The organism is Halalkalibacter wakoensis JCM 9140 (genome assembly GCF_000513095.1).
Lineage (GTDB): Bacteria > Bacillota > Bacilli > Bacillales > Bacillaceae_D > Halalkalibacter > Halalkalibacter wakoensis.
In genome coordinates this window covers 1-55,692 of the sequence record NZ_BAUT01000015.1, presented here as the reverse complement: position 1 = coordinate 55,692, position 55,692 = coordinate 1, and the positions used below count along the sequence as shown (strand labels likewise).

The window sequence follows — 55,692 nt, the reverse complement described above, 5'->3', positions numbered from 1 at the left end:
GTTGTCCTGCGTTTAATGTATCAGCTAAATGAATTTTCCAATCATCATCCGAACTAAGAGCTGCTGCCATGCCTCCTTGAGCACAGCTAGAGTTACTTGTACGAAGACCTGACTTTGTGATAAGCATCACATTCATATGATCAGCTAATAAATGTGCTGTCATGAGGCCCGCTATTCCACTACCGACGATAATAACATCAACCGTCTTCATAGCCATCTCCATTCCCCCATATAATTTACAGTTGTCTTGTCACCTATCTTTACATAAAATAAGAGTTGTGACAAGCGCTTTTTTTTGATTTAATAGGGAAATATTGGGTAGAAAGGAGGCCATCCTCATGATCTATTTTGATTATAGTGCAACAACCCCCATGTCACCTGTTGCTCTTGAAACGTATAACCGAGTCGCAAAGGATTTTTTCGCGAATAGTCGTAGTCTCCATAATCTCGGATTACAAAGTGACGACATTCTTACATTGAGTCGTCAAACGATTGCAAATATCTTAAACGCTCATACGAATGAGGTTTACTTTACAGGTTCCGGATCAGAGGCAACGTTTTTAGCACTAACAGGCCTAGCTTTTTCCATGAAACAGAAAGGAACAACGATTATTACAACTGAAGGGGAACATCATTCTGTTATACAAGCTCTAAATTATTTAAAACAATTTGGGTTCACCATTTTATATGTACCTGTTAATGAGTATGGCCAAGTAACAATAGATAACTTAAAAGCAACGATTACACCCGACACCATTCTCGTTTCGATTGCACACGCTAATAGTGAGATTGGTACCATTCAAGACTTAACAGCACTAGGGACGTTGTTGGCTGAGCTTGATATTTTGTTTCATAGTGATTGTGTTCAGACTTTTGGAAAGATGGAAATCCCCATCCATTTGCTAGCAAGTGCTAGTGTGACAGCCCATAAATGTTACGGACCAAAAGGTGTAGGAGCTACCTACTTATCAAAAAAAATTCCTTGGACATCTTTTTTTCATGGTACGACTCATGAATTTGGGTTTAGACCTGGAACCGTAGATGTACCAGGAATCGCAGCGTTTGCGGCTGGGGTTGAAGAATATACCCCACTTGCGGGAGCAGAAATGAAACGTTTAGGCACTCTTAGAGAAATGATTGAAGAGGAGTTCAAAGAACACGATAACCTTTTCTTTGAAGGACACCCCAAAAAGCGTCTTCCCTTTCATTTAGCGATTCGTGTCAAAGGAATAGAAGGACAACTGGTCATGCTTGAGCTTAATCGAAAAGGATTTGCGATTTCTACTGGATCTGCATGTCGAGTCGGAGAAAGTGAACCCCCCCGGACATTAATAAGTATTGGTCGCAAACAACACGAGGCGCATGAACTTATCCGGATCACACTCGGACGTTGGACGACAGAGGAGGAAGTTCGAATGTTTATCAACACGTTCAAGCAAATTTTGAAGGATCTTAAAGGAGTCTGATATTTGTGATTGAAGGTAAGAAATTATTAGGAGACCAAAGAAGAGAATTGATCATCGATTGGCTTTTAAGAAGCGATGAGCCTATTACTGGAGGAGAGTTGGCAAAACGATCCAACGTTAGCAGACAAGTTATTGTCCAAGACATTTCAATTCTAAAAGCAAAAAAACACCCGATCATTGCCACTGCCCAAGGGTATATGTATGTGAACCAGACACCCGCACCGAAAGTAACAAAAATTATTGCATGCAAGCACGCTCCTGCTGAAACTAAGCAAGAATTATTCATCCTTGTCGATCATGGAGTAACGATCCAACAAGTCATCGTAGAACATGCTATTTACGGAGAAATAACCGCATCCTTAATGCTTTCAACTAGGCTCGATGTAGAAGCTTTTTGTCAAAAAGTAGAACAAACCAATTCTTCTTTATTATCAGAACTAACCGACGGCGTTCACCTTCATGTCATCGAAGCGGACCATCCATCGAAACTAGAAGCAGCCGTACAAGCATTAACCGACAGCGGGTTTATCTTACAAGATTGATCACCCAGGGCTTTATAATGACTGCTTTCCTAAAGCGCAAGTGCTGCAGCGTAATGGAACGTTCATATAGACACTAAACTTGCAGAATAGCAATTTTCATACACGAGTTAACGAGTAATCAGCCGCAGGGGAATGACACTCCGCTTTCCGCGGGTGCCCGGTGAGCCTCCAGGGTCTCACACGTGGGTCACTGGTCCCGCAGGAGCCTCCGTGTCATTCCCCTGCTAGGGTTACTTTTGTTACTTTTACTTATCTTTAACTTGTTACTTTTAATCTTCTACGATTTCTTTTAACACTTTCATTTTCTCTTTAACGATTGGATTTAGCAATTTGTGGGTTAACTTCCACATCAGAGATCACTAGTTTGAAATACCGCCAAGAATAAACGGCAGTATTATGTTCAAACAGAAATACAACCAGGTGATGATAAGTCTGATGCTTTTTCCTATGCTCTCTAATTCATCTGCAAACGTCATTAGACTTTGTTTTCTCTGGGAATTTCCTCTCAACAAAGCTCCCGGGATGGGGGGCCGACTCCTGCAGGAGGGAAGGGCAGGTTGAAATCCACCGGCACCGCCGGTTAGTTCAACGCCCGCCTGCGGAAAGCGTGTCCCCCATCCCGGGAGCGAGGGCTAAGCTCCCTTTCAAGTCCGAAGTAAACGAGCACTTTTTCAGTGGCCTCAAATAGAGGTCGGGCCGAGACACCTCTGGCTCGGCACCTCCTTGCGGGTGCGAGTGGCTACAGCGCAATGGAACGAACATGAGAAGAACACCTTCCCCATTAAAAGTAAAACTGTTCATAAAATAATCCCTGCCAAGTTCGGGCAGGTGAAAAGATTCGGAACCAGAGAAGTTCTTTCTGGTTCCTTCGCCAAACAACCCTGCCAAGTTCGGGCAGGGTTGTTTGGCTTATACATTCGCTTTTTTCCTACTTAGCATATAACAAGGATAACTCCCTAGAATCTCTACCCCACACCCTAGTGCTTCAATTTCCGAAACAACACCTGGAATGAGGACTTCATCCATTGCTCCTTCAACATCAATGATGAAAAAGTAATTTCCTAACCCTGTTTTCGTTGGTCGTGATTCAATTTTCTTTAAGTTTAACTTCCTCCAAGCAAATGCAGACAACACCTGATGCAACGCACCTGAATAGTCTGATGGCAGTGTCACCATTAAAGTTGTTTTCTCTTCAATGAAGTTGGTTCCTTTAAATTCAACTGGTGATGTAGCTTTGCTTAAAACAACAAAACTCGTTCCATTGTTCTCAAAATCATGAATGTTTGTATGCGCTAGCGCTAGCTCGTATTCTTTTGCCGCAATTTCATTCGCAATGGCAGCAATCGATAAATCTGGATTGTTCTTTACATATTCAGCCGCTGCTCCCGTCGAATTCATATATTCCCATTCAGCTTTTGGATAATACTTTTGCAAAAATTCATGACATTGGGCAATCGCATGTGGGTGCGAGACCACTTTCTCAATACGCTCACTTTTTTTATTTGGATGGACAAGCAAATGTTGCTCAATCGGTACTGTAATACCACCAATAATCGGTAGCCTTTGTTTATGGATGAGGTAATCTAATGTCATATTAACAGAACCTTCAATTGCGTTTTCAATCGGGACAACTGCTACTGTGACTTCCTCATTGGCAACCGCATCCATACAGGAAGGGATTGTCCGAAAAGGGAGAAACTCCCCTTTCTCAAACAGACCTCGCGCTGCCATTTCTGTGAACGTTCCTTTAGGTCCTAAAAATCCTATCTTCATTCGTCAAGCTCCTTCCTATGAACCAGTTCCAACTAGTTCGACCTTTTCTACCGCCTCTAATTTTTCAAGAACTTCCATCAACTCATTTAAATCGAGTTTCATGGGAGACATATCTATTGTAAGCGTCATATGAGCTCTTCCTTGGAGAGGAATTGTTTGGTTAATCGTTAGTACATTGGCTCCTGTCTCTGCTACCTTTCCTAATAACTGTGATAGCGAACCCGAACGATCAACCAATATAATTGAAAGGGTGATGATTTTTTCTTTAACCATTGTATGAAAAGGGAAGATTCCATCCTTATATTTATAAAAGGCACTCCGACTTAACCCAACATGATGAACAGCCTCATTTATTTTTTTTACTTTACCTGATCGCAATAGCTCTTTAGCTGCTAACGTTTTTTCCATTGCTTCTGTTAGCATATCTTCCCGTACAAGATAAAACGGTTTTCTTGATGTCATATAGTTTATTCACCTTCTTTCAACGAAGAGCTATGTTTCATTATAAAATTGACAAAACTTTTTGACAACACAAAAATGTCCATTAACAGCGAAAAACTGTCCCTTTAGAAGAGACAGTTTTCTAAAAAATGTATGTTGTTAGTCGATAAACTCAAATTCGAATTTCATAATTCGGACTAAGTCACCGTCTTTTGCTCCTCGTTCACGGAGTGCATCATCAATACCCATACCACGCATTTGTCTTGCGAAACGTCTCACTGACTCATCACGTGAAAAGTCCGTCATTTTAAACAAACGTTCAAGCTCTGCACCCGATAAGACGAACGTACCATCATCATCCCTTGTAATCACAAATGGTACTTGAGCTTTTTCATGGCGATAGATAACCCGAGTTGACTCTTCCGTCTCTTCATAAAGAGGAAATTCAGGTGTCTCTTCAATTTTATCCGCAACCGTAATGAGCAAATCACGAAGACCTTTTTTAGTTATCGCTGAAATCGGAAAAATAGGATATTCATCTTTCACTTTTTCTTTAAACACTTTTAAATTCTCTTCCGATTCAGGCATGTCCATTTTATTTGCCACTATAATTTGTGGTCGTTCCATTAAACGCAGGTTATATTGTTTTAATTCTTCATTGATCATAAGGAGATCTTCATAAGGATCGCGTCCTTCTAACGCAGACATATCAATAACATGAACAATAACCCTCGTTCTTTCAATATGTCTCAAAAACTGATGGCCAAGGCCTACTCCTTCGTGAGCCCCTTCGATTAAGCCAGGTAAATCAGCCATTACAAAACTGCGATTATCTTCCGTTTCGACAACACCTAAATTTGGGGTAATCGTTGTAAAGTGATAATCCGCTATTTTCGGTCTTGCTGCAGAAACAACTGAAAGCAAAGTGGATTTTCCAACACTAGGGAAACCTACCAACCCAACATCAGCCAATACTTTTAATTCAAGCACGACATCGCGCTCTTGCCCAGGTTCACCATTTTCAGCAATATCTGGCGCAGGATTTACAGGGGTGGCAAAACGTGTATTTCCTCTTCCACCTCGTCCACCTTTTGCAATAACAGCCTTTTGACCATGCTCTGTTAAATCAGCAATAATTTGACCTGTCGCATCATCAACCACGGTTGTACCTGGTGGAACTTTTACAATCATGTCTTCTGCATTTTTACCGTGTTGATTTTTTGGACGGCCATGTTCTCCTCTTGATGCCTTAAAGTGCCTTTTATAGCGGAAATCCATTAACGTTCTTAAACCTTCTTCCACCTCAAACACGACACTAGCACCACGGCCACCATCTCCTCCGGCTGGACCACCATCTGGAACATATTTTTCTCTACGGTAGGAAACTTGTCCATTCCCACCATCTCCACCTTTTACATATACTTTTACTTTATCTACAAACATTCTCTCCACCTCAACTTCTCAAAAAACTAGCAACAATGACACACTCGTTTTCGACCAGTTCAACTAGCTTTACATTTGAATCTGCCAACATTTCATCCCACTCTTGATCTTCAATATGTAAATGCCCCTGAAAATCAAATGTAATCTTGCATTCATCATCTGTAAATAAAAAAGTAAGCAATAAATGATTTTCGGACTCAGATGAACTTCCTTCTGTTAGTTTCTCCGTAATTTGCTTACATAGTCGCAGCAATTGAACTTCATCTTTTTCTAATGAAAAAACATCACCTGCAACATCCATTTCCAGCTTCACTTTATTGCTGAACCAATTATACGTTAAAAGAAAATACACAACACTATCTGCTTTTATTTCGGTAATTTTGCTCTCACATACCGACTGTTGTGTTACTTGATCAATTATTTCATCAATTCTGTCATAGCGTTTCAGTGCCAAATTCCCTTTTATTAACTGCATAACGTTCAACCAATCATGACGTGTTTGCCTAAGCGCCTTTAATACATCTAATTGGCTATCCATCTTAGTCTCTCCCTTGTCTTTCCATATAATAAATTAATAAACGTCCAATTAGTACATGGATTATCTTACCACAAACTTATAAGAACTAGCCATGTTCCTTCATTGTAATCTTATTATTCACTATCATGCCAAATTCTTAGTATCATACTCGGAAATGATAAAAAACAATTGACAGATGAAAATGATGTTCATATACTTATAAAATGATACTTAAAACCTACTAAAATGATATGAATTGTTAAGAATTTCCTTGTAGAAGGAGGGATTTCAATGTCTGATGTAAACATAAACAATGTCGGAAAGACGTTTGAAAATAAAGAAGATCAAACATCGTATACCGTGTTTGATCAAATTAATTTGCAAGTAAAATCAGGTGAATTTGTTTCATTATTGGGCCCTTCCGGCTGTGGTAAATCAACTTTATTAAACATTATTGCAGGTCTTGATCAAGCAACAGCTGGTTCAGTACTTGTAGGAGAACGAAAGGTTACTAGCCCTGGAGTCGATAGAGGGGTTGTTTTCCAAGAAGCTGCCCTTATGCCCTGGATGACAGTTTTAGAGAACGTCATGTTTGGGATAAAAAAACGTTACAAGTAAAAAAGAAGCCAGAGAACGAGCGATTGATTATTTAAAACTCGTTCACCTTAGCAAATTTATTGATTCCTATCCACATGAATTATCTGGTGGGATGAAACAGCGCGTTTCGATTGCTCGCGCCCTTGCTATGGACCCTGAAGTTCTTCTCATGGATGAGCCATTTGGTGCATTAGATGAGCAAACACGCTCGATGCTTCATAAAGAAGTTCAATATATTTGGGAGCAAACGAAAAAAACGATTATTTTTGTTACACATAACATTCGTGAATCGATTCTACTTTCCGATCGCATTGTTTTAATGGGTGTTCGTCCTGGTGGAATTATTAATGTGTTTGATGTTCCTTTAGCGCGCCCAAGAAAGCCATCTGATGAAGCTTTTACAAAATTAGAAGAAGAAATCAGCACACAATTAGCTGGTGAAATTGAAAAAGTAATGAAGGAGGAAATGGGTGATGATTACCATAGTCAGAAGGCTACTCTTCTTTACAGCTCTCATCGCGATATGGGAGATCGTATATAGACTTGATGCCTTTGGTACAAGAATGTTCCCCTCTCCCCTTCTTTCGTTCGTTGAACTGTATAAAGGATTCTTTGAAACAGGGATTTTAACGGCAGCACTAACGACAAGTTTGGGTCGAATTGGACTCGGTTTTGCTTTAGCCGTTATCATTGGATCTATTCTTGGCATCGTATTAGCTACTTCAAAACTTGCTGATGAAACACTTGGCTCTCTTGTTGTTGCTTTGCAATCCGTACCAAGCATTGTCTGGCTCCCATTAGCATTAGTCATGTTTCAAGGTGGAACAACTGCCATCCTTTTTGTCATTGTTCTTGGCGGAACGTGGCCGATGACAATGAATGTGAGAATGGGGATTAAAAATGTACAGCCACTCTTAATTCGCGCTGCTCGTACAATGGGATATAAAGGCTACGAGTTGATCTGGAAAGTCATGATTCCAGCTTCCATCCCATCCGCTTTAACAGGGATTCGCTTATCTTGGGCATTTGGTTGGCGTGCGTTAATGGCAGCAGAACTTTTAGGTAGAGGCGGTCTAGGACGGACACTTCTTGATGCTCGTGATTTCTTTAACATGGAGCTTGTTATTGCCATAATGATTATCATTGCGGTCATTGGTCTTATTGTAGAATATTGTATTTTCAATCCAATTGAACGGAAAGTTCTTAGCCGTTGGGGATATGCGAAATAAATAGAGAAATAGGTAAAAGGAGAGAGAAATATGAAAAAATGGTTAAAAGCAACTAGTATTGCGTTAGCACTTGGTGCATTAACAGCTTGTGGTGCTGGTAGCACAAGTGGTTCAGATTCAGATAGTGATGTTCGTATTGGATATTTTCCGAATCTTGATCATGCTGCTGCAATTATCGGAAAAGAAAAAGGGTATTTTGATGCTGAATTAGGAGAAAGAGGTGCTGAATACACTCATTTTCCAAATGGAAATGATTTTATTGAAGCACTTGAAACCGGTAATCTTGACATTGGGTACGTTGGGCCAGGTCCTGCAATTAATTACTTCCTAACTGGTGGAGATATTGTTGTTCTTGGAGCTGCTGCCAATGGAGCTACTTTAATCGTTTCTCGTGAAGATTCTGGCATTGAAACTCTTGAAGATTTTGGTGGTAAATCGTTCTGTACTCCAGGTAACGGATGCACTCACAATGTTCAACTTGAAATGATGTTAAAAGAAATTGGTCTTGAATCAAACCGTGTAGGTGGAACGGTAGAACACCAATCACGCATCGCTCCAGCAAACATGGTTGCTATGTTTGAGCAAGGACAAATTGATGCTGCTGCTGCACCTGAGCCTTGGGGAACCTTCCTTGTAGAAGAGCTTAATGCAAATGTTGTAACAGAATGGAACAATGTATTTTTAGGAGAAGAATTAGCAAGTGTTGTCGTTGTAACATCTAGCAAGTTCCTAGAAGAAAATCCTGAAGCAGTCGACGCTGTTTTACGTGCTCATAAACAGGCCGTTGATTACACGCAAGAAAACACAGAAGATACACTAACAACCATTAACGATCACTTATTTGATTTAACACAAAATCGTTTACCGGAAACTGTACTTGAAAAAGCTTGGACTCGTATGGCTGTCACAACAGAGACACATCCAGATGCATTACAAGCTTGGGCAGATGCATCTTATGAATTAAAGTTTATGGATAAAGATCCTGACCTAACTGGATTTGTGGATACCACTCGTCTTGATGCTATTTTAAATCAATAATTGTATTCAAAACCCGCCTATTCTAATTTAGGCGGTTTTGTCGTTTGTCAACTTTTTTAGAAAAAGTTCTAAAAAAATTCATTTTCTTGTTTACATATTACCAAAGATTGGCTATAATTCCTTATGAAAGCAAATTGAGAAAAGGAGGTTGAACACAATGATCCGAACATTTCATCCTAAGACACAACTAACTTCATATGCATTGCGTTCAATACCTACTAGTCTCAAGCTAGAAGTTTATTAATTCTGTTTAGTTATTTTAAGCTGATTTATAAACCACAGGTGAACGCACCCCTGTGGTTTTTTTATTTATTGAAACCGCAGGAGTGTTTGTCCTGTGGTTTTTTTGCGCCTGAAAATATAACCAAAAAATGGAATTAATAGAATCATTTATTACTTTATAAGGGAGGTGATCACATGACATTTACATTCTTAATTTTTACTATCACAATAAAAAAACGCCAGTATACAGGCAAAGATCTTGAAAAATTAGTAAGACAGCAAAAATTAGACGAGTATCATAATGAACAAAGTCACAAGTTCTATTACTAGAAAATCGCATAACTAAAAATAAGGGGGTATAACGATGATTTTTCTTAAAGGATTGATTTTACAAGGTTGGTATGAGCAGGTGAAGGGCCTTACCTGAAGATATTATTTCTATTACTAAACCTTACACAACAAAAGCACCGCATTTGCGGTGCTTTTTTGAGCCCTGGAATATTTGGTGAAGTAGCTCGAGTTCGTTTTGTCCTTCATCGGTTCTATGAAGGACCTTTCTCTCCCTACCTACATTCATTCGTTCTTCATCATCCCAAATAAACAACAGCATCGTCAATAAACCCACTCAATCAAATAGCTTTGTATGTAATTTCAATCCCATATTTATGCGTATGGGGTGGGTCTATCCTTTTTCTCAACTATTCACTATTTGCTCCACCGCTTTTTCACCTTGATCAATACAATCCGGCAAGCCAATTCCACCATAGCCGGCACCAGCGAGATAAAGCCCAGGAAGGTTTCGTGCGATGTCTTCCTTTATTTTCGCTAAGCGATACGTATGTCCAACATTGTATTGTGGCATCGACTTCTGCCAACGTTGAATATAGAAAAATTCAGGTTTTCCTTTAATAGACATCAATTGCTTCAAGTCATGCATCACAGCACTTACAATTTCCTCATCTGACCGAGAAACGATCGCTGAGTCTCCAGCTCTTCCCACATAAGCGCGAAGCAATGCATACCCACTTGGCGTGGAATGCTCCCATTTTTTATGCGTCCACGTACAGGCTGTAATGGTATAATTGCTATTCTTAGGAACAACAAAACCGGTCCCCTCATGGCGTTCAATAATATTCTCTTTTTTTAAAGCCATCGCTACTGTTGCAACCGTTGTTGACTCCATTTCTTGTAAATAATCAAAGTAGGGATAAGTATGCAACAACTGCGATGTAACATTAGGTGGTGTTGTTACAATGACACTGTCATAGCCTCTTACCTCCCCATCTGAGAAATGGAGTTGAAAAGTACTCTTTTCTTTGTCAATACTTATCAGTTTACTATTCTTATGAATCGCATTCGGATCTAGTTGTTCTTCAATGGCTTCGACAAGAGAACCTAGTCCTCCACGAAATGTGGCAAACATTCCTCTAGTCTGACCATCAACCGTTTGATTGGTCTTCTTCTTAGGGCGTGAAGATTTAATACCACGAATGAGGCTACCATACCGCCGCTCTATTTTTTGGAACTCTGGAAAAGTTGCTTTTAAACTCAGTTTATCTAAATTACCGGCATAAATTCCTGACAACAATGGTTCAATCATTCGATCTACCACTTCATTTCCAAGTCTTCTTCGAAAGAAATGCCCTAATGAGATGTCCTCATCTTTTGACGTGAAACGAGGGTAAACAAAATCGGCTGCTGCTCTTAGTTTTCCGATAGGAGATAACAATCTTGTCGTGATAAATGGTTGCAGCTCTGTTGGAACTCCCATGATCGCTCCACCTGGAATCGGCAAAAGACTGTTTCCTTTTAAGACATAAGATTGCCCCGTATTATTGAAAAGAATGTCATCTATCCCCACTTGTTTTGCTAACGTAGTCATACTTTCTTTTCTAGCTAAATATGAGTCAGGTCCTAGCTCAATTAAAAACCCATTTTCACGTTTTGTTTTGATTTTCCCTCCAAGGGATTCATCTTTTTCGAACAAATCGTATGAAATTAGCTCGCCTGCTTCTTTAGCTTTTTCAAGTTTATGCGCAGCTGCCAAACCGGTTATTCCTCCTCCGATAATGGCAACCCTCTTTTCCTTCTGTTCCACAGAATCACTCTTTCTCTGCTAGCTTTTTTTTCACAATTGCTGCTAAGCATTCAAGAAATTCAGGTTTAGCATTTGGCATTTCTGGACGATAATAATCGATTCCAAGCTCATCTGTCACTACTTTACATTCCACATCATTGTCATAAAGAACTTCTAAGTGATCCGCAACAAACCCAACTGGACAGTACACCATTGATGTATATCCGTACTGTTTATACAAATCTCTTGTTAAATCTTGAACGTCTGGACCTAGCCACGGGTCAGGAGTATTTCCTTCACTTTGCCATCCGATCGTATAATTTTTAATTCCAGCTTCCTTAGCAATTAAATCAGCTGTTTCTTGTAATTGATCTGGATAAGGATCTCCCAAATCCTTAATTTTTTCAGGTAAGCTATGCGCTGAAAAGATCACACATGCCGTCTCGGGATTCTGTATTTTCTCCATCGTCTTCTTTACTTGCTTGACCCAATACTCAATAAACAATGGCTCTTTGTACCAACTCTCAACACTATATATCTTTGGTCCGTCCACGTTTTCTGATTCTTCATGGGCACGACCATTATAAGATTTCACACTGAATGTTGAAAAGTGAGGAGCTAGGACAATGCTGATAGCCTCTTCAATTCCATCTTCCTTCATCTGTTTGACGGCATCTTCAATGAATGGATCAATATGCTTGAGTCCTAGGTATGCTTTAAATTCAACATCGTCAAAATCCTTATTCAGTTGCGCTTCAAGGCCATACGCTTGGTCTTCTGTTATTTTTGCAAGTGGGCTAATTCCTCCAATTGCCTCATATCGTTCAGTCAAATCTGCTAAAGCTTCATCAGAAGGCTTTCTTCCACGACGAATGTGTGTATAATATGGCTCGATTTCTTCTTTTTTTCTTGGAGTTCCATATGCCATTACAAGTAAACCAATTTTTTTCTTTGTCATTGTTTTCACACCTTTTTTACATCTTGTTCATTGAATAATCATGTACAAATGCAGTTAGTTTTTTTAATGTAGCTGGACTAACTTCTGGAAAAACGCCATGACCTAAGTTGAAGATAAAGTTTGGATTTTGCATTCCTTGATCGAGAATGGCCTTTGCACGTTCCTCAATTACATCCCATGGAGCTAACAGGATAGCAGGATCAAGGTTTCCTTGAACGGTCTTTTTAATCCCTAAATCTCTTGCTTCTTGAACCGATAAACGCCAATCTAGTCCGACAACATCTAATGGAAGGTCATTCCATTCATTAGCTAAATGACTTGCTCCCACACCAAACATAATGAGAGGTACATTTTCTTGTTTCAATTCTGCGAATATACGATTCATGATCGGTTTTACGAATGTACGATAATCAGCCACATTCAAAGCTCCTACCCATGAATCAAAAATTTGAATCGCTTGAGCACCCGCAGCTATTTGCGACTTTACGTATGTAATCGTCATGTCTCCTAGCTTATCCATTAACAACTGCCATGCTTGTGGCTCAGCATACATGAAAGCTTTTGTTTTATTGTAATTTTTCGATGGTCCTCCCTCAATCATATAGCTTGCAAGGGTAAATGGCGCACCACCAAAACTAATTAACGGAACAGTTAATTGTTCACGAAGTAGTTTGATCGTATCTAATACATAAGCAACATCTTCTTCAGGATTAATCGTACCAAGCCTTTCGACATCCGCTCTTGTTCGAATTGGGTTATCAATAACCGGTCCAATTCCTGATTTAATTTCCACATCAACACCAATCGCTGGGAGCGGTGTCATGATGTCCTTATAAAGGATTGCTGCATCATTGTTATACTGGTCAACAGGCAACTTGGTCACATACGCACATAATTCTGGTTGGTGCGTAATTTCAAAAAGAGAATATTCCTCTTTGATCTTTCTATATTCAGGTTGAGATCTTCCAGCTTGACGCATGTACCAAACCGGGACATGATCATGAGCTTCTCCTCTACAAGCTTTTAAAAATGTATCATTGAAAACCTTCTGATCCATTGTGCCACTCCTTTTATCATCTTTACTTGTTATTCTACTTGAATAATAAAAAAAAAGCATATTATATGTCTCTACTATAATGAGCAAAAGTACCCACGTATAGTGAATTCGAGAAACTGTCATAAAATAGATGAATGTATAGGCTTTTATCAAACCATGTAATATAATTAGACAAACAAAGGCTACTACTTTTATCTTTTGATAGAATAAAGAACAGAATTAGTCACAGGAGGAACATGATGAATAACACCATCCCTACCACATTAAGTGCGGAACAAATTTTATCGTACTTTCAGCCCATTGTCGGTGCTGAAAAGCAAACGATTATTGGCTATGAAATTTTGGGCCGTTATCAATTCGATGGTAACATCCATAGTCTTGGCAGTTATTTTTATCGTGATGATGTGAAACTTTCTTATAAAAAAGTAGCTGATCGCTGTGTTCGTACTAAAGCACTTCAACTGATTGAATCATATCCGGATTCAACTAAAAGTTTCTTCTTCAATATTAACCCTGAATTTTTTTCTGATGACGAAGATCTTATCTTTTATGAGCAACTATGTAACGTTACTCGTATGAATCCGAATGTAAAAGCAGCGAATTTCATTTTAGAAATTACCGAAGCTAATTTTTCTAAAAACGACTCACTCTTTTTAGATAAATTAAATAAGTATCGTGAACTAGGTTGCAAAATTGCCGTCGATGATTTTGGTAAAGGATTTAGTAACTTAGAAAGAGTCGCTTCTTTACAGCCTCACATCTTAAAAATTGATTTAGATATTGTCCAAAAAAGCAAGAATAGCCAGTCCCATCGTGATGTCTTGCATTCTCTTTCCATTCTTTCTCGTCGAATTGGTGCTGAGCTTCTTTTTGAAGGAATTGAGAGCGTTCAACTACTTGAAAATGCATGGAAACATGGAGCGCAATATTATCAAGGGTATTTCTTTTCTAAACCAATGCCCAAACCGAAAACGGAACTAGATTGTTTACATACTTTTCATGATCGACTAGAGAAGTTGATCGAACAATCAATCCTTCAACTCCATGAAAAATACTCCTTAGAAGAAAGTCTAAATACACAACTTAAAGTAAGTTTCACTTCCACTAACAACATACATGATTTCGACGATCTACTTAAAGAAATCTATAAAGAGCTTCCTTCCAGTTGTTTTCGACTTTATATATGCAACCGCCTTGGATATCAATTATCAGGGAATCACATTAAGTACCATCAAGATAGGTGGTTTATCGAGAACGAGCATCGACATAAAAATTGGAGTTGGCGTCCTTATTTTCTTCAGAATATTGTTAATATGGAGAGAAATCAAAAAGGGGTTCTATCTGATCTCTACACTGATATAGAAACAAGAAAATTAATTTACACATTTGCCTTCCCTATTCGAATGAACACATATTTATTTATCGATATAACAGTCCCTGATAGAGGTTAGGTGAAAAACTGGCATTCATCGCTTCCCTCTTACACAGTACTTAATGAATGCCAAATCGAAATTTCACTTCTGCGATATTGGAGGCAAAGCCAGTTTGTTCTGAAATGGAATCAAATGGGACTACTTCATATTTTTTTGAAGTAAAGGGATTGGAACTAGCAATGTAAAATTCCGTTTGTCCTACAACGGTTGCGACCAGTTTCCTGTCATCATTCGTAATCTCGTAAATACGATAATGAATTCTTTGATCAGTGTTCCCATTCCACTGCAAGAGAATACTCGAAAACCCTCTGCCTCCCATTGAAAAAGTTGCTGCTAAGTCTGTTATCATTGGTAACTCTACCGGAGGCTCTAGCTCCTTTACATCAGCCGGCTTATTGAAAACAACATGGCGCATCGAGCTCGGTATGTCATTGATAATATCCTTAAATAAAACAGTAGGATATTCACTTCCCCCTTTCAAGTACCGATCATTTGTTGTAACATCATACCCCATCCAAACAGAACCTACTACTGTTGGGGTGTATCCAACAAACCAAGCATCCATTGCAGCCCCTTCCACTGCTGGATAAGAAGTGGTTCCGGTTTTCCCAGCAAGAGGCGTAGTAACCATCCCTTTTTGAGCCGTACCTTGATTTACAACCGACTCAAGCATCCGCGTCATATACCAAGCCGTTTGCGTGGAAACGACTTTTTCTGACTTCTTCTCTTCCCCAACTAGTTCTTCTCCATCTCTGTTATAAATCGCTTTAATAAAATACGGATCGATTCGATTGCCATTGGTTGCAAATACTGAATAGGCTGAAGTGAGTTCAAGTGGTGTTACCCCTTCAGATAAGCCCCCTAAAGCAATGGCTAGTCCTTGGTCGCTTGTTTGAATCCCGAATTTCTCTAACATGTGAACCGAATTTTCAATACCAATCTCATTCATTAACCAAACGGCTGGAGCATTAGCAGAAGAAGTAATTGCATCATACATGGTCATCTGCCCAGTGTACTGTTGATTATAATTTCTAGGACTATAGCCATTATAATCAATCAATTCATCCACTAACATCGAATATGGAGCAAATTCATGCTGCTCCATGGCCGGAGAATATACCGCCAGTGGCTTAATGGTCGAACCAGGCTGCCTTTTGACATTAACTCGGTTCAAGCCCATTCGAACATATTCTCTCCCTCCTTGAACAGCCAAGACTCCACCCGTTTCGGAATCGATGAGAACAAATGCGGCCTCAGCATTCTCATTTCCCTTAGGAAAATAAGCACTATCTGTAATCCTCTGAAAGGAAGCTTCTTGAATGTCTTTATTCATTGGTACAATAATTTCATACCCACCTGTTAGTACCTCTTCATTTGTTAAATGAAATCTTTCACTCGCCTCATCTAACACCATATCAATATAAGTTAAATAAGCTGCATTTTCTTCAAGCTGATACGAGTTAATCCCCAAAGTCCTTCCACGTAAGTATTTTCCTTCTTCAGCAGTTAAGTATCCTTGCCTTTCCATAATCGTCAAAACAAGATCTCTTCTCTGTTTGCTTCGCTCCGGATTCGTAATTGGTGAGTAGGAATTAGGTGCTTTAGGCAATCCAGCAAGTAAAGCCCCTTCTTCAATCGTTAGTTGTTCTACATCTTTGTTAAAATATAACTTAGAAGCTGCTTGTATTCCGTATGCACCATGGCCAAAATAAATACGGTTTAAATACATTCCCAAAATTTCATCCTTACTATATCTCCGCTCTAGATTCATAGCAATGACTACTTCATTCGTTTTTCTAAGTAGCGTTTTTTCATTTGTTAAAAATACATTTTTGGCGAGTTGTTGAGTAATGGTACTCCCGCCTTCAACTCTAGCTCCTGCAAGTATATCGCGGTACAGTGCTCTTCCAATCGAACGGAAGTCAATTCCTTGATGATTATGAAACCTTGTATCTTCGACTGACACAAATGCTTGCTGAACATGTATAGGAATGTCTTGTATAGAAACGAGCTCCCGGTTTTCTACAAAAAGTTGTGTGAGTACATCGCCATTTTCATTTACTAGAGAAGATGTCGTCTTCATGACGAGCTTCTGATCATCAATCATATAATTTCCTACTAACAAGATACTTAGATAAAGAATAAGAGCAAATAATGTCGTGCCTAATACGGCGATAATTCCAATGCCTATTTTCTTTTTCAGTGTTACGACCTCCCCTCTATTAACTACTATACCCGTTCTGTTTCATTCGTAACATTTGCATTCGAAATCTCCTATCGGCTACACTTATATACGAAATTCTCTGTATTACGTTTCAACACCAAACAAGGAGGACGGCGAGATGAAAAAAGCAAGTATGCGACCACTAACGAATGAAACAGATGTACCAAACGGGGTAAAGATGCATGGGGAATCAGAAATGTATGTGTATGTAGAAGAAGAAACAGATAATGACCAGGCAAAAAACTATGAAATTCTAAGTGAGACGGGAACCATTCACAATAGTGGATTTGTTGTCATAAATAACATTCCTGTAAGTGAGGAAGGACGTCAAGGTTTTGAAGAACGCTTTCAAAATAGAGCAGGATTAGTAGAAGGAGAGCCAGGGTTTCAAGCGATTCGAATTTTACGTCCACTTAGTGATGATACATATGCCATTATGACCATTTGGGATGATGAAGAGTCGTTTAACAATTGGCAAACATCTAAATCATATGAGAATGCTCATAAAAACAGAGGAACAGCTTCCGCTTTACCAAAAACAGTCTTTCCTCGCCCTTCATTTGTAACGACGTTTAAGATCGATAAATAATGAGTTAAAACATCGAAACTAGTTAAAATTTGCATGATCTTCGGGTTATTTGGTATGCAAATTCAAGCAACTAACACAATATTTGCGGTGAACCTCAAGAGAATAAAAAAGCTTTTAAATGAAAAAGAGTAACAAGTTTAAGATAAGTACAATTAACCCTAGTATGGGAATGACACGGAGACTCCTGCGGGAGCAGTGACCCACGTGTGAGACCCCGCAGGCAGTACACAGCCGAGGAGGCTCACCGGGCACCCGCGGAAAGCGGAGTGTCATTCCCATGCGGCAGTTAGGCACTTTTTCAGTGGCCTCCCTCTATTTCCTGAAGGATTCGAGTAATCTCTCTCCATTTCACTAAGTTTTTTACTTCACTAGTCCAGCACGATGGGCATATACGGCCATCTGTGTTCGATCTTCTAATTCTAACTTCTGCAAGATGTGACTAACATGCGTTTTGACAGTCTTTATTCCAATAAATAACGTATCAGCAATCTCTTGATTGCTTTTTCCTACGCCAACTAATTCAAGGACTTCTCTTTCTCTTGGCGTTAACGAATCATGCAGTGGCTTTTCCCTATTTCCTCTCATTCGATTCATCATTTTATTTGTTACCTTTTCTTCTACAACTGGTTTCCCGTCTACGGCTCTTCGAATCGCATCTGCAATTTCTAATGCAGATGATGTTTTAAGCAAATAACTAAATGCCCCAGCTTCAATAACGGGGTACACTTTGTCATCATCAATAAAACTTGTAAGAACAATCACCTTGCATGTTGGAAGCTTTTTAACAATTTCAGCTGTAGCTGCAATTCCATCCATTTTTTCCATAACTAAATCCATCAACACAACATCAGGCTTTAATTGAATGGCAGCCTGAACTCCTTCTACCCCATTACTCGCTTGTCCAACGACTTGAATATCAGCTAACGTGGATAAATAGGCAGATAAGCCCATTCGTACCATTTCATGATCATCGACTAACAAAACGTGAATCATATTTTATTCACCCTTCCATGCAATCGGAATAATCGCTTCAATTTGTGTTCCTTTTTTAGGTACAGAGACTATTTGCAACGTTCCACCAATCTCTGTCATTCGCTCTCGCATCGTATGTAGCCCGTAAGAGTTTTGTTGAACATGTTTTGCATCAAAGCCAATTCCATTATCAATTAACTTGATTTTAAGTTCTTGTGTTGTTTGCTTAATTTGTAACTCTAATTGTGTCGCCTTTGCATGTCTAAGAACATTAGAAATCGCCTCTTGAACCATGCGAAAGATTTGATCTTCTATCCCTTTTGGTATATTCATGTCTTCTTGAATGGTGATAGCAACATCCATTTCATACTTGTCTTTCATTTCTTGAAACAGTTGGTGAATTCCCGTGTTTAAACTTTTCCCTTCTAGATGCGCTGGTCTTAAATGCAACAGCAAAGCACGCATCTCAGCCTGTGCGGTATTAGCCATCTTTTCCACCATTTCGACTTGGTCAACCGCTTGCTCTGACGTTTGCATCATCGTTTGTTTAATGGCAGCTGTCATCATCGATATCGCAAATAACTGTTGACTAACGGCATCATGCAAATCTCTTGCTAGTCGTTGCCGCTCCTCAGATACAGCTGCTTTTTTGATTGTCTCTTTCATTTCGGCTCTTTCACCAGAAAGACGTTGGAGGGAAGCCACTTGTTCTTCAAAATTTTGAGCCATGACATTTAGTCGTTTGCCAAGCTCCGCAATTTCGTCCTCTCCTTCAATTTCTACACGGTGTGTAAACGTACCTCTTTCAAACCTAAGAGCTCCGTGAACTAGCTGATCGACACGTTTTCGAATCGGGTCTGCTTGTACGTATCCACCAACAAATCCAGTTACAAAAATAATGGCAATAAACCAGAAGAAAAGTGGAATTCCCATTAACTTCCGATCGAAAATGGTAATCAATCCACGCGGTTCATGATACGTTAACAAAAAAAGCAACAAAAACGCTAAAATAAAAGCAACGATTATGCTATAACGGATAAACTGCCACCTAATACTCGCCAATCGCTTTTTCATACCGCTCTCACCTTCACTTCACCTATAAACGTAGAGAGGATGAGCTTGACACGCCTTGGAGCTTGTTTATATTCTTTCGTTGCCATACTAATTTGTTGATTGATTCCTCCATGGCTTTCGTGGAAAATTGAGACTTCCCCAATTGTTGACGTTGCTTGAATAACGATCGCTATGTCGTCTGGAACATATATATCAATCGTCCAATAAGGGTTTGAGCAAAAATAACCGTTTCTCCTTCAGGGATAATCGCTTTTGATAAGTCAATTCGTACTTCACCAATACCGTTCCATATTGTTAAATCATGTAATTCAAACGGTTCTCCAAGATAATGAACTTCTCCTATCAAACTTTTTCTAATTGAAGGAGTATACACAACGTGGTCATCTGAGAACTGTTTTGTCTCTCGATTTTCAATGACTGAGCCAAACTCTTTTTCTTCCTTCTTTTTCACGTTCTTTTCTATTTTTTCATCAAGCTCTTCTATCTTGCCTTTCTTCTCTTTTCTCGTCCTCTTTCTTTCCTTAGGCGAACGAACAAGCTTAATTCCAAAATACAAAGCCACAAAAGCTAGAAGAAGACCCATAAAATTCATACCTAAAAATTGGTCAAAGATGATGCTTGCACTAATAAAAAAGAAAATGGCACTGATAAAATGATGGCGACGCTTGTATAAAAATAAACCAATCATTAAGAAAATGAGTGGAGCAAGAAAAGAGCCTAAAGAGAGGTTGATCGTATTTAATAAAATGTTAAAACCTATGATAACGAGAATAAGACCTATGAACGTTTGCTTTTTCAAGCTCCCACTCCTTTCTTTTTATCTTTCATGAATTCGTATATCTCCAGATGTTGTTTTTATAATTAATGGGTATTGCCCTTCTCCTAATAGTCCTGTAAATTTCTTCGCTTTTAGCCTTGCTTGGGGCAAGTGGCCCATATGAATATCTCCAGAAACGGTTTGTAAGTCTAAGTCAGCATTACCATTCCTTACATGTATATCAACATCTCCTGATACCGTATTAAGCTGTATTCGTTTATTTTCTTCATCAAAACGAAGATCAATATCACCAGAAACAGTTTTGCCATCAACTGGACCAATGACTGAGTCAGCTACTATATCACCAGATACACTCTCAAGCATAATTTTCTCACTAGCCACCAGTTTTTTATAGTCGATATCACCCGATGTTGTTTTCACCATAATAGACTCACTCGTTACTGTATCACTAAATATATCACCAGATACGGACTTTACATTGACGTCTCCAAGTGTGTATTGACCTTTTAATCCAATCGATCCTGAGACACTTCCTATATCTATATCTCCTGAATAGGTGTTAGGAAGAGTGACGAGGGCTTTTGTTCTATGTCCGAAGCGAAAAAAATGAAATCTTGGTTCGTCCACTTCTATCTCCAGCGTTCCATTTCTTTCTTTCGACCTTATCTTTACATTTTTTCGGTGATGGACGAGTTCAATTGACATTGACTCATAATCTCCACTCTCAAATTCCCAATCTACTGATTTACTAGAGAAAACCAGTGAGTCATACGGAACTACCTCAGTCGTTAAAGTCTCCCCGATCTTCACTGCTTTTAGGCTGGTAATGGGGGAAACGGTAACAAAAAGAAGAAACAAACCGACACCAATTAAGATGACTCCTAATAGAATCCTCATCATCCTCCTCCTTCGATAATTGTATGGTTATCCGTTTAGTACAAACAAAAAGTATATATTATTGTACATGAAAAGGAAGGGAGTTGTTTAGTTAATTTCTAAATAAACTCCCTCTCAAATCGGTTATCCATCGGCCTGCATTTTCGCTTTTAACTTCTCTATTTCAAGATCAATATCCTGTACTTTCTCCCATTTTTGAACAGTAGCCTTACTGTTCAGTGTTGTTTCTTCATGTTTCGCAGTGATCCTTTCATTTTCTTTTACACCTTTCACGCGAACAATCAATTCCATTTGCCTCTCCTGCAATTGATCATATTTTAATTGAAGTTGCTCTAGCTCTGCCTCTTTGTCTGGAATCTTTTTTTTCGTCTCAGCACTATGTTGCTCGATCTGTTTCATCTCGTTCCAAACTTCTTTTTTATTAAAAAGGATCCTTCTTGCTAACTCTTCATTGTCAGCTTTAATAGCTAGCTCCGCTTGCTCTTCCCGTTTTTTAATCAACTGTTGAGCCATGTTCAACTCCTCTTGTAATTGAGTCTCTTTTTTCATGAGTTTCAGAAGATCTCTTTCCGCTTTCTCTACTTGCTCTCCTACATCTCTCATGTATTGCTTAACCATGATTGCTGGATCTTCTATTCTTTCTAACCCTTCATTTATATACGCCTTCATGATTTGATTTAGTCTAGTTGCTAACATATTATTAACTCCCTTCCTTCATTAACTTTGTAAATTCTTCGTCAATCGTATCGTACGTTGTTTTTTTCTTTTCCATCTTCTCTTCAACCTGTTCCTTTGACTTTATAAGTTTATAGCCTCCATATACTAATAAAGCTCCTATAATTAAACCTATGATCCCTCCAAGACCTCCTAATAGAAGCAAAGCCCCAAACCCAACTAACAAAATACTTGAGAAAGACCATTTTCCCGTTTCCTGCCATTTTGAATAACCCCAGTAAAGTAGTCCACCTCCAATAAGTAGTCCTAACAAACCTCCAACATTTATCCCGATCATTCCGAGAAGAATATTTACTCCAATAAAGATAAGTAAAATTCCTCCGAACACTTTAGCTCCTTTGTTCATTGCTATTTCCTCCTTTTCTTCTATGTACTTATTATAGGAAAGACCAAAAGAAAAGAAGCCAATCTGTAGAATGGTTTTCACTCCGCCTTAGGCTGATTCCAACGAATCTGAATCTGACCTTTCAGTGAACGTTTAAGCAATCATTCATTTCAGTCACCAAAATCATGTATAATGTTGAAGGGTTAAGATTGAATCATATTCTCTAAATGGACTAGAATAGACTAAAATATGATCTCATTTTTTCGTTAAGGAATTCATAATAAGGAAGTGTTAAGGATGACAGAAGTTACTATATGGCTTGCTTTTTTAGCTGGTGTCGTTTCGTTTTTATCTCCTTGTGTTTTTCCTTTAGTGCCAGCCTATTTGGCTCAGCTAACAGGAACAAATATCTCTGACAATCAAATAAACGCCGATCGAAAAATCATCCTTTCGAGAAGTGCGGGTTTCATTTTAGGCTTCACCATCATTTTTCTCCTTCTCGGATTGTCTTCAACTTTTATTGGTCAAGCCTTCTTAGGAAACAGACAATTGTTTGAACAAATTGGAGGCATTGTTATTGCGGTATTTGGTTTGCAAATGATGGGTGTTATTTCTATACGTATGCTGCTAAGTGAGAAGAAATTGGCAGTAAAACCAAAGAAAACCGCAAGCTTTGCCAATTCAGTTCTTCTCGGTTTCTTATTTGGTACAGGATGGTCACCTTGTATTGGTCTCGTTTTGTCCTCCATTCTCGTTCTGGCCAGTCAAGCAGAAACGATGTGGTCCGGAATGTTTATGCTATTCATTTACTCTATTGGGTTAGGCATTCCTTTTCTTTTAGTTGCTCTATTATGGTCAAGATCTTTAAACAAAGTACGTGCCTTAAACCGCTGGCTTCCAACGATTCAAAAAGTAAGTGGCGGAATCATGGTCGTCTTAGGAATTTTGCTTTTCACAGGACAATTTGCGGTAATCTCGGCTTACTTAGCTAGACTCGCTCAATCTCTTCCTTTTACGATTTAAGAGAACCGCCAATAAAAAAGAGAAAGAGGATCACTCAACATTGAGTTATCCTCTTTCTTTGTTTGGTAAGGAAGCGAGCCACCTAATGCGGTACCCGTTCATAGCTGTTTCCCCCAATGCATCTAGAAACCGATAATTCGCAGCAGCTCCAACGACTGCTCCAAATCCTGGTATCATTTGAAGCATTTTCGGTAAATCAATATAATCACGGTAATCAAGCTGAAACGTCTTCCAATCAAATGTTGCTAAATACTCTTCTTTCTCCGGTAGAAGCTCTTTTTTCTCTTCCCATTCTTCTAGCTGTCTTAATAAATCCATCCGCTTCTCTTCCCTTGCATAGGTGAGTTGAAAAAGATAAAGGACATACAAACGTTCACGATAATCGCGAACATCATATCCATACGCTGACGCCACATCAAACAAAAATTTCATTTTAATACTAAGCAACAATGGAAAGTCGGCCATCCCAAGCAAAATCCCCCCTGCACCGGTTCCTGCTCCTTCTAACGCAGCCGTACGTTTATAGGATGTTACTAACTTTTCTACTTTTTCTTCTCTTTGCTGTAAGCTTAAAGCGCGTTCTGGCTGCTTTTTCGTCGTATATTCAGAACCAACCAGCGTCGCATGAACCATATTTTTTATACTCGTTGTCACGATGGAATGAATTTTTTCTGGAACATAGCGGTTCATTTTGGACTGCAACCCTTTTGTATAACGTCCAAGGACAGATGGTCGTTTCGATAGTTTCCTTTTCCATCGTGATAACTCTTCCTCAATTTCTTTTTCGTACATTTCTTCCACTCCTCCTGCAAATTTCCCTTTGTCCTTATTGATGCACGAATGTAGAAGATCATGACTATTTTTTTCGTTTATGAATCAATTGATGACTACCAATGTAACTGTAAAGCCCACCAACAATGATTGCCAATCCAGCCATAAAAACAGATGAAGAAACGAGCAATACCCCTGTGAGAATAGCCGTCATCAAAAGCAATAATCGAAACGTTACTTGCGTTAACGCATCTGTTTTTTCTTGAGCCTCGACTGGGTATAAATCGACCCACATATTTGTATCATAATGAAACCAAATCGTAGAAAGTTGATTGGTAACCATATGCATAAACAATAGAAGAACAACTATTTGAAGCCACCCAGTTGGCAATGCCACTAGTATAATGGCTGCAATGACAACAAGACGAATGAAAATCCCAAGATAGTCATTGGCTCTTATAAATGACCTAACAAACAAATAATGATAAACTGATTTACTCGAATCTGAGAGAACGTGCAATAACCAGGATAGATGGTTTCTTGGCTTCACCTTATTTCGTAATTGCGGAACGTCGGTAAACGCATTGGCAATCCGATAAAAGAATAAAAGCATTCCTTGCTCCACTTCAATCAGATGGTCCCACTTAATCGATAGTTGCTTCGCGATTGATTGATAATAAAACCAATAAAGAGCGGCCATAATGACATAAAGAGTAAGAAGATACAATAAGCCTGCTCCAGAAAACAAAAGATACGTGAAAACAATATTCACCATTCCTCTTAGTAAAAAGTGAGATTGTCTACTAACTTCACTTTGAAAACGCTGTTCCTCAAAGCTAGCAAAAACATTCCACGCTTTTGCTATTACTAATAAAATAAGAACAATAAGCAAACTCCCTGCATCATTTGCTAAATACTTTGCAAACAAAGGAGATAACACGACCAATACAAGCAAAATCACTCCACTTTGCAAACCGATGCTATACCATTTTGAAGCTTGAAAATAAGATCCTAATTTCGATTCGTATGGTAGTAAAAACACAACATCAGCCGGTTTCACAAAGGTTCTAACACCACTTCTCGTTAAAAAGTGAGCAAATACAGCGACAAATACCCAGACAGCCGGGAACGTTTCTGGAAGCCAATCAAGAAACACACTATAATAGTAACTTCCAATAATAATGAGAACATAAAGCGTAAATAAAAATCCGCTATTTCCGATCAATCGCAAATAGCGTATCGCCATATTCCAATAGGCGCTTACCCGTTCCTTCCAAAGTGTCATACCGTTTTTCATACTCGTTCTTCCTTTGTCATTTCAATATAAATGTCATCTAACGTTGCTTGTGGAAGTTGCAAACTTTTGCGCATTTCAGCCAATGTCCCTTCTAATACAACCTTGCCTTGATGAAGAATCACAAAGCGATCACAATAACGTTCTGCCGTTGCTAGTATATGAGTCGACATTAACACCGCCGCGCCTTTATTTCTCATATCATTCAAAAACGTTAAAAAGGACTGAATTCCAATTGGATCAAGTCCCACAATTGGTTCATCCACAATATAAACAGGCGGTTCTATTAAAAAAGCACTCATGATCATGACTTTTTGACGCATACCTTTTGAGAAGTGACTTGGGTACCACTTCTTCATTTTAACCATTCTGAATTCCTCAAGTAGTTTTTCCGCTCTCTCTTCAAAAAGATCCTTTCTCAACCCGTAAGCCAAAGCGGTCAGTTCTAAATGTTCCCACAAAGTTAATTCATCATATAAAATCGGAGTCTCTGGAATATACGCAAACGATCTACGATACTCGTTTACATCATCCTGAAACGTTCTCCCTTCTATCATGACTTGTCCTTTTTCCGGTTGTAATAGTCCTAATATATGTTTAATCGTTGTACTTTTTCCGGCACCATTTAAACCAATCAACCCAACAATCTCAGATTCATTCACGTGAAAATTCACGTCATGTAAGACCGGTTTTTTCGGATGGTATCCACCCGTTATTCCATCTATTTTCAAAACCTCTGACATTTTTGCAACAACTCCTTCACTCCTTATCTTACCAAAAGTTATCAGAGATTCTCTAGTCTCCTGACAAAGGCTTGCTTTCTTCGACACACTTTTTTTTCTGATTTTATTAGAACACTGTTCGGACACTATCTCGCTTTTTTCTAAGTATCCTGTCCGAACTTGACCACTCTTCGGACTCTTTCTCGCTTTTTTCTAGTACCCTGTCCGAACTTGACCACTCTTCGGACTCCTTCTCGCTTTTTACGTAATAGAACGACAGCAACCACTGAAACAACCAAGCATGCAAACACCCTTCCTAAATTAGTTACTTTAATTACCGCTAACTTGCATGATGGACAACGACTCATGTATAGTAAATCTAGACAAATATTGGGAAGGTGATTTGATGACAAGCGATTCAAATTGTATCTTTTGTAAAATTGTAAATGGAGAGATTCCAGCTTCAAAAGTATATGAAAATGAACACGTACTAGCTTTTATAGATATTAGTCAAGTCACAAAAGGGCATACGTTAGTCATTCCGAAAGCTCACCATCGTGATTTGTTCGACCTTTCGGAAGAGAGTGCAAAACATGTTTTTGAAGCTGTTCCTAAGGTGGCAAAAGCTGTAAAACATACGTACGAGGCTGAGGGGTTAAACATTGTTAACAACAATGGTGAAATTGCTGGACAAACCGTTTACCATTTTCATGTACATCTGATCCCACGTTATGGGAAAGGTGACGGATTTGGAGCCGTTTGGAAAGACCATAGTGCAGAATACAAAAGTGAAGATCTGCAGCAAATAGCGAAAGAAATTTCTGTTTTCTTTCCAAAACATTAATTCATATTTATTTAACAAAAAGGTTGTCTCATTTGAACCTGTCTTCATTAGACTAGGGATTTCAATGAGACAGCCTTTTCTCTAAATACATAGTGAAAATGCAACTTTCTGAAAACACTAAAAAAATTCGTTCATTCTTCGTGTAGTTATGGTACGATAATGACAATCTATGTTATTAACGTGGTGAAGAGATAAAGGAGTGGAGAGAACATGACAGCAGTTTATAACTTTAATGCTGGGCCATCTGCGTTACCTAAAGAAGTATTAGAGAGAGCACAAACCGAATTAACAAATTTTAATGGTACGGGTATGTCAGTGATGGAATTAAGCCATCGCAGTAAAGAATACGAAGCCGTCCACCAAAACGCGATTGACTTATTAAAAGAACTTTATAACATTCCAGATCAATACAAAGTTCTTTTTCTTCAAGGTGGAGCAAGCTTGCAATTTTCTATGCTTCCTCTTCAATATTTAAAAGAAGGAAAAATAGGAAATTACATCTTAACCGGCTCTTGGTCAGAAAAAGCACTAAAAGAAGCAAAATTAATTGGAGAGACTGCTATTGGAGGGTCTACAAAAGAGGGCAACTATACATCCATCCCGAATGTAGCAGACCTACAATTCAACGATCAAGATGCTTATGTGCACTTAACTTCAAATAATACGATTTATGGGACACAATGGAAAGACTTCCCTACAATAAGTCATGCACCTCTTATTGCTGACATGTCGAGCGATATCCTTTCCCGTCCGATCAATATAGAACAGTTTGGACTCATTTATGCAGGTGCTCAAAAGAATCTCGGTCCATCAGGTGTTACAGTAGCGATTATTCGTGAAGATCTTCTTGAAGAAAACGTTGACCATGTGCCGACAATATTACGCTACCAGACACATGCTGACAGCAATTCTTTGTATCATACACCTCCAACTTTCTCTATTTATATGTTGAATCAAGTATTAACATGGGTAAAAGAACAAGGCGGGGTTCAAGCCATTGAAAAGCGCAATGAAGAAAAAGCAAAACTTATTTATGATGGCATTGATGAAAGCAATGGTTTTTATAAAGGGCATGCCGAACAGAATGCTCGCTCCCTCATGAACATTACATTCAATTTGCCAACAGAAGATGACAACAAAAAATTCCTAGCGAAAGCAAAAGAACTTGGATTTGTTGGGTTAAACGGACATCGTTCTGTTGGAGGATGTCGTGCATCAACGTATAATGCTGTACCTCTTGAAGCTTGCGAAGCATTACGAGAGTATATGGATTCATTTCGTTTACAAAACTAATTGTTCTTGGTGGTTAGGTTTGCTACCTAACCACTGCTTTAATATAGGAGTAAGAAAGCAACACTTAATCCACTAATAAGCAAAAAGGTAATCATATAAAAAAGAGATTGCTTAAACTCATTTTTCTCATTGCTTTTGACGTCTCCAACTAACCTAATTGACACATAGACAAGACCGTACAATGAGAGTAAACAGACTGATATTAACAATAAGATAAGTGCCTCCATCTTACCGCCTCCTTATCCTTGATATATATGCTTAGAAAGAGGCAGGCAGAACCTAGAAGAAAGGTGAGAATAAGCTTTATGAATGGAAAATCTTTATTATCTGGCATAATTGCTGGGTCCTTAATTGCAAGTGCAGCAGCACTTTTAACGACACCAGCTTCAGGAAAGAAACTACGGCAAAATTGCAAGGTAACCACTTCAAGATGGCAGAAAGATCTTGCACAAATTGCTACGGACAGCAAAGCGGCTTCGGTCCAGCTTAAAACGACGGCAAAGCTTAGCAAAGATGCGTTTGACTCGGTTGGGGAAGAAGTAAAAAAGTCTGTTGATCACTGGCGAAGTGATGTAGAACCCACTTTAACTAAATTAAAAGAAGATATTGAGGCATTACAAAAAAATGTAGAACAATCAAGGAAGGCACTTGATTGATGCTATTAAATAAATATCGGTAATTTTCAAAAAACTTAAAATTCACAAACTTTTCTCTTTCTTTTTGGCCGATTTATTGGCATAATGTAAAGAACAAAATATTTGAAAATAGTAATGGGAGTAGAATGAGAGTTTATTAAACGTAGTAGGAGGAGAATGATGGATCACCAATTACCTAGCTCCTTAAAACAATCGGTGCTTTTTAGCCATAAGGTAGCACAATTAAGCAAAGCATTATGGAAATCAGTTGAAAAAGATTGGCAAACGTGGATTAAGCCTTTTGACCTTAATATTAATGAGCACCATATTCTTTGGATTGCGTATCATCTAGATGGTGCTTCCATATCAGATATCGCTAAGTTTGGAGTGATGCACGTATCCACTGCTTTTAATTTTTCAAAAAAATTAGAAGAACGTGGTCTTTTGCATTTCTCAAAAAAGGAAAACGATAAACGAAACACGTATGTATGCTTAACAAATGCAGGTCATGATTTGTTTCTTCAAACATTAGAAGTTTATAAACCAGACACATACGGTGTATTCGAAGGCGCTATCCCAATAAAGGATTTGTACGGTAAATTTCCGGAATTATCTGAGCTCACTAGTATATTGCGTCACATTTATGGTCCTGAATTTATTGATACGTTTGAAGAATCTTTAACAAAGTTTGATGACGATTTCCATGAAGTAAATGGTCGCCTAAAAAAAGTTGAAACAGAAACAAAGCCAAGTTTTTCGAGTGAAGGAGCCTAGACTACTAGACTCTTTTTTTTTGTTTCAGCGTCTTTGACATCACTTCACTCCAAAACCGATTTGTCGAAATCATTTTATTTTTGTCGATTCTATTGATTTCTTCAAAAAATGAGAGTAAATTATTCAGTGGATTGAGGAGGTGCAGCACTTCAATGAACTGCTGGAAAACTATACGATTAAACCGTGACTACGGTACGTTGCGCCTAATGATGTATTCTGGATGCACGATGCTTTTTTCGTTTTTATTTTATTATTTAGTTGTTAGTAGTCTAATTTCAACAACAGAATCACCAAACATTAGTTTGCCATTATTTGTAATTAGTATTATAGCGCTTTTATTCTTTCATAAAGTTCTACATCTATTGCCGCTTTGGATATGCGGGAAAAAGGCCAATGTAAAAACAAACTGGCTCTCTGCTATACCTGTTTATTCAGTACGGTTTTCAAAACCGTTAGCGCGAAATGTCTACTTAATTTCTTTGCTAACACCTGTACTAGTTATTACCACAACAGGTGCTTTAGCATCAGCCATGTTTCCAACCTATTTGGCCTATATTTCTATTTTAAGCTCTATTCATTTTGGAGTAGCCTTTTATGACATTCTTTTTGCTTCTTATTTAATTAAAGCACCAAAACAAAGTTATGTGGAAAACCATGAAGAAGGATTTCATATTCTAGTGAAACAAGCTTTTTAAAAGAACATACAATTCTGGACGAATGATATTAAGAAACGGTCTCTCACTAACTTGCTCGCAGCATTGCTGTAGACATACACTTCGCCGTGGGCAGCCTGGTGAGTCTCCTTGTGCAGACATATTGTAAGGTTTTACCCCTGCCTTCGACGACATGTCCTACGATAGTTTATAAGGATAACAATAGAAGGTTGGGCTGCATGGGCTGTCAATAATATTCCAAAATTAGACAAACAAAAAATCCGAATGATTTAACATTCGGATTTTTTGTTTGAGTAAACCAATAAACTACAATGTTTTTTCAATTTAAAGGTAGCCACATAGATGGTACGTCGTGGTGGCTTGGCAACACCCCACAAAAAGCAAGTGCCTGTAGCACAATGGAACGAACATGGGAAAACCATTCTCATTTAAAAATCAATTCCAATTCAATATTGTCTTGCTCTAAATCAAATGTTAAGAAGCGAAATTGCATGGTATCACTTTCATCAACTTGGATCTCTGTAATTTTCACTTCGACCGCCCTCTCACTTGGATATGGTACAATCCACTCTGCTAACTCAACCCAAGTAGGTAGCAATTGTAAAATTTGTTCAACAGGCAACTGTAAGATGCCTACTGAGAACGTTTGAACTTCTAATAACAAATCCCCATTTGGTGAGACCAAAGGGATAAAATTAATGGTCACTGGTATTTCTTGGCCCACAATACGTATAGCTGACCTAAACTGTACGCTATCATTCATCAGCTCGACCATGTATGGCATATCCGTTTCTTGCTCTTGTATCCTTGTAGCAATCAACGCATTAATTTTACTCTTATCTGTTTGAATGAGGAACGTAGCTTCTTCTCCGGTAGGTTGTGTAGGTTCAAAATGGCGTTCATCCACTTCTGGAAAATAACGTTGAAATAATATCAGAGCGATTATACTACACACAGCAATGAATCCTAACAATGCAAAAAAAGCGATTTTCCATCCTTGATTAACTCGTCTCATGTGAATCCGCCCCCCTCTCTTCGTAATAATTGTACATACACTACACCAAACAGACAAACTTTTAAACTGCTTTTTAATGAAAATTGATCATTCTTCTATCTTTTTTGCTTATTTTTTGATAAAGTTTATATATCATTGCTCGTCAGGAGGCACATCTATGCTCTTCTTTATTATATTTTTTGCTTTGTTTATTTTGTTCGTTATAAATTCTATGACAGATGCTTTGTGTATAAAGCGAGAAATCCCTTCGGAAAAGCATCCTAAGTTATTTCGAACGATCAATATTCTTATGACCATTTTATTGACTTCCACATATGTAAAAATTTTATTCACATAAGAAGAGTGAGTGACTTTAGAAGTCCTCACTCTTCTTCCTTTTAGCCAAGGCTAGATTTGATTAGTACATCCAAGTTGCACCAATAATAACTAGCAAAATAAACAATACTACTAGTAACGCAAATCCTCCAGAATAAGTGTGAGACATTTCTATCCCTCCTTAGTACAAAGGTTTTAATTCCGCTAGAGATGTTGTTGTTGGTATTACAACCAAGCTGCACCTACAATTACTAATAAGATGAACAACACTACGATCAACGCAAATCCTCCGTGGTATGCGTGAGCCATAATAACACCTCCTCATTGCTTAGTTACGATATCCTATGCAGCAAAAAGCCAAACGTACTAGGCTACTATCCTAGGGATCCGTATATTTTTGATGAAAACTTGAAAACCTTTCTCTCCTAAATGAATATGTGGTATAGTAAAGTGAAAAAAGACAAGCTTTGACCGAGCATCACGTTGAGGAGTGAGTAGACAAATGAAAAAGAGTATGATGATGGCTCTAGGGTTAGCATGTTTTGCAACTTTAGCTGCTTGTAACAACGAAAGTTCACCTGGAGATGATACACCAGTTGTGATTATTGATGGAACAGAAATAACCGAAGTTGCCTTTGTTGATGAGTTAAAGACAAAGCATGGCGAATCTGTATTACAAGAGATGATCCGAAACCACGTTCTTGATCAAGCTGTTGAGACCGTTGAAATTTCTGAAGAAGAGATAGAAGAAGAATTAAATATGCTACGTAATGAATTTAAGGTAGCTTACGAAATTGAGGATGATGAAGGGATCGTTGACGCTCTTCAAAATCAATTTAACTTAGATGTGGAATCACTCGATGAATTCGTAGAAGAATTTCTCCTTCCACCTCTTGCCCTACAAAAGCTTACAACAGAAGGAATTAATGTGACAGCCGAAGACATTCGAGCTTACTACGATGAAAATGAAGAACAATTTGGTGAGCAAATTCGAGCAAGTCATATTTTAGTCGAAGATGAAGACACAGCCAATGAACTACTAGAGCGAATTGAAGCGGGAGAAGACTTTGCTGATCTTGCACGAGAATATTCAACAGATCCAGGATCTGGAGCTCGTGGTGGTGATCTTGACTTTTTTGGAAGCGGGGTTATGGTTGGTCCATTTGAAGAAGCAGCGTTTGCTTTAGAGATTGGTGAAATTAGTGAACCCGTAGAGTCTGACTTTGGTTTTCATATCATCAAAGTAACGGACAAACGAGATCAGTTTGAAGATTATGAAGAAGAAATTGAACAGCTACTGATTCAGCAGCAGTCAAAATCAACAGATGAAGTGATGGCAGAACTTATTGAAAATGCCGATATTAACATTCAAGATCCAAGATTCTCTCATCTCTTCAACTCCGAAACAGCAGAATAATGGATGTTTTAAAGGGTTGTCTTACTAAGCATTTGCTTCAAGTAAGACAACCTTTTTTCGCATTCTTCCGCTCCTGCCTAGAACAAAACATATGCCTATGCATAGGCTAAAATTGAGAATAAAAAAGAAAGGATGTTTCACCATGTCAGGAACTGTAAAACCAACATACGATATTGGCTTCACATTGTTAGTCGTGTTGTTCGTTCTGCTCATTATTGTAGGTGCAGCATACTTGTACTAAAAAGAAAAAGCCAGAGAAGTGGATGTGTTTCCACGTTTTCTGGCTTTTTGATATTCTTAACCCATTTTGCGACGCTCACGTTCTTCTTCTAAGCGCTTCATGTAGATATTTCCTTCATTTTCAATCCACTCTTGTTCTGTACGCTTGTCTTCTAATGAATATTTCACTGATAAATATCCACTTAATACGATCCCTGCCAAAACAAAGTAAACCCACCAAGGACTTGATAACAAAAAGGCTCCAAAAGCTGTTTGGGTAACAAGAGCCCCTGCGACTAGAATGGTTAGTAAAATGAATGCGAAACGTTTTCTTGGATTATTTTTCATTAGAACCCCTCCATGCTTTGTACCATTTACTTTATCTTATGTACAAGCATGTAAGAATAGAACTAAAAATCTAATGGAGGTTCATGAAAGGCTGGCTTATAAAAACTACGGTTGTCCATTGCCATGACTCGTTCAGAAAAATCACCAGGTTGTACGCGTTCTAGAGCACGGTCCATCATGTTCATTTTGGCATCAATGTTATCAATCATATGTAATACTTCCGCTTCACGAATAACAGGAACTTTCGGACTCCCCCATTCTCCTTTCCCATGATGGGATAAAATCAAATGTTGAAGAACCAGTACTTCTTCTCCTTCAATAGCAAGTTCCTTTGCAGCTTCAGCAATTTCACTAACCATGATTGAGATATGGCCAATCAGTTTCCCCTCTAATGTATAGGAAGTATCAATTGGACCTGATAATTCTCTGACCTTCCCTAGATCATGTAATATAATTCCTGCGTACAATAAATCGGTATCAAGAGTTGGATATAAGTCAGCTAAGCTTTTTGCTATTTTCAACATACTAACAACATGATAAGCTAAACCTGACACAAATTCATGATGATTTTTTGTAGCAGCCGGCACTTCTAGAAAAGCCTGTTGGTGTTTTTTTAGCAAATGTCTTGTAATTCTTTGGATATTTGGATTTTTCATTTCAAAAATCGCTTGAGTGATTTCATCAAGCATATCAGCTGGCGCAAGAGGAGCAGATCTTACAAAGTCAGCGATGTTTACTTGGTCCATTGCTGAAGTAGGACGAATACTACTAATCTTCATTTGTAATCGACCACGATATTCAGCTACCTCACCATGGAGATGAACGATTACTTGGCTACAAAAAGTAGCTTCATCTTCCGGAGAGCAGCCCCATAACTTTGCCTCAATATCCCCAGTGTGATCACTTAAAATGAGCGTTAAAAAAGGCTTGCCATTGGATGCTACTCCTTTTACCGCTGATTTAATTAGAAAGTATGTCTCAACTTTTTCTCCAACTTGTTGAAATCGTATCCCCTTACTCATCATCAGTCACCTCAGCTATCATTTTCAACTTTCTTTAGTATACCATATCTTACTTACAGACTTTTAAAGCAAATCCATTCTACTAGCAAGAAAAAAGAAGACGGTGAACAGTTACACCTTCTTCCCTTTCTTCCCCTCTTTTTGTAATTCATTTGGAAATACAACTGAAAATTTGACACCAATTTCCGTATTTTCAGCTTTTGGACTCCCACCATGTAATTCAGCAATTCGTTTCACAATGGCAAGACCTAATCCAAATTTTCCCTTATTGCCTTTGTAAAATGGATTAAACAACTGGGACAAATCATGTGTTGGGATCGAATCGCCATTATTTTCAACTGTTATGACAACTTGCTTCTCTGTTGCAACAGCCCTCATCCAAATCGTATCGTTAGCATAGCGTAATGCATTTTCAACTAAATTCTCCAAAAGGACTTCTAGTTGTTCCAAATCCCCCAATAAACGCGTATCAGCACCTTCCACCAATATTTTTACATCTTCTCGTTGGACTCTGAAACGCTCCTCAATTTGAAAGGCAATTTGCCCAAATACGATTTCCTCATGTTTTGGACTTTCTTCTTTTAACGAATCTAACTTCGTATAATAAAGCATATCAATGACTCTTCGTTCCATTCGATTTGCTTCTTCAATAATTACATCCATCGTTTGTTCCATATTGTTTTTTGGCAGAATGCCATCTTTCACTGAATGGGCATAGCTTTTTATAACCATGATTGGCGTCTTCAACTCGTGAGAAGCATGTTGAATAAACGTTTTCTGTGCCCGGTCATATAAATTCAAATTTTCACGCATCTTTTCAAATTGATCTGATAACCTTTGAAAATCTTCATCTCCTTGCCACTTCAATGGTTCTTTCCAATCACGGTTGGCTATCTGTTCTAAATGATTTCCAAGAATTATAAGAGGTTGTCGCAAATAGTGCTTTAACCAAATGGCTGGAATCAAGCTCAAACAGCTTGTTAACAAAAGAATATAGAGCAATCTCTCCCATAAGCGATTAACCATTTGATCACGATACGTATCCCACATATAGGAAATATGAAAGGCCGGGCGATCATCAATTTCTGCTTTGGTTATGACATAGAAGACAGTCGCTCCTCCATACTGAATTTCGTATCGACCACGATCTGCTTCTTGTCTATATGCATTTTGAGCCATTTCCTGTAACACCTCTTTTGGTGGAGGTGCTCCCTCTGTTGCACGTCCTAACGTGTCGTAAATCAGGAAATGCCCCACTCGTCCAGCTTCACGATTTGTGAATTCCTGCTCATTTCTTGGATTAATTAAATCTAGCAATGGATACGCTGTTCTAAGTTGTTCGTATTGGATGATTCGATAGGTTTCTTCTGTTAGCGTACCTTTTATCGATATAGGATAAATAATCGTCACTGATAAAACAACGATAACGATAATGGAAATGAACGCTAGCCAAATTCGCTGCGTTAAATTGACTTTTATCATGAAGATAGAACACGATAGCCGTAGCCATACAATGTTTCAAGATGAACACGAGGCATTTTTTTTCGAACACGCCTTACAACATCATCAACAGCACGCTCTGAACCAAAGTAGTTCTCCCCCCAAACATGTTCGATGATTTTTCGCGCGAAAAAGCCTTTCCGATTTCACCTGTTAACAATAAAATTAAGTCCATTTCCTTCGTTGTTAGATCAACTAATGTCTCTCCTGTAGCTTCTTCATCCACAACCTTTCGACCGATTGGATCAATGGTATATTGATTCAGTTCAATTTTCTTTTGTTCTTGTGTCGAAACACCGTATACTCGATTTAATAATTTCTTTGCACGAATGATCAACTCTTGTGGGAGAAATGGCTTAGCGAGGTAGTCGTCACTTCCCATCTCCAACCCTAATACGCGATCCAAATCTTGATCTCTAGCTGAAATGAAGATAACCGGAGTATCGGCATCTTCTTTAATTGCTTTTAATAATTGATACCCGTCTGTACCTGGTAACATAATATCTAAAATCCATAAATGAGGCTTGTCCACGATCGCTTCCCGCGCAACATCGCCATCATGAAATGCTTTAACGTTCCAACCTTCTTTCTCTAAATAAGCTTTTAACACTTCCGACAAGTTTTCCTCATCTTCTACAAGATAAACGAGATAATCACTCATGTCAGTCTCCTCCTTTGTCCGAATACGGAAAAATCTATTCATGCACTATATTGTATCTTATTTTAATCGATGAAACGAGTTTCAGGTAGCGAAACCACTAGTATCAAGTAGATTTACAACATTTTTCACAATAAAACGTTTTTTGATGTAATTCGGGGGACTTAATTTCCATTCGATATTTCCCGGGTAAAAGTGACGGATAAAATGATAATACGACAAAGAAAGAAAGTGCTTCTAGCTATACTTTAGAAGTACTTTCTTTCTGTAAATTTGTTTTCGCATACATATTATTTTTATCAGTTGCGTTCTTTCAATATCCGTTTCATTGCGCTACAGCCACTCGCACCCGCAAGGAGGTGGCGAGCCTCCTCGGCTCTGCCTGTGGGCGCTCGCTCCAACCTCTATTTCCCGCAGGAGTCGAGTGACTCCCGAATGTTCCCTAAACAAGCGCAGCAATTGCTGTTAAAGCTGCTAATGGTAATATGATTCGCCCCCAGCCTAATGGGCGTGGAAATGGTCCATAAGGATATGGATAATAAGGAAACGGTGGTCTTACTGGAAACGGAGGATATGGTGGGAAATATCCTCCACCTGCGAAATATCGTTCCTGTTCTGCCTGTTGTCTAGCCATAGGATCTTGCGGAATATAATCAAAAGCCTGATCTCCTTGACCATAATGATACATGCTCTGTGCATTTGCCCCTTGCATCAATGTAGCCAAATCCATATACTGCCCCATTTCATCAATCGGAACCATAAGATAGACATTGTGATCATCTACATGTTCAATTACACCTGAATAACTTTGCTGTTGACCTAATTGTACTTGAACAGGCTGATGTAAGTATTGCTGACAATTCACCTTCATATTGTGAGAATGACTCATTCTTAACTCCTCCTTTTTTTCGCTATGCTATAGCCTATTCAAAAGAAGAAATTAGGTGAATGCCATTAAAAAAGGTGTTCCAACAGGCTCTTTAGCCTGCTGGAACACCCCCGACAAAATCCTCATTTACTAACTTGTGCTGCTTGTTGATCAAAACGAGTTACCGTAAAATACGTTTGAACAATCATAAATATATTTCCTACCACCCAATATAACGAAAGAGCTGAAGGCAAGGACATTCCCGCTACAATAATCATAACTGGCATTATATACATAATCATCTTCATTTGACCTTCTAGCTGTTGGGAAGTCATTTTAACTTGTAAAAATGTCGTCAATCCAGCGATAAAAGGCAAGATAAAGTCTGGATTTCCTAAGTCAAACCATAAGAACGTGTGAAAGGCAATCTCTTCTGTTCTCATAATAGCAAAATAAAACGCCATCATGACCGGAAGTTGAATCAACATCGGAAAACATCCTGCCATTGGGTTCACACCTTGATCGCGGTATAGAGCAAAAAGCTCCTTTTGCATTTCTTGCTGTTTGCTAGGGTCTTTCTTTGTTGCTTCTTTATATTTCATTTGCAACTTCTCCATCTCAGGACGAAGAGTCTGCAAAGCTCTCGTGCTTTTTTGTTGTTTCATAACTAAAGGAAGTAACAGCAGGCGAACACCGATCGTTACTAAAACAATAGCTAAACCATAACTACCATTAAATGCCTCCGCTACATAAATGAGCACCCACGACATTGGATAAACAAAGAAGTGATTCCACACCCCTTCTGTTTCGGCTGTAATCGGCGCTTGTTCCACACTTCCACAGCCTGTCAATGTTACTATTATTCCAATGAATACTAATAAAAAAACAATCCTTTTCACTATGATTCCTCCTTGTTGTTTCTGTTTTCGTTAGAAGACAACAAGTTTAGGATCTTCATCATCGAGACTTTTATGATCCGTCCGTGAAGGAATTTTAGGAAGATATCGTTTCATAGAAGGAGGGTCATACGAGATTGTCAAGATCGACTGATCCTGAACATGAGTCTGTTGCTTTCTCCAATTCGTACGTAACTCCCACTCAATAGCTAACACATTCGCGACCGTAAACGCAGCTAGTGCGGACACCGTAATAAACAACGTGACCCAGACCATCGTCAGATCAGAAAGAATTTCGATCATCTACCCACCTCCTTTACCTTTTTGTTTAGTTTATCATAATAAAAAGGAAAGAAAAAACTATTGTTTACATATGTCTTAGTTCTTACCACAAAAGAGGTTGCCTCTTAATGAACTGACCCTACGCCAGCTCCTAAGAAGGCAACCCCTAAAACTGAATATAAATTATAATGGCAATCTTAATTGCTTGCGAAAGACTTCCTTAACCATATAAGAAACACCATTTTGCTCATTTGACCTTGTAAGCCAATCGGCAACTTCCTTTACGGATTCAGTAGCATTGCCCATCGCAACACCTAATCCTACTTGATTAATCATTTCTACATCGGTATTTTGTGAACCAATTGCGACCATTTCATCGGCACGAATCCCTAAATATTGCCCTAATGTTTGTAAGCCTCTTGCTTTTGATACACCTGCACTTACAATTTCAAAACGACCTGGAGCGGATTCAAGCATCCTGATTCCCATCACGTTCTCTTCCATTTGTTTATTAGCCTTTTTCTGATCTTCTTTATCAAAAAATTGAACTTGAATCTTTGGCGGAGCAATTGGCTCTTGCATTAATTGTTCACAAACGGAATCGACAAAGCGAATCGGATAAAATAAAGGATCTCCAACACCAATGGTCATTTTAGCTATTAGATGATTTCGTTGTCTTACTTTATTTCCAATTGAATATTCCTCATCTAATACACGAATGTGACAATCATATCTCTCTAAAATATCTACTACTTGTAATGCCTTTTCTTCTTTCATTTTTCTAACAAAAATTGGCTCATCTGCATTTTCTGCAATAAAAGCTCCGTCATTCGTTATTAAACAACTATCTACCTTTAAGGCTTTCGCAATTTTTTTCGCTGATGGAAAAGGTCTTGAAGTTGCAAGAGTAACATAAACTCCTTTTCCCTTAACATACTCAATGGCATCCTTCGTTTGTTTACTTATTCTAGAATTTGATTTTAAGATGGTTCCGTCGATGTTAAGGGCTAGCAATTTGTAAGTCATAATCGAAATCCCCTTTCTTCTTGTTGTCCATTGCTTGAGCTACCTCACAAATTCACTCGGCTTGCTCTTTATAACCTAGACTATGAGTAGAGCTCGGACATTAGAACCTAGACGAAGACTCAAATCTTTTCTATACTTTAACCAGAACAACGAGAGCTTTGTTCAAATAGATACAAGTAAGAAGGGATTTCTATGAAAAAAGTTGCCTCCTATTATTTACTCCCAATCGGTTTCTTTTGGCTATTATCTGCTAGTCAATTTTACGGACAAGATATGCAAACGATTTTAATGACAACAGTTGGAACAATCTTAATGGGTTTGCTAGTTGGATTTGTCGTTCATTTGGCTATGATCATTAAAAAGAATTTATCGAAATAAACGTTTTTCGTCAACTCAACTAACCCTTAATAACAATAAAGTATGGGAAAACCAAATAAAAAAGATGTGGCATTGGTCTATATGACCTTTTGCCACACCCTTTATTGTTTAAGCTTGTCCGTAAATTTCTTCTAATGGCTCTGTAATAATTTTATTCACATCACCAATAATGACACTTAGACGTTGCTCCGCTTCCATTAATTTAGAAATTAATTCATGTTGCTGAACAAGTTCAAATTGTTGTTGAGCTTGTTGTGCTTCTTCTTCTGTAATTTGAACACCTTGCATTTGCTTTTGTTGTAGATCAAGTTGCAACTGGCGGAAATTATCTAGCATTCTTTTTGCAATATCATCTGCAGCAATTTGTTCATGCAGTGACTTAAGAGCTGTAAACTCTTCACTTTCCGCTAGTGTTTGCTTTAATTCATGGGCCTTATCGTAAACATTTGACATTATGTATGTCCTCCTAAAAAGTTTTGTCCTACCACTATAACATGTCCTCTTCCTCATTTCACCCTTACAAGGAAATTTCTCAAAAATTTCATTCTATCTACCTTTTATCTACCCAATCACCGTAATGATGAAACCTTGGATCAAACCAATTCCTCCTCCAAGAGCAGCACCTAAATACGTGATCATCTTAAATTCTTTTTTGTAGATCGATAAAACAAGTTCTTCTAACCGTTCAACAGAAAATGTTTGAACTTGTTCACGAACAATGTCGTCAAGATGAAAACGTTCAAGCAATGTTTCTAAATGTGTGCTTAGCATGTCCACAAAAACATTAACACTTTTAGGAATCAATTTATTTTCAACAAGATCCTCGTACTTTCCAGACCATTCACTTAGTGGCTTTTCCATAACAGAATAAACCGGAATTTGCGATTCAGCCACCCTTACAATAAAGGAAACAACCTCTTCTTCGTTCCATAAATGTTCAACATCTTCAATTTTTTTTTGTTTGGCCTTTGTCCATTCTTGCAAAAGTAACTGATGCACCAAATGATTGGTTCCATCATCTTTAAATAACTTGACTAGTTCCGGCTGAATTTTATCAACTAGTCGTTCATTGCCAAGAAACATAGAAATCATATTTCCTAATGTCCCTTTCTGTAAGAGAAAACGATCAATCATGATGCTGAGTTTTTCTTTTCCTTCTGGACTTTGTACGAATGATTGTCCGCGCTTGAGAATATAATTTGTTATTGATGGAATATGTTCCTCAACTTTTTGCTGCAAGCTAACCGGAATGACATTTTCAATTTTTTCAGAACGGTTTGTTTTGATAAATTGTTGATATCCCTTTTTCACAAACGATTGCGTCTGAATCAACAATTGCTCTCTCGGGTTCAAAATTCCGATTCGTTGCTCCAGTATGGAAGATACACTTTCATTGCTTCTCATCATTTTTCTTGTTTCGGTCTGAAGCCACTCAACCACTCCTGAAGAAAACGCTTGGCTTTTAAGCTTTTTTCCTAGACCTTCAGCTGTTAATAAATAATCTACAACCATTTTCCCTAGCTGGTTGGCTAATTCATCGTGTCTTTTCGGGATTAAGCCAGGGGTAAAGGGAACACGCCACGATCCAATTCTTACTTCTTTATATGGCCTAAATAGCATTTTTATTGCAAGTGAATTGGTTAATCCACCAATAATCGCACCAATTATCACCATAAACCCGATAAGTAACATCGTTTGCAATCTACGAACACTCCTTTTTCTATTCACCAATTGGGCATCTATCACATAGTATACGATACGACAATACGTCCCCGCCAGTTAATTACCGCACCCCCTTTTTTGAGTTCACTTTCCTCACAACCCAAAGGAGGTCAAACAAATGAAAATCATTTCTATAAAAAGTCGGCAATGGGAGCAATATCGAAGGCCAATTCTAAATTTCGTTAAGAGATACGACAAAGATAAAGTTGATTCATGTTATTCATGGTTATTTAAATTAAAGAAACATCATTTGCATCAACCAGGAACTTGCATTAAGTTAGCTCTTTGGGAAGGAAAAATTATAGCCGTTGCTGCAGTGTCTGACTATGGAACAACCCATTCTGCTTTTTTAGTTTCACCTAAATATGTACAAACGCAAATTCAAATGAACTTATTTACATCTTTGATTGATGAGCTTGGAGTTTGTTATACAAAAATTCGTTACGATGACAAGCAAAGAATTAAATATGCCTTACAAGCTGGCCTTGTCTGCTTTGCTTACTTAAAAGGAGAGAATGACTTGATATACCTTTGGTTCGGTGGAGGACATTGGCATATAGATGATATAACCGAAAAAGAAGCATAAGTGAGAGCAGAGTCTTCTCCGTTTAAATTATTACTATGAATCAGTTTCTTGTTGAAATTGTCCAATAATAATGCCTTTGCCACTCTAATAAAGTTTCAAGAGGATCTGTTCTCCCTTAATTCCCACTTCACATGTTATAGTATAAGAAAGCGCTTTTAAATGAGGAGTGGAGCTTAAATGATTCATCATTTTCAATGGAAAGAAATTCAAAAGAATGTCGTTCGAAGTGAATGGGCTTTCTCTTTTTATTATGGAGGCTCCTACTACACAGGTATTTATCATAAGGATGGTTCCATTGATTGGGGAACGATGGACGTAGACGTCAAAACAAAAGAAAAACTAGAACCTCTTGTACATGATCTCATGTTATATCACGTGTATGAAAAACATTAACGCATAAAAAAGCCATACCTAGCCACTCTAAAAATTAGAAGGGGTGGTAGTATGTCAAGCCAAAAAGGTTCGAATTACGAAGGCCGTGATAAAAAGTTTGTTGATGTAGACCGCATGATTAATGAAGGTCTTGGTGGCGGTACAACTCATGGGCATCAATCTGGAATTATCGAAGAGTCGCGTGGTGACCTTGAACAAGAAGACCCGCCTTCCAAATCTTAACTTGAACCAAAAAAGTCGGAGGTCCTTTTTAAGAGTGACTCCGACTTTTTACTATTCATCATTGTTCTTGCACGAGATGAACCGATTCCCTCCCACATTTACTACATTGTAAATAATGAGGACATTTTTCTTCTTTTAAATCATTCTCAATACCGTTGTTCATTTTCGTAAGATCGATCGGCAAATAGGCATCATATTTCTCGTAATAGTCCATGATTCTGCCATAATCAATCTGCTCTTGCCGACACTGATCACATTGAATTTCTAGAGACTCCATTCCATTACATACTGGACACATACCCATTTTTCACAATCTCCCTGTACACAAAAAGGGGTGAGCGAACTCACCCCTTTAATCCATAATCTTATTATTGTTGTGTTCCGCCCATTTGTTGTTCAGCCATTTGAACTAGGCGCTTTGTAATTTCGCCACCTACAGACCCGTTTGCACGAGATGTAGCATCAGCTCCAAGGTTAACACCGAATTCTGAAGCAATTTCATACTTCATTTGGTCAAGTGCTTGTTGTACACCAGGTACAAGCAATTGGTTTGAGTTACCGCTGTTGTTACTTGCCATGTGTCTCACCTCCTTGTGTACTTATAGTGTGGTTTTTTTGGGGCTTGATATGTAAAAAAATCGTTGATAATTTATGGAAACGTTATAATAGGTTATAAAAGTTTTTTCGCGGATTTGTGGTTAAGTGGAATAACGTGGCCGTTCTATTACGCTGCAGCCCTCGCTTTCCACGGGGAGGACCCAAGCCTCCTCGACGTTCCGTCTGTGGGGTCGTGGTCTTGGCCTTTCCTCTGCTTACCGCAAGAGTCGAGTGACTTTCGCTCCATTTCACTCAAGAGAAGCCTGACTTCCCCGTTAAAAATCCCAGTGACATCATATAAAAGGACACTGAAAAAGGTCGACTCTCACCTTTTTCAGTGTCCTCGAAGGAATGTGCGAAGCCGTTGCAAGTTTTTCCAAAAATAATGGTATGAGTGGGTTTCTCATACCATGCGCGCAACGTGCGAAGCCATCAATTATTTTCTTACTAAACTGGATAGACAGGGTGTTTTCGTTCCGTAAATTGTAATTCTTTGGATGAATACGTGCTGAATCTTTTCATTAGCTCCTCACGTAAGTCATTTCCTTTTACAATTCCATCGATGACCATTTCTGAAGCTAACCGATACACATCAATATCTGCTTTGTATTCTTCACGCTTTTTCTTAATGAATTCTTCCCTTTCTTCTTTAGATAATTCTTTTATTTTATTAGCATAAACCGCGTTAACCGCTGCTTCTGGCCCCATAACAGCTATTTGTGCTTGTGGAAGTGCCAAGCAACAATCCGGTTCAAAGGCAGGACCTGCCATTGCATATAACCCCGCTCCATATGCCTTTCTCACAATGACCGAAATTTTAGGGACGGTCGCTTCCGCCATTGCGGCGATCATTTTGGCACCATGTCGGATGATCCCGGCTCTCTCTACTTTTGTGCCAATCATAAAACCAGGAATATCAGCTAAAAATAAGAGCGGGATATGATAGGCATCACAAAGAGATATAAACTTGGCTGCTTTATCTGCAGAATCATGAAACAAAACTCCACCTTTTACTTTAGGTTGATTAGCTAGGATGCCAATAACTTGACCATCAATCCTAGAAAGACCGGTAATTAGTTCAGGTGCAAACAATTTTTTTATTTCAAAAAATGAATCCTCATCAATAATTCGGTCAATCAGTTCGTACATGTTGAATGGAGCATTTTGATTTACTGGAATTAATTCATCTATGCTTTTTTCAAATGATTTTGCTTGTTTTACTTGCGTTGCTGCTACTTTCTGTTTATAACTAGCTGGAAAATAAGTAAGATACTTTCTTGCTAATGCAATCGCTTCCTGTTCAGATGAAGCGAGAATGTCACCACAACCGGAAACAGAACAGTGCATTCTCGCTCCTCCCATTTCTTCTAGGGAAACACGTTCTCCAATGACCATTTCTGCCATCCTCGGAGAACCAAGGTACATTGATGCATTTCCTTCTACCATAATAACAGTATCACAAAAAGCAGGAATGTAGGCACCTCCAGCCGCTGAAGGTCCAAACAATAAACATATCTGTGGAACTTTCCCCGAAAGTTTAATTTGATTGTAGAAAATTCTCCCGGCCCCTCGTCGTCCTGGAAACATTTCTACTTGATCTGTAATTCGAGCACCTGCCGAATCGACTAAATAAATCATAGGAACATGAAGTTTTTCAGCCGTCTCTTGAATACGAATAATCTTTTCAACGGTCCTTGGACCCCAAGATCCTGCTTTTACGGTTGAATCATTCGCCATGACACAAACGGTTTGCCCGTGAATTTTCCCCATTCCTGTAATCACCCCGTCAGCCGGCAATGATTCTACCTGACAATTAGCAAAAAGACCATCTTCAAGCTCAATGCATGAATCAAAAAGAAGTGTGAGGCGATCTCTAGCAAACATTTTTTCTTTAGACTTATTTGCTTCATGGTACTTTTTTGCTCCACCTTCTTTAATCCTATTGGCTTCTTTTTGCCACTTTTCAATACCTGACACACAATCCCCTCCTACTCTCCTTTATAAAGTGGTTTCCTCTTTTCTTGAAACGCCAACAAGCCCTCTTTTCGGTCTTCGGTAGAAATGACGTTTTCATAGGCGTTACGTTCGATCGTCAAACCAGTTTGTAAGTCAACCTCTATACCTGAGTCAATGGCAAACTTAGCCTGCCTAACAGCGATTGGCCCGTTGCTCGCTATTTGTCTCGCCAATTGAAATGCTCTTTCTACGACATCTTTTTGTTTCTCAACATGTTCAATTAACCCTATTTGTTTGGCTTCTAACCCATCTATTCTTGATGCAGTAAAAATAAGCTCCTTTGCTTTTCCAATACCAACAAGTCTAGCTAGTCTCTGCGTTCCCCCTGCACCAGGAATAATCGCAAGGGACGTTTCTGTGAGACCATATGATGCTTCTTCCATTCCAACTCTGAAATCACAGGCAAGGGCCAGTTCCAATCCCCCACCAAATGCACTACCATTCATTGCTGCAATCGTCGGTTGCTTTAACGAAGCAATCCGATTTATTGTCATACCAATTTTTTGGACAGCAAACCGGACTTCTCTTTCGTTCATTTCGCTTCGCTCTTTTAAATCGGCTCCAGCACAAAAAACATTGGTCTGGTTACTCGTAAATATGATTGCTCTCGTAGCAGAGGCCGTTTCCATACTTGTTAAAAAATCATTCAATTCTCTTAATAGTTGTATGGAAAGAGCATTCGCTTTTTTCGGTCGATTAAGAGTTGCCAAAATAATGCCTTGATCATGTTCTTCTATTAAGAGCGACTTCATTTGACAACCTCCTTTATTCATTTTCAAAACTCTTTCGATATTTCTTATTGTGCTTACTCACCAAGTGACAGCCTCTTCTTTCTTATTCATCTAGCTCTAAAAGAATATCTCCTTCATCAACAAACATTCCTTCTGCTTTTACAATGGCTGTAACCGTCCCACTTTCTGTTGCCTCGACCGGAATTTCCATTTTCATCGATTCTAAAATCGCAATTTCTTGCCCCTCTTCAACTTTGTCTCCAATTGATACAAGTACCTTCCAAACATTTCCTGCCATTGAAGTTCGCACTTTTTTCATTTTTTTCACTCACCTTTTTTGGATATAATCCCTTACAAAAGCGGTATTGGCTTGCCCTTGTTCAAAAACACGATGTGATAACACGTCTAAAACCATCGGGATATTTGTTTTAATACCTGTCACCTTGTATTGCTCTAATGCTATCTTGAGTTTTTGAATTGCATCCATTCTTGTCTCGCCTTTTACAATAACTTTTGCTATCATCGGGTCGTAATATGGCGTTACGACGCTTCCTATTTCAACTCCACACTCATGACGAATGTTTGGAGCCATTGGAAGGAACAGTTCTGTGATCGTTCCTGGTGACGGAAAAAAACGTTTAGGATCTTCTGCATAAATCCTTGCCTCTATCGCGTGCCCATGACGAGTCACTTCATTCTGTGTAAAAGGCAAGGCTTCTCCTGCTGCGATTCGTATTTGCCATTCTACAAGATCAAGCCCTGTGATCTCTTCGGTTACGGGATGTTCGACTTGTAAACGCGTATTCATTTCAAGAAAGTATACGTTCTTTTTGTCATCAACTAAGCATTCAATGGTACCCGCATTAACATAGCCAATCTTTTTTAGTGCATTGGTTGCTAAAGCTCCAATCTCTTCTATGACTTGTTCATCTAAAAAAGGCGATGGTGATTCTTCAATCACTTTTTGATGTCTTCTTTGAACAGAACAATCTCTTTCATAAAGGTGAAGAACGTTTCCATGTTGATCAGCTAATAACTGAAACTCAATATGTCTTGCTTTTTCAATCGCTTTTTCCGCATACATCTCGCCATTTCCAAAGAACATACTAGCTCTCTTTTGGTTCGACTGAAACGCCTTTCTAAGCTCTTCTTCACTGTTCACGACTTGCATGCCAATTCCCCACCGCCAGCAGATGCTTTGACCATTAGAGGATAGCCAATTTCATAGGCTTCTTTTACGAGTTCGTTTTCATCCTCTGTTGCTACATTTGTTCCCGGAATGATCGGAAACCCCGCATGTTTCATTGCCAGTCGTGCTTTTGCCTTTTCTCCCATCAATTCAATGACGTCAGCTGAAGGTCCAATAAAATCGATGTTTTCACTCACACATCTTCTTACAAAACGAGCATTCTCAGAGAGTAAACCGTAACCTGGATGAATGGCGTCTGCTTGACTTTGCCTTGCTACTTCGATAATTTTATCCACGTTCAAATAACTATCTTGGACTTTGGGAGGTCCGATTTCATAAGCTTCATCTGCCATCTGGACATGAAGAGCATTGCGGTCTGCTTCGGAATATATTGCTACTGTTTTTAAGCCTAATTTCTTGCACGTTCGTATAATTCGTACGGCTATCTCACCCCGGTTTGCAATTAACACACGTCTAAACATGGCACCCCCTCCTTTGTTATAAGCACCCTAAATGCCTAGCAATAACGAGACGCTGAATTTCCGAAGTCCCTTCCCCAATTTCCATTAGCTTTGCGTCGCGCAGCATTCTCTCAATTCCATATTCGCGCATATAACCATACCCTCCATGGATTTGCAGTGCTTGGTTGCAAACTTTTGTAGCTGTTTCAGAAGCAAATAGCTTTGCAAAAGCAGCTTCTTTTGAAAATGGTTTCTTTTGATCCTTAAGCCAAGCCGCTTTTAACACCATGTTTCTTGCTAACTCTATTTCCATCGCCATATCTGCAAGCTTAAATTGAATCGCTTGAAAGCTAGAGATCGTTTGACCAAATTGTTTGCGTTCTTTTGCATACGCTAGCGCCTTGTCAAAAGCTGCTTGTGCAATTCCTAGAGCTAACGCCGCAATGGAAATCCTTCCTCCATCTAACGTAAAGAGAAATTGTTTAAATCCCTTTGAGGGGTCTCCTAATAAATGACTCTTTGGAACCCTCACATCTTTTAGAACCAATTCACACGTATTCGATGCACGAACACCCATCTTGTCGTAATTGCACCTTATTTCAAACCCTTTTGTCCCGGTAGGAACAATAAAGGCAGATATTTGTTTTTTGCCATTTTCACTTTCCCCTGTTACAGCAGTCACAATGACGCATTTGGCATAGCTGCATTGGTGATCCAACATTTTTCCCCATTTAGGACATATTCATCTCCATCAAGTACTGCTGTTGTTCTCGTTCCTTTTGCGTCTGAACCAGCATTCGGTTCTGTTAATCCGAATGCACCGAGCGCTTCCCCTTTGGCTAATGGGACAAGAAACTCCTGTTTTTGCTCTTCTGTTCCAAAATAATAAAGCGGGCTCGCTCCAAGGGATACAGCTGCTGCATAACTCAGTCCCGTCCCTCCGCAAGCCCGGCCTATCTCTTCCACAGCAATAGCATACGTAATCGTATCTGCACCTGAGCCCCCGTATTGCTCTGGGAAAGGCAAACCTAACAATCCTAGCTCTCCCATCTTTTTAAATACGTCTTTTGGAAAAATCGCTTCTTGATCCCACTTTTCAGCATGTGGGGCAATCTCCCTTCGAGCAAAATCACGAACCATATCTTGAACAATCTGTTGTTCTCTCGTTAGCTCAAATTCCATGTACGTTCCCCCTTAGATGTGTTGAGCGATCGCTCATTACGAATATCTATATCTCCACTATACGTTTGTTCTATCCCAGTCATGACAACATTGTAAGCGTTATCAAATAAACTCATAAAAATAAACAGATAGAGGACTGGTTTTCCACTATCTGTTTATTTTATGGACGTGTTCTTACCATGTTCCGTTCCATTGCGCTGCAGCCACTCGCACCCGCAAAGAGGTGCCGAGCCTCCTCGGCTGCGCCTGTGGGGTCTCGCCCTTACCTCTTTTTCCCGCAGGAGTGAGTGACTTTCGCTCCATTTCACTACGAGCTAAGAAATTAAACAGCTATTTAAGATTTCAGTTACTCAAACGTTCCTTTCACAACAGGCTTCCCGCCTTCAACCATAAGCTGTCCCTTAGCAATAACGGAATGAATGTGTAAATCTTTTGTTGCTAAAACAACATCGCCATCATTTCCAACAGCAAGTTCTCCTTTTCCAGGAATGTTTAAAATTGAAGCAGGATTTTTCGTAATTACTTTTAAGGCTGTTTCTAACTCCACTCCTTCAGTTAATACCGCATCTCTTACTTCTTGAAATAACGATGAAACCTGTCCGATTTGCATCCCAATCAAGTTGCCACTTTCATCAAAATCTGGCAAACTTCCCTGTGCATCAGACGTAAAGGTTATTTGTTCAATGGAAACCCCTGCTAGTAATGCCCTTTTTAGAGCTTGACTGCATTTCACCTCTCCGTCCCCCAAAAATTTTGGAATCGTGCTCGTTGTAAAATCAATGTATCCACCTTTTTTGGCATACTGTATACCAGCATCAAACAAATACGCATTCCGATTAATATGAGTTGGTAAAAATTGAGTAATAGGAATATCTGTTGAGTCAATTACTTCATTTAAAATGGAAAGTGTTTGTTTGCTGTCGCCTACATGGACATTCACAATGCCTCCTTTTCCAGAAAGCATTCCCCCGACCCTTGCATAAGCGGCCAGCCTACTTATCTCTTCTACTGTTGGCTGTGAAGAACGATGGTCTGATATCGCCACTTCCCCAATCCCAATAATTTGATCAATTAACAACAGGTCACTTTGTAAGGAATCAGTTAATGGTTGAATCGGGACTTGATATGAACCTATATGTACATAACAAGTAATTCCTTCCTCAGTTAGCCCTTTAGCTTTCGCAATTAAATCTGGCATTGTCCTGCTCGTACCATCTGTTCCGATGACTCCAACCATTGTTGTCACACCAGCTATCGTCGCCTGACTTATCATTAATTCTGGTGTGCGTGTTTTAAAACCGCCTTCTCCTCCACCCCCAATAATATGAACATGCCCATCAACAAACCCAGGCATAACCAAAAATCCCTCTCCATCGATCACTTGAACATCAATCGACAAACTGTTCAAATCAATCTGATCTTCAATCGCGATGATTTTGCCTCCTGCAATCAATAAATCCTTTTTCCCTATAAAGCTTGGTGTATACACTTCACCTTTTTTGATTAACATCAACATTTACCATAACTCCTTTTTCAATTTCACATTCATTTTTTCAGTAAGACTGTTTTCACAAAGATTATAGCTTAAAGCGCAATGGAACGGACTTGATAAGAAATCTAAATCATAAAAAACCTTTCAAAGTACTTCGGGTATGAAATATAATTTCATCCTAATTTATAAACATGTTACGATTAGTTGATACAAAGAGAAAGGAAGAGAAATATGTACATTGTTCATTCTACATTTAAAGTACCAGAAGAAAAAGCGGAAGAAGTCATTCAAATATACAAAAACCGTTCAAGAAAGGTAGACAAAGCAGTTGGGTTTGTTGCCTTCCGCTTGCTGCAAAATTCTAAACGAAAAGGTGAAATAACCGTTCATCTTGAGTGGGATAATAAGGAAAATTATTTAAACTGGGTAAGAAGCAAGGAGTTTAAAGACATTCACGAATTAGAAAAAAAGTATCCTGATCAAGAGCTTGCCTCTATTATTCCAGAAGTTCATCAGTACGAGGTGGTGGCAGAATGACTACTTTTCCATTTGAGCAATATCCCGGTCTCATAGATGAAATCATTGATGGTATTTACACCACTTACCCTGAGCTTGAAGAGAGATTTGGCGAACGTGGAAAGATTAAGTGCAGAGAAGACAACGAACACCACTTTAACCATTTAGAAACTGCCTATTTAATGAAACAATCAAAAATCTTTACTGAATATGCGATTTGGTTAAATAACGTGTTAGTAAGCAGAGGAATGAAGACAGAGCATCTTCTCGATAATTTTATCCGAATCAAACAAACAATAAAAAATAAGATGGATGATGAACGAACTCCCCATTTTCTTTCTTACTTAGAGGATGCCATAAACGAACTTACTAATCATTAACGATATTTTAAACGTATTGAGAATATACTAAGAGAACATGAAACCGAACGTTGTCTTTTTCGTATGTAACAGTTACAAAAGAAAGGAGTGACATAAATGGGATTTCTTATTGCAATTGGTTTAGTGATCATCCTCGTATTATTTTGGGTTTCTAGTTACAACAGTCTTGTGAAATATCGAAATTGGGTAGAAGAATCTTGGGCACAAATTGATGTGCAATTAAAAAGACGTTTTGATTTAATTCCAAACCTCGTTGAAACTGTAAAAGGTTATGCCAAGCACGAGCAAGAAACACTGGCAAAAGTGGTGGAATTACGAAACCAAATTACAGCTCCTGGTAGTAGCAGACAAGAACAAATTGAAGCAAACAACGAACTGTCTGGTGCCCTACGCCAACTGTTTGCTCTTAGAGAAGCTTACCCCGATTTAAAAGCGAGCAAGAATTTTAACATGCTTCAAGAGGAATTATCAGGAACCTTATAGGTACAAAACCAATTGGTCAAAACTTAAAAAGTCTGTGCTTTAAATATTATTTTATATTTCGCCCATTTGATTTGGTCAAAATTATCTATGTATTACTATAAATGAAAAATAAACTCGCAAAATTATTGAACTAATTAATGAAAATTTTGCACTCCTGAATTGAAATAAAGCTAAATTTAATTTTTTACCCCTACCGACTTTTTCTATTTTTCTTAACTTGATTCAAATAATACAAAACCAAATCCTATAGCAAATAAATGTCACCTGAATAACTGTCCAATGCCATTTTCAAATGTGGTAAAATTAAGATAATTACATTCTTTTCTTTGGAGGTGTTTTATGCCTATAAATTTATTTAAAAAGAAGATTTCTCAACAGGATGCTGCGATTCTTTTATTTCAAACTTTGCATGATGGAATTCGTAAAAACATTACTTCAGACCTAGAATTACTTCACGAATATTTTTCACTTCCACAAAACCTTTCAAGTAATGAAGAAGATTTAATTAGATACGATATATTCATTGCCGCCTTGGCTTTAGAAACACAAGCAATAATAAATCTATCTCCACAGGACAAAAACGTAATAAACTGCTTAAAAGATTACATACTAAAAAATGCTGGAACAGAAGTTAATGATTATATAAGAAGCTATATTAATATTTATTATTCTTACTCTAAAAAAGGCGAAAATCCAGTATCTGCTGTTGCTCAAGCCCTTTATATAAAAATCAAAGGCAGGGTTAACAGCAACATCAAAGAAATTGACCCTATTACCACTACAGTCATAGAATCATTACTCGTTTCTAAATCAGGAACTTGGAAAACAATAAAAAATAACTTTAAAATAAAAAAATAGAGCGAAAAACGACCAACAAAAACTGGTCTTTTTTCGCTCTATTTTCAATTTATTTGCAAACTGCAAGAATACTTATTCTTTCTTTTTGTAAACACCCTGTTTCGTTGCTCCAACCACATGGTCACTAGCAAAACATATCTGAGGTTTTATCCAAACCTTCTTTTTTCCGTCTTTTGTTTTAATAGTACGGAAATGCCCTCGCCTTGTCCAGGACGCAACATGACGCTCATAGGTCTTAATATCAAAACCTTTATCCAAGTCTTCATTTAAATTTGGAGAGTCACTTATCTCAAGAATTGTTCTTGTTAATTTTCTTGTTGATGTATTACCAGTCTTTTTCTTTGTCTTTGATTTAAGAGTTACCACATTCTTTTGTTTAACGTATTGTTTGTCTTCAAAATAGACCATGAACACCATTAACGAAAGGACTCCTAAATAATCAAACGCCACATGCTTGACGGTTGCTTCTTCATCTTCTTCCATTGAGAATGATATCTCGAAGCCCTTTTTATCTGTTGTAGAGTGGACGGTAGCAGAATAAAACAGGCTATATTCATCACCTTTTTTCCTGTATTTCTCTACCTTTATTCCGTCATACTTCTCATGTTCAAACGAAATTACCGTTTGAGTATCACCCTCTAATACTACGGAACCACTTATCACAGGCATCCCTGCATTTCTATCCATTTCAAAGATATTAAACTTTTGATACCATGACATAATGTTTGCTAATTGCGCTGAATTCTTCATGCAAATAACATCTTTTTCTTTAATATACTTTCTTAGCTTCCCGCCATTCTTCGATATGTTCAATTTACGTTCCAACACTTTTTTGTCCAAAGAAACACCTCCTAACCACGTTAAACTGCCCCACCTAATCTATCTATAAAGTAAAATGCAATCTCTTCTTCTGATACCCCTTTACTCTCTAACAACATGAAATCTCTGATTAAAGTAGGATTGGAAATACTACATTTCACTATAAAATCTCCAACGCCTTGCCTAGAAAGCACATTATGCATGTCATCAATCTTGCTTTCATTTTCACCAAACTGTTTCAAAGTTTGCAAGATAACTCCGTTACTTTTAACCCCCGAAATAAAATTTTCTTTCTCTTTATCTACAGTTCCACTCCTAATATTATCAGCCAGGGTCTTCACCATATCATCATAAGACTGGTTTCTATTTTTATCTATTTCTTGACTTCTTAATTTAAACAAACCATAAGTTAAATAAACAGCTTCAGGATGAAACATTTTAAACAATAAAAAAGCCAACCTATTCCCTAAGTGATTCAAAAATAAATAAAAGAGTACAATTAACGAAATACCTCCTATCCAACCTGTAAAAATAAAATTAACAATAAGAAATACCCAAGAGAAAATCCCACCAATCAACGATAAAGTCTTGCTATTAGTACCCTTTGCGTGATGACCAAAAAAATTCAATGCACTGCAAATGATTAATAAAATTGCAAAACCATACCATGAAAGATTTGTAATGAAATCCATAATACACCCCCAAAATTTGGTATTAGCTAAATTATAGCACTGTTTTATAGGCTATAGGAACTACCTTTAGAATAAAAAAATGCTCGGATTCTTATCCGAGCACAAATTCTCTAACTCCTTTTTCCTTGAGTCCTTTAGTCCTTAAATTACTTCTTAAAATCAGATAAGGTACCCAATTAAAATTCATAACATTCAATAATAATTTTTATTATTTTCGGAAGCGGTTTGATAACTTAGATTTTTGTTCATCCTTGGAAAAAGGTAGGATTTTTGGTTCTTCTCGTTTTTTATTCTTATCTTCAAACTTAAGAAATGCGGCAGGCGTGCTAAACACCGTTTTCATTGCATACTCAGTTTGTTTCTTTATCTCTTCGCTAGATACATCTGATAAGACTCTAGACAGTCTATATACTAGCCCTTGTAACTTATCATTTTTTTCACTGGCTTCTTCTAAATTAGTCTTAGTCTTTTGAAGAGTTTCTTTAAGAACTAAAAGTTCTTTTTCTAATTTTTCTTCTCTAGCTATAGATTTATGAAATTGCTTTTCCATAAACATTAGATGTTTTAATAAATCATCTTTGTTCTTGTATTTTTTATTAACCAAATCAACTACATTGGGTACTCTAATCTCTTTCCCCTTTGAAATTGCTACTGTTTCACTAAAAATCTCATTAGCCTTTTCAACTTCAACCCTGCCTGGACGACCACTTTTTCTCCAGAAGGAATCCGATGTTGAAGCCGATATTTCACCTTCAGCATACAATTGATTTGAATAACGATGAATTTCTGAGAAATTAATATTGCCCATTGGTTGTACATTTTCTTTAAACATTTTTATTACTTTCTTTACTTCTGTTTCAGAAAGTTTCGGTTTACGACCAGCTGATTTGTTCGCCATCTAATACTTCTCCTCCCCCTAACTTAGAACATAATAATGCTAGTTTATATATTTCATTTTGTATGGCGTTAGATTTAGTTTTAACTTTATTAAA

At 38.3% G+C, this 55,692-nt stretch carries 62 protein-coding genes and 7 pseudogenes (1 of these 69 only partly in view); 25 read left to right on the top strand and 44 right to left on the bottom strand.

Annotated elements, in window-relative coordinates; genetic code table 11:
- Window positions 1–217 carry the 5' portion of an L-aspartate oxidase gene (nadB, locus tag JCM9140_RS08535; RefSeq protein WP_052002144.1) on the bottom strand. 1,355 nt of this gene lie to the left of the window's left edge, so 217 of the gene's 1,572 nt are visible here — the first part of the coding sequence; the start codon lies at window positions 215–217; the stop codon falls past the left edge of the window.
- A gap of 121 nt (window positions 218–338) precedes the next feature.
- On the opposite strand from nadB, the gene JCM9140_RS08530 reads away from it, so the two are divergent.
- Both JCM9140_RS08530 and JCM9140_RS08525 read left to right on the top strand, forming a co-directional pair.
- Window positions 339–1,466, top strand: a complete 1,128-nt coding sequence (locus JCM9140_RS08530) for a cysteine desulfurase family protein (RefSeq protein ID WP_034744980.1) — start codon at window positions 339–341, stop codon at window positions 1,464–1,466.
- Window positions 1,467–1,471: 5 nt separating this feature from the next.
- Entirely contained in the window at window positions 1,472–2,008 is a 537-nt protein-coding gene (locus JCM9140_RS08525) for a transcription repressor NadR (protein WP_034744978.1), read from the top strand.
- 909 nt (window positions 2,009–2,917) lie between these two features.
- Here JCM9140_RS08525 and pheA read toward each other — a convergent pair.
- From pheA to JCM9140_RS22430, 4 genes are all read right to left on the bottom strand, one after another.
- Window positions 2,918–3,781 carry a prephenate dehydratase gene (gene pheA, locus JCM9140_RS08520; protein ID WP_034744976.1) on the bottom strand — a complete coding sequence of 288 codons (864 nt, stop codon included), beginning with the start codon at window positions 3,779–3,781 and terminating at the stop codon, window positions 2,918–2,920.
- 15 nt (window positions 3,782–3,796) lie between these two features.
- On the bottom strand, window positions 3,797–4,243 hold the full coding sequence (gene thrR / locus JCM9140_RS08515) for a transcriptional regulator ThrR (protein ID WP_034744974.1): 447 nt from the start codon (window positions 4,241–4,243) through the stop codon (window positions 3,797–3,799).
- A gap of 138 nt (window positions 4,244–4,381) precedes the next feature.
- Window positions 4,382–5,665, bottom strand: a complete 1,284-nt coding sequence (gene obgE / locus JCM9140_RS08510; protein ID WP_034744972.1) for a GTPase ObgE — start codon at window positions 5,663–5,665, stop codon at window positions 4,382–4,384.
- A 10-nt stretch (window positions 5,666–5,675) separates the two neighbouring features.
- Window positions 5,676–6,203: a Spo0B C-terminal domain-containing protein gene (locus JCM9140_RS22430; RefSeq protein ID WP_052002143.1), complete on the bottom strand. Its 528-nt coding sequence runs from the start codon at window positions 6,201–6,203 to the stop codon at window positions 5,676–5,678.
- A 270-nt stretch (window positions 6,204–6,473) separates the two neighbouring features.
- On the opposite strand from JCM9140_RS22430, the pseudogene JCM9140_RS08500 reads away from it, so the two are divergent.
- The 4 genes and pseudogenes from JCM9140_RS08500 (at window position 6,474) to JCM9140_RS23100 (ending at window position 9,598) form a co-directional block, all read left to right on the top strand.
- A pseudogene (locus JCM9140_RS08500) lies at window positions 6,474–7,320 on the top strand (ABC transporter ATP-binding protein).
- The gene (locus JCM9140_RS08495) at window positions 7,253–8,008 is read left to right on the top strand and encodes an ABC transporter permease (RefSeq protein WP_034744970.1); all 756 of its coding nucleotides are present in this window, start codon (window positions 7,253–7,255) and stop codon (window positions 8,006–8,008) included. The pseudogene JCM9140_RS08500 and the gene JCM9140_RS08495 overlap by 68 nt, the downstream one beginning before the upstream one ends.
- Before the next feature lie 30 nt (window positions 8,009–8,038).
- A complete protein-coding gene (locus JCM9140_RS08490; protein WP_034744968.1) occupies window positions 8,039–9,046 on the top strand; it encodes an aliphatic sulfonate ABC transporter substrate-binding protein in 1,008 nt (335 codons plus the stop codon).
- Between the two features lie 417 nt (window positions 9,047–9,463).
- Window positions 9,464–9,598 (top strand): YrzI family small protein, encoded by a 135-nt coding sequence (locus JCM9140_RS23100; RefSeq protein WP_081727625.1) that lies wholly within the window; start codon window positions 9,464–9,466, stop codon window positions 9,596–9,598.
- A gap of 364 nt (window positions 9,599–9,962) precedes the next feature.
- Here JCM9140_RS23100 and hemY read toward each other — a convergent pair whose 3' ends face one another.
- From hemY to hemE, 3 genes are read right to left on the bottom strand one after another with little or no spacing between them, the layout of a single operon-like run.
- Complete coding sequence (gene hemY, locus JCM9140_RS08485) at window positions 9,963–11,366, bottom strand: protoporphyrinogen oxidase (RefSeq protein WP_034744966.1); 1,404 nt, start codon at window positions 11,364–11,366, stop codon at window positions 9,963–9,965.
- 4 nt (window positions 11,367–11,370) lie between these two features.
- On the bottom strand, window positions 11,371–12,303 hold the full coding sequence (gene hemH / locus JCM9140_RS08480) for a ferrochelatase (protein WP_034744964.1): 933 nt from the start codon (window positions 12,301–12,303) through the stop codon (window positions 11,371–11,373).
- Between the two features lie 16 nt (window positions 12,304–12,319).
- The gene (gene hemE, locus JCM9140_RS08475; protein WP_034744962.1) at window positions 12,320–13,360 is read right to left on the bottom strand and encodes a uroporphyrinogen decarboxylase; all 1,041 of its coding nucleotides are present in this window, start codon (window positions 13,358–13,360) and stop codon (window positions 12,320–12,322) included.
- Between the two features lie 239 nt (window positions 13,361–13,599).
- Here hemE and JCM9140_RS08470 point away from each other — a divergent pair, with 239 nt between their 5' ends.
- Complete coding sequence (locus tag JCM9140_RS08470; protein WP_034744960.1) at window positions 13,600–14,811, top strand: EAL domain-containing protein; 1,212 nt, start codon at window positions 13,600–13,602, stop codon at window positions 14,809–14,811.
- 40 nt (window positions 14,812–14,851) lie between these two features.
- Here the strand turns inward: JCM9140_RS08470 and JCM9140_RS08465 are convergent, their stop codons facing one another.
- The gene (locus JCM9140_RS08465; protein ID WP_034744958.1) at window positions 14,852–16,996 is read right to left on the bottom strand and encodes a transglycosylase domain-containing protein; all 2,145 of its coding nucleotides are present in this window, start codon (window positions 16,994–16,996) and stop codon (window positions 14,852–14,854) included.
- Between the two features lie 139 nt (window positions 16,997–17,135).
- Here JCM9140_RS08465 and JCM9140_RS25035 point away from each other — a divergent pair, with 139 nt between their 5' ends.
- Window positions 17,136–17,606: an antibiotic biosynthesis monooxygenase family protein gene (locus JCM9140_RS25035; protein ID WP_052002142.1), complete on the top strand. Its 471-nt coding sequence runs from the start codon at window positions 17,136–17,138 to the stop codon at window positions 17,604–17,606.
- 360 nt (window positions 17,607–17,966) lie between these two features.
- On the opposite strand, the gene JCM9140_RS08455 is transcribed toward JCM9140_RS25035, so the two are convergent.
- From JCM9140_RS08455 to JCM9140_RS08430, 7 genes and pseudogenes are all read right to left on the bottom strand, one after another.
- Entirely contained in the window at window positions 17,967–18,599 is a 633-nt protein-coding gene (locus tag JCM9140_RS08455; RefSeq protein ID WP_034744956.1) for a response regulator, read from the bottom strand.
- Between the two features lie 3 nt (window positions 18,600–18,602).
- Window positions 18,603–19,652: a HAMP domain-containing sensor histidine kinase gene (locus JCM9140_RS08450; protein ID WP_034744954.1), complete on the bottom strand. Its 1,050-nt coding sequence runs from the start codon at window positions 19,650–19,652 to the stop codon at window positions 18,603–18,605.
- Window positions 19,649–20,025 (bottom strand): annotated as a pseudogene (liaF, locus tag JCM9140_RS25390) (cell wall-active antibiotics response protein LiaF). The gene JCM9140_RS08450 and the pseudogene liaF overlap by 4 nt, the downstream one beginning before the upstream one ends.
- A gap of 153 nt (window positions 20,026–20,178) precedes the next feature.
- A pseudogene (locus tag JCM9140_RS25385) lies at window positions 20,179–20,451 on the bottom strand (LiaF transmembrane domain-containing protein); the annotation flags it as partial.
- 18 nt (window positions 20,452–20,469) lie between these two features.
- The gene (locus JCM9140_RS08440; RefSeq protein ID WP_034744950.1) at window positions 20,470–21,327 is read right to left on the bottom strand and encodes a DUF4097 family beta strand repeat-containing protein; all 858 of its coding nucleotides are present in this window, start codon (window positions 21,325–21,327) and stop codon (window positions 20,470–20,472) included.
- Between the two features lie 123 nt (window positions 21,328–21,450).
- Window positions 21,451–22,023 (bottom strand): PspA/IM30 family protein, encoded by a 573-nt coding sequence (locus tag JCM9140_RS08435; RefSeq protein ID WP_034744948.1) that lies wholly within the window; start codon window positions 22,021–22,023, stop codon window positions 21,451–21,453.
- Between the two features lie 4 nt (window positions 22,024–22,027).
- Window positions 22,028–22,408, bottom strand: coding sequence for a hypothetical protein (locus tag JCM9140_RS08430; RefSeq protein ID WP_034744946.1), 381 nt, complete (start codon window positions 22,406–22,408; stop codon window positions 22,028–22,030).
- A 276-nt stretch (window positions 22,409–22,684) separates the two neighbouring features.
- Here JCM9140_RS08430 and JCM9140_RS08425 point away from each other — a divergent pair, with 276 nt between their 5' ends.
- Window positions 22,685–23,410 (top strand): cytochrome c biogenesis CcdA family protein, encoded by a 726-nt coding sequence (locus JCM9140_RS08425; RefSeq protein WP_034744944.1) that lies wholly within the window; start codon window positions 22,685–22,687, stop codon window positions 23,408–23,410.
- A gap of 45 nt (window positions 23,411–23,455) precedes the next feature.
- Here the strand turns inward: JCM9140_RS08425 and JCM9140_RS08420 are convergent, their stop codons facing one another.
- The 3 genes from JCM9140_RS08420 to JCM9140_RS08410 all read right to left on the bottom strand — a co-directional run bounded on the left by JCM9140_RS08420 (window position 23,456) and on the right by JCM9140_RS08410 (window position 26,218).
- Complete coding sequence (locus JCM9140_RS08420; RefSeq protein WP_034744942.1) at window positions 23,456–24,202, bottom strand: EcsC family protein; 747 nt, start codon at window positions 24,200–24,202, stop codon at window positions 23,456–23,458.
- Window positions 24,203–24,266: 64 nt separating this feature from the next.
- Entirely contained in the window at window positions 24,267–25,478 is a 1,212-nt protein-coding gene (locus JCM9140_RS08415; protein ID WP_034744940.1) for an ABC transporter permease, read from the bottom strand.
- A complete protein-coding gene (locus JCM9140_RS08410) occupies window positions 25,475–26,218 on the bottom strand; it encodes an ABC transporter ATP-binding protein (RefSeq protein ID WP_034744938.1) in 744 nt (247 codons plus the stop codon). Before JCM9140_RS08410 ends, JCM9140_RS08415 begins: the two co-directional genes overlap by 4 nt.
- Before the next feature lie 385 nt (window positions 26,219–26,603).
- Between JCM9140_RS08410 and JCM9140_RS08405 the strand changes: the two genes are divergently transcribed.
- Together JCM9140_RS08405 and serC are read left to right on the top strand one after the other, a co-directional pair.
- Window positions 26,604–27,041, top strand: a complete 438-nt coding sequence (locus tag JCM9140_RS08405) for an HIT family protein (RefSeq protein WP_034744936.1) — start codon at window positions 26,604–26,606, stop codon at window positions 27,039–27,041.
- A gap of 210 nt (window positions 27,042–27,251) precedes the next feature.
- Window positions 27,252–28,334: a 3-phosphoserine/phosphohydroxythreonine transaminase gene (gene serC / locus JCM9140_RS08400; RefSeq protein ID WP_034744934.1), complete on the top strand. Its 1,083-nt coding sequence runs from the start codon at window positions 27,252–27,254 to the stop codon at window positions 28,332–28,334.
- A gap of 38 nt (window positions 28,335–28,372) precedes the next feature.
- On the opposite strand, the gene JCM9140_RS08395 is transcribed toward serC, so the two are convergent.
- Window positions 28,373–28,561: a hypothetical protein gene (locus tag JCM9140_RS08395; protein ID WP_034744933.1), complete on the bottom strand. Its 189-nt coding sequence runs from the start codon at window positions 28,559–28,561 to the stop codon at window positions 28,373–28,375.
- Window positions 28,562–28,639: 78 nt separating this feature from the next.
- Between JCM9140_RS08395 and JCM9140_RS08390 the strand changes: the two genes are divergently transcribed.
- From JCM9140_RS08390 to JCM9140_RS08380, 3 genes are all read left to right on the top strand, one after another.
- Window positions 28,640–28,990: a YtxH domain-containing protein gene (locus JCM9140_RS08390; RefSeq protein WP_034744931.1), complete on the top strand. Its 351-nt coding sequence runs from the start codon at window positions 28,640–28,642 to the stop codon at window positions 28,988–28,990.
- Between the two features lie 159 nt (window positions 28,991–29,149).
- On the top strand, window positions 29,150–29,743 hold the full coding sequence (locus JCM9140_RS08385; RefSeq protein ID WP_034744929.1) for an HTH-type transcriptional regulator Hpr: 594 nt from the start codon (window positions 29,150–29,152) through the stop codon (window positions 29,741–29,743).
- A gap of 152 nt (window positions 29,744–29,895) precedes the next feature.
- Complete coding sequence (locus JCM9140_RS08380) at window positions 29,896–30,438, top strand: DUF3267 domain-containing protein (RefSeq protein ID WP_034744927.1); 543 nt, start codon at window positions 29,896–29,898, stop codon at window positions 30,436–30,438.
- A gap of 403 nt (window positions 30,439–30,841) precedes the next feature.
- On the opposite strand, the gene JCM9140_RS08375 is transcribed toward JCM9140_RS08380, so the two are convergent.
- A complete protein-coding gene (locus JCM9140_RS08375) occupies window positions 30,842–31,432 on the bottom strand; it encodes a YpmS family protein (protein ID WP_034744925.1) in 591 nt (196 codons plus the stop codon).
- Between the two features lie 157 nt (window positions 31,433–31,589).
- Here JCM9140_RS08375 and JCM9140_RS24440 point away from each other — a divergent pair, with 157 nt between their 5' ends.
- Complete coding sequence (locus JCM9140_RS24440) at window positions 31,590–31,769, top strand: hypothetical protein (protein ID WP_034744923.1); 180 nt, start codon at window positions 31,590–31,592, stop codon at window positions 31,767–31,769.
- A 60-nt stretch (window positions 31,770–31,829) separates the two neighbouring features.
- On the opposite strand, the gene JCM9140_RS08365 is transcribed toward JCM9140_RS24440, so the two are convergent.
- A complete protein-coding gene (locus JCM9140_RS08365; RefSeq protein ID WP_034744921.1) occupies window positions 31,830–31,916 on the bottom strand; it encodes a YjcZ family sporulation protein in 87 nt (28 codons plus the stop codon).
- 56 nt (window positions 31,917–31,972) lie between these two features.
- Entirely contained in the window at window positions 31,973–32,056 is an 84-nt protein-coding gene (locus tag JCM9140_RS23090; protein ID WP_081727619.1) for a YjcZ family sporulation protein, read from the bottom strand.
- Window positions 32,057–32,249: 193 nt separating this feature from the next.
- Here JCM9140_RS23090 and JCM9140_RS08360 point away from each other — a divergent pair, with 193 nt between their 5' ends.
- On the top strand, window positions 32,250–33,164 hold the full coding sequence (locus JCM9140_RS08360) for a peptidylprolyl isomerase (protein ID WP_034744918.1): 915 nt from the start codon (window positions 32,250–32,252) through the stop codon (window positions 33,162–33,164).
- 142 nt (window positions 33,165–33,306) lie between these two features.
- Complete coding sequence (locus JCM9140_RS23085) at window positions 33,307–33,405, top strand: YjcZ family sporulation protein (RefSeq protein WP_156314838.1); 99 nt, start codon at window positions 33,307–33,309, stop codon at window positions 33,403–33,405.
- A gap of 56 nt (window positions 33,406–33,461) precedes the next feature.
- Here the strand turns inward: JCM9140_RS23085 and JCM9140_RS08355 are convergent, their stop codons facing one another.
- From JCM9140_RS08355 to JCM9140_RS08320, 8 genes and pseudogenes are all read right to left on the bottom strand, one after another.
- The gene (locus JCM9140_RS08355; RefSeq protein ID WP_276563931.1) at window positions 33,462–33,731 is read right to left on the bottom strand and encodes a sporulation YhaL family protein; all 270 of its coding nucleotides are present in this window, start codon (window positions 33,729–33,731) and stop codon (window positions 33,462–33,464) included.
- 62 nt (window positions 33,732–33,793) lie between these two features.
- Window positions 33,794–34,753, bottom strand: a complete 960-nt coding sequence (gene yhaM / locus JCM9140_RS08350) for a 3'-5' exoribonuclease YhaM (protein ID WP_034744916.1) — start codon at window positions 34,751–34,753, stop codon at window positions 33,794–33,796.
- 111 nt (window positions 34,754–34,864) lie between these two features.
- The gene (locus JCM9140_RS08345; protein WP_034744914.1) at window positions 34,865–36,235 is read right to left on the bottom strand and encodes a sensor histidine kinase; all 1,371 of its coding nucleotides are present in this window, start codon (window positions 36,233–36,235) and stop codon (window positions 34,865–34,867) included.
- Window positions 36,232–36,914: pseudogene (locus JCM9140_RS08340) on the bottom strand (response regulator transcription factor). Before JCM9140_RS08340 ends, JCM9140_RS08345 begins: the two are co-directional and overlap by 4 nt.
- Window positions 36,915–37,353: 439 nt before the next feature.
- The gene (locus JCM9140_RS08335) at window positions 37,354–37,800 is read right to left on the bottom strand and encodes a hypothetical protein (protein ID WP_034744911.1); all 447 of its coding nucleotides are present in this window, start codon (window positions 37,798–37,800) and stop codon (window positions 37,354–37,356) included.
- Between the two features lie 122 nt (window positions 37,801–37,922).
- Window positions 37,923–38,678, bottom strand: a complete 756-nt coding sequence (gene yidC, locus JCM9140_RS08330; protein WP_156314837.1) for a membrane protein insertase YidC — start codon at window positions 38,676–38,678, stop codon at window positions 37,923–37,925.
- A 30-nt stretch (window positions 38,679–38,708) separates the two neighbouring features.
- Complete coding sequence (locus JCM9140_RS08325) at window positions 38,709–38,978, bottom strand: hypothetical protein (protein WP_034744908.1); 270 nt, start codon at window positions 38,976–38,978, stop codon at window positions 38,709–38,711.
- A gap of 162 nt (window positions 38,979–39,140) precedes the next feature.
- On the bottom strand, window positions 39,141–39,983 hold the full coding sequence (locus JCM9140_RS08320) for a Cof-type HAD-IIB family hydrolase (protein ID WP_034744906.1): 843 nt from the start codon (window positions 39,981–39,983) through the stop codon (window positions 39,141–39,143).
- A 192-nt stretch (window positions 39,984–40,175) separates the two neighbouring features.
- Between JCM9140_RS08320 and JCM9140_RS08315 the strand changes: the two genes are divergently transcribed.
- On the top strand, window positions 40,176–40,361 hold the full coding sequence (locus JCM9140_RS08315) for a hypothetical protein (RefSeq protein ID WP_034744903.1): 186 nt from the start codon (window positions 40,176–40,178) through the stop codon (window positions 40,359–40,361).
- Between the two features lie 108 nt (window positions 40,362–40,469).
- Here the strand turns inward: JCM9140_RS08315 and JCM9140_RS08310 are convergent, their stop codons facing one another.
- Both JCM9140_RS08310 and JCM9140_RS08305 read right to left on the bottom strand, forming a co-directional pair.
- On the bottom strand, window positions 40,470–40,814 hold the full coding sequence (locus JCM9140_RS08310; RefSeq protein ID WP_034744901.1) for a YlbF/YmcA family competence regulator: 345 nt from the start codon (window positions 40,812–40,814) through the stop codon (window positions 40,470–40,472).
- A 108-nt stretch (window positions 40,815–40,922) separates the two neighbouring features.
- Window positions 40,923–42,053 (bottom strand): DUF445 domain-containing protein, encoded by a 1,131-nt coding sequence (locus tag JCM9140_RS08305; protein ID WP_034745012.1) that lies wholly within the window; start codon window positions 42,051–42,053, stop codon window positions 40,923–40,925.
- Between the two features lie 148 nt (window positions 42,054–42,201).
- Here JCM9140_RS08305 and JCM9140_RS08300 point away from each other — a divergent pair, with 148 nt between their 5' ends.
- From JCM9140_RS08300 to JCM9140_RS23680, 3 genes are all read left to right on the top strand, one after another.
- Window positions 42,202–42,669, top strand: coding sequence for a hypothetical protein (locus JCM9140_RS08300; protein WP_034744899.1), 468 nt, complete (start codon window positions 42,202–42,204; stop codon window positions 42,667–42,669).
- A gap of 177 nt (window positions 42,670–42,846) precedes the next feature.
- Entirely contained in the window at window positions 42,847–43,062 is a 216-nt protein-coding gene (locus tag JCM9140_RS08295; RefSeq protein ID WP_034744897.1) for a DUF5342 family protein, read from the top strand.
- A gap of 51 nt (window positions 43,063–43,113) precedes the next feature.
- Entirely contained in the window at window positions 43,114–43,284 is a 171-nt protein-coding gene (locus tag JCM9140_RS23680; protein WP_166485458.1) for a hypothetical protein, read from the top strand.
- 58 nt (window positions 43,285–43,342) lie between these two features.
- On the opposite strand, the gene JCM9140_RS08290 is transcribed toward JCM9140_RS23680, so the two are convergent.
- The 8 genes and pseudogenes from JCM9140_RS08290 to iadA all read right to left on the bottom strand — a co-directional run bounded on the left by JCM9140_RS08290 (window position 43,343) and on the right by iadA (window position 50,976).
- A complete protein-coding gene (locus tag JCM9140_RS08290; RefSeq protein ID WP_034744894.1) occupies window positions 43,343–43,588 on the bottom strand; it encodes a hypothetical protein in 246 nt (81 codons plus the stop codon).
- 64 nt (window positions 43,589–43,652) lie between these two features.
- Window positions 43,653–43,862, bottom strand: a complete 210-nt coding sequence (locus JCM9140_RS08285; RefSeq protein ID WP_034744892.1) for an alpha/beta-type small acid-soluble spore protein — start codon at window positions 43,860–43,862, stop codon at window positions 43,653–43,655.
- Between the two features lie 466 nt (window positions 43,863–44,328).
- Complete coding sequence (locus JCM9140_RS08280; protein ID WP_034744890.1) at window positions 44,329–45,858, bottom strand: acyl-CoA carboxylase subunit beta; 1,530 nt, start codon at window positions 45,856–45,858, stop codon at window positions 44,329–44,331.
- An 11-nt stretch (window positions 45,859–45,869) separates the two neighbouring features.
- The gene (locus tag JCM9140_RS08275; protein ID WP_034744887.1) at window positions 45,870–46,649 is read right to left on the bottom strand and encodes an enoyl-CoA hydratase; all 780 of its coding nucleotides are present in this window, start codon (window positions 46,647–46,649) and stop codon (window positions 45,870–45,872) included.
- Window positions 46,650–46,731: 82 nt separating this feature from the next.
- Window positions 46,732–46,947 carry an acetyl-CoA carboxylase biotin carboxyl carrier protein subunit gene (locus JCM9140_RS08270; protein WP_034744885.1) on the bottom strand — a complete coding sequence of 72 codons (216 nt, stop codon included), beginning with the start codon at window positions 46,945–46,947 and terminating at the stop codon, window positions 46,732–46,734.
- 9 nt (window positions 46,948–46,956) lie between these two features.
- Window positions 46,957–48,299, bottom strand: a pseudogene (locus JCM9140_RS08265) (acetyl-CoA carboxylase biotin carboxylase subunit).
- 16 nt (window positions 48,300–48,315) lie between these two features.
- A pseudogene (locus JCM9140_RS08260) lies at window positions 48,316–49,460 on the bottom strand (acyl-CoA dehydrogenase).
- Between the two features lie 346 nt (window positions 49,461–49,806).
- Complete coding sequence (gene iadA / locus JCM9140_RS08255; RefSeq protein ID WP_034744883.1) at window positions 49,807–50,976, bottom strand: beta-aspartyl-peptidase; 1,170 nt, start codon at window positions 50,974–50,976, stop codon at window positions 49,807–49,809.
- Window positions 50,977–51,183: 207 nt separating this feature from the next.
- On the opposite strand from iadA, the gene JCM9140_RS08250 reads away from it, so the two are divergent.
- From JCM9140_RS08250 to JCM9140_RS08235, 4 genes and pseudogenes are all read left to right on the top strand, one after another.
- Window positions 51,184–51,489 carry an antibiotic biosynthesis monooxygenase family protein gene (locus JCM9140_RS08250; protein WP_034744880.1) on the top strand — a complete coding sequence of 102 codons (306 nt, stop codon included), beginning with the start codon at window positions 51,184–51,186 and terminating at the stop codon, window positions 51,487–51,489.
- A complete protein-coding gene (locus JCM9140_RS08245) occupies window positions 51,486–51,848 on the top strand; it encodes a hypothetical protein (protein WP_034744878.1) in 363 nt (120 codons plus the stop codon). Before JCM9140_RS08250 ends, JCM9140_RS08245 begins: the two co-directional genes overlap by 4 nt.
- A 96-nt stretch (window positions 51,849–51,944) precedes the next feature.
- Window positions 51,945–52,325, top strand: a pseudogene (locus JCM9140_RS08240) (LemA family protein); the annotation flags it as partial.
- A 345-nt stretch (window positions 52,326–52,670) separates the two neighbouring features.
- On the top strand, window positions 52,671–53,189 hold the full coding sequence (locus JCM9140_RS08235) for a hypothetical protein (protein ID WP_034744876.1): 519 nt from the start codon (window positions 52,671–52,673) through the stop codon (window positions 53,187–53,189).
- A gap of 72 nt (window positions 53,190–53,261) precedes the next feature.
- Here the strand turns inward: JCM9140_RS08235 and JCM9140_RS08230 are convergent, their stop codons facing one another.
- The 3 genes from JCM9140_RS08230 to JCM9140_RS08220 all read right to left on the bottom strand — a co-directional run bounded on the left by JCM9140_RS08230 (window position 53,262) and on the right by JCM9140_RS08220 (window position 55,598).
- Window positions 53,262–54,029 carry a hypothetical protein gene (locus JCM9140_RS08230; RefSeq protein WP_034744874.1) on the bottom strand — a complete coding sequence of 256 codons (768 nt, stop codon included), beginning with the start codon at window positions 54,027–54,029 and terminating at the stop codon, window positions 53,262–53,264.
- A gap of 20 nt (window positions 54,030–54,049) precedes the next feature.
- Window positions 54,050–54,700, bottom strand: a complete 651-nt coding sequence (locus tag JCM9140_RS08225; protein ID WP_034744871.1) for a hypothetical protein — start codon at window positions 54,698–54,700, stop codon at window positions 54,050–54,052.
- A gap of 208 nt (window positions 54,701–54,908) precedes the next feature.
- Entirely contained in the window at window positions 54,909–55,598 is a 690-nt protein-coding gene (locus JCM9140_RS08220) for a hypothetical protein (RefSeq protein ID WP_034744869.1), read from the bottom strand.
- Window positions 55,599–55,692: the final 94 nt, after the last annotated feature.

Excerpts from the sequence above, each read along its gene's own strand:
- JCM9140_RS08530 (WP_034744980.1), top strand. The coding sequence starts at position 339 with ATGATCTATTTTGATTATAGTGCAACAACCCCCATGTCACCTGTTGCT.
- pheA (WP_034744976.1), bottom strand. The coding sequence starts at position 3,781 with ATGAAGATAGGATTTTTAGGACCTAAAGGAACGTTCACAGAAATGGCA.
- thrR (WP_034744974.1), bottom strand. The coding sequence starts at position 4,243 with ATGACATCAAGAAAACCGTTTTATCTTGTACGGGAAGATATGCTAACA.
- obgE (WP_034744972.1), bottom strand. The coding sequence starts at position 5,665 with ATGTTTGTAGATAAAGTAAAAGTATATGTAAAAGGTGGAGATGGTGGG.
- JCM9140_RS22430 (WP_052002143.1), bottom strand. The coding sequence starts at position 6,203 with ATGGATAGCCAATTAGATGTATTAAAGGCGCTTAGGCAAACACGTCAT.
- JCM9140_RS08495 (WP_034744970.1), top strand. The coding sequence starts at position 7,253 with ATGATTACCATAGTCAGAAGGCTACTCTTCTTTACAGCTCTCATCGCG.
- JCM9140_RS08490 (WP_034744968.1), top strand. The coding sequence starts at position 8,039 with ATGAAAAAATGGTTAAAAGCAACTAGTATTGCGTTAGCACTTGGTGCA.
- JCM9140_RS23100 (WP_081727625.1), top strand. The coding sequence starts at position 9,464 with ATGACATTTACATTCTTAATTTTTACTATCACAATAAAAAAACGCCAG.
- hemH (WP_034744964.1), bottom strand. The coding sequence starts at position 12,303 with ATGACAAAGAAAAAAATTGGTTTACTTGTAATGGCATATGGAACTCCA.
- hemE (WP_034744962.1), bottom strand. The coding sequence starts at position 13,360 with ATGGATCAGAAGGTTTTCAATGATACATTTTTAAAAGCTTGTAGAGGA.
- JCM9140_RS08470 (WP_034744960.1), top strand. The coding sequence starts at position 13,600 with ATGAATAACACCATCCCTACCACATTAAGTGCGGAACAAATTTTATCG.
- JCM9140_RS25035 (WP_052002142.1), top strand. The coding sequence starts at position 17,136 with ATGAAAAAAGCAAGTATGCGACCACTAACGAATGAAACAGATGTACCA.
- JCM9140_RS08455 (WP_034744956.1), bottom strand. The coding sequence starts at position 18,599 with ATGATTCACGTTTTGTTAGTCGATGATCATGAAATGGTACGAATGGGC.
- JCM9140_RS08450 (WP_034744954.1), bottom strand. The coding sequence starts at position 19,652 with ATGAAAAAGCGATTGGCGAGTATTAGGTGGCAGTTTATCCGTTATAGC.
- JCM9140_RS08440 (WP_034744950.1), bottom strand. The coding sequence starts at position 21,327 with ATGAGGATTCTATTAGGAGTCATCTTAATTGGTGTCGGTTTGTTTCTT.
- JCM9140_RS08435 (WP_034744948.1), bottom strand. The coding sequence starts at position 22,023 with ATGTTAGCAACTAGACTAAATCAAATCATGAAGGCGTATATAAATGAA.
- JCM9140_RS08430 (WP_034744946.1), bottom strand. The coding sequence starts at position 22,408 with ATGAACAAAGGAGCTAAAGTGTTCGGAGGAATTTTACTTATCTTTATT.
- JCM9140_RS08425 (WP_034744944.1), top strand. The coding sequence starts at position 22,685 with ATGACAGAAGTTACTATATGGCTTGCTTTTTTAGCTGGTGTCGTTTCG.
- JCM9140_RS08420 (WP_034744942.1), bottom strand. The coding sequence starts at position 24,202 with ATGTACGAAAAAGAAATTGAGGAAGAGTTATCACGATGGAAAAGGAAA.
- JCM9140_RS08415 (WP_034744940.1), bottom strand. The coding sequence starts at position 25,478 with ATGAAAAACGGTATGACACTTTGGAAGGAACGGGTAAGCGCCTATTGG.
- JCM9140_RS08410 (WP_034744938.1), bottom strand. The coding sequence starts at position 26,218 with ATGTCAGAGGTTTTGAAAATAGATGGAATAACGGGTGGATACCATCCG.
- JCM9140_RS08405 (WP_034744936.1), top strand. The coding sequence starts at position 26,604 with ATGACAAGCGATTCAAATTGTATCTTTTGTAAAATTGTAAATGGAGAG.
- serC (WP_034744934.1), top strand. The coding sequence starts at position 27,252 with ATGACAGCAGTTTATAACTTTAATGCTGGGCCATCTGCGTTACCTAAA.
- JCM9140_RS08395 (WP_034744933.1), bottom strand. The coding sequence starts at position 28,561 with ATGGAGGCACTTATCTTATTGTTAATATCAGTCTGTTTACTCTCATTG.
- JCM9140_RS08390 (WP_034744931.1), top strand. The coding sequence starts at position 28,640 with ATGAATGGAAAATCTTTATTATCTGGCATAATTGCTGGGTCCTTAATT.
- JCM9140_RS08385 (WP_034744929.1), top strand. The coding sequence starts at position 29,150 with ATGGATCACCAATTACCTAGCTCCTTAAAACAATCGGTGCTTTTTAGC.
- JCM9140_RS08380 (WP_034744927.1), top strand. The coding sequence starts at position 29,896 with ATGAACTGCTGGAAAACTATACGATTAAACCGTGACTACGGTACGTTG.
- JCM9140_RS08375 (WP_034744925.1), bottom strand. The coding sequence starts at position 31,432 with ATGAGACGAGTTAATCAAGGATGGAAAATCGCTTTTTTTGCATTGTTA.
- JCM9140_RS24440 (WP_034744923.1), top strand. The coding sequence starts at position 31,590 with ATGCTCTTCTTTATTATATTTTTTGCTTTGTTTATTTTGTTCGTTATA.
- JCM9140_RS08365 (WP_034744921.1), bottom strand. The coding sequence starts at position 31,916 with ATGTCTCACACTTATTCTGGAGGATTTGCGTTACTAGTAGTATTGTTT.
- JCM9140_RS23090 (WP_081727619.1), bottom strand. The coding sequence starts at position 32,056 with ATGGCTCACGCATACCACGGAGGATTTGCGTTGATCGTAGTGTTGTTC.
- JCM9140_RS08360 (WP_034744918.1), top strand. The coding sequence starts at position 32,250 with ATGAAAAAGAGTATGATGATGGCTCTAGGGTTAGCATGTTTTGCAACT.
- JCM9140_RS23085 (WP_156314838.1), top strand. The coding sequence starts at position 33,307 with ATGTCAGGAACTGTAAAACCAACATACGATATTGGCTTCACATTGTTA.
- JCM9140_RS08355 (WP_276563931.1), bottom strand. The coding sequence starts at position 33,731 with ATGAAAAATAATCCAAGAAAACGTTTCGCATTCATTTTACTAACCATT.
- yhaM (WP_034744916.1), bottom strand. The coding sequence starts at position 34,753 with ATGAGTAAGGGGATACGATTTCAACAAGTTGGAGAAAAAGTTGAGACA.
- JCM9140_RS08345 (WP_034744914.1), bottom strand. The coding sequence starts at position 36,235 with ATGATAAAAGTCAATTTAACGCAGCGAATTTGGCTAGCGTTCATTTCC.
- JCM9140_RS08335 (WP_034744911.1), bottom strand. The coding sequence starts at position 37,800 with ATGAGTCATTCTCACAATATGAAGGTGAATTGTCAGCAATACTTACAT.
- JCM9140_RS08325 (WP_034744908.1), bottom strand. The coding sequence starts at position 38,978 with ATGATCGAAATTCTTTCTGATCTGACGATGGTCTGGGTCACGTTGTTT.
- JCM9140_RS08320 (WP_034744906.1), bottom strand. The coding sequence starts at position 39,983 with ATGACTTACAAATTGCTAGCCCTTAACATCGACGGAACCATCTTAAAA.
- JCM9140_RS08315 (WP_034744903.1), top strand. The coding sequence starts at position 40,176 with ATGAAAAAAGTTGCCTCCTATTATTTACTCCCAATCGGTTTCTTTTGG.
- JCM9140_RS08310 (WP_034744901.1), bottom strand. The coding sequence starts at position 40,814 with ATGTCAAATGTTTACGATAAGGCCCATGAATTAAAGCAAACACTAGCG.
- JCM9140_RS08305 (WP_034745012.1), bottom strand. The coding sequence starts at position 42,053 with ATGTTACTTATCGGGTTTATGGTGATAATTGGTGCGATTATTGGTGGA.
- JCM9140_RS08300 (WP_034744899.1), top strand. The coding sequence starts at position 42,202 with ATGAAAATCATTTCTATAAAAAGTCGGCAATGGGAGCAATATCGAAGG.
- JCM9140_RS08295 (WP_034744897.1), top strand. The coding sequence starts at position 42,847 with ATGATTCATCATTTTCAATGGAAAGAAATTCAAAAGAATGTCGTTCGA.
- JCM9140_RS23680 (WP_166485458.1), top strand. The coding sequence starts at position 43,114 with ATGTCAAGCCAAAAAGGTTCGAATTACGAAGGCCGTGATAAAAAGTTT.
- JCM9140_RS08290 (WP_034744894.1), bottom strand. The coding sequence starts at position 43,588 with ATGGGTATGTGTCCAGTATGTAATGGAATGGAGTCTCTAGAAATTCAA.
- JCM9140_RS08285 (WP_034744892.1), bottom strand. The coding sequence starts at position 43,862 with ATGGCAAGTAACAACAGCGGTAACTCAAACCAATTGCTTGTACCTGGT.
- JCM9140_RS08275 (WP_034744887.1), bottom strand. The coding sequence starts at position 46,649 with ATGAAGTCGCTCTTAATAGAAGAACATGATCAAGGCATTATTTTGGCA.
- JCM9140_RS08270 (WP_034744885.1), bottom strand. The coding sequence starts at position 46,947 with ATGAAAAAAGTGCGAACTTCAATGGCAGGAAATGTTTGGAAGGTACTT.
- iadA (WP_034744883.1), bottom strand. The coding sequence starts at position 50,976 with ATGTTGATGTTAATCAAAAAAGGTGAAGTGTATACACCAAGCTTTATA.
- JCM9140_RS08250 (WP_034744880.1), top strand. The coding sequence starts at position 51,184 with ATGTACATTGTTCATTCTACATTTAAAGTACCAGAAGAAAAAGCGGAA.
- JCM9140_RS08245 (WP_034744878.1), top strand. The coding sequence starts at position 51,486 with ATGACTACTTTTCCATTTGAGCAATATCCCGGTCTCATAGATGAAATC.
- JCM9140_RS08235 (WP_034744876.1), top strand. The coding sequence starts at position 52,671 with ATGCCTATAAATTTATTTAAAAAGAAGATTTCTCAACAGGATGCTGCG.
- JCM9140_RS08225 (WP_034744871.1), bottom strand. The coding sequence starts at position 54,700 with ATGGATTTCATTACAAATCTTTCATGGTATGGTTTTGCAATTTTATTA.
- JCM9140_RS08220 (WP_034744869.1), bottom strand. The coding sequence starts at position 55,598 with ATGGCGAACAAATCAGCTGGTCGTAAACCGAAACTTTCTGAAACAGAA.